This is a genomic window from Kitasatospora sp. NPDC048722, assembly GCF_040650235.1.
Taxonomy (GTDB): Bacteria; Actinomycetota; Actinomycetes; order Streptomycetales; family Streptomycetaceae; genus Kitasatospora.
The window spans coordinates 56275-111149 of sequence record NZ_JBEZGX010000022.1 but is presented as its reverse complement, the minus strand read 5'-3'; the positions used below and the strand labels follow the sequence as shown (position 1 = coordinate 111149).

The following is a 54875-nucleotide window of genomic DNA, read 5'->3' as shown; positions in this document are numbered from 1 at the left end:
TGAACAGGCCGTCGCGGCATACGAGAGCGAGGCGTACCAGAAGGCGCTGGTGGCCCTCCCCGACGGCGTCGAGCGCGACTTCCGCATCATCGAGGGCATCGACTGACCGGCAGGCCCAGCCGTCGCTGAGCATCCGTCACCTGAAACGCACGCGGTGCCGAACGACGACTCACGAGACGAGTTCGAAGCGATGCCCCGCGTCAGCAGACCCCCGCGGCGATCGGGAGCCCGCAGCGGTCGGCGGCCCCGGCCGGACGGAGGAGGTGAAGGATCTGCGAGCAGGGGCTCCCGAGGCGCCGTCCGGCGGTAGATTTCGCTGCCATCGTGGGACTCCGCCGGAACGACCGCCGCCCGGCAGCGGTCCCCGGGGAGAGTGAGGACACCGTGCCCGGTCCACCCTTTCGGCCCGTCGGCCCCGTGCGCCGCCCCGAACTCCTCCAGGCCCTGCGCACCGGGCCGTTCGACCTCGCGCTGCGCACGGCGATCCGCGACAGCGGGCTGAGCCTGGAGGGGATCCAGCGCCGCCTCGACCGGCGCGGCGTCCAGGTCAGCGTCTCCAGCCTGAGCTACTGGCAGCGCGGCCGCAGCAGACCCGAACGGCCGGACTCGCTGGCGGCGGTGCGGGTGCTGGAGGAGGTGCTGGGCCTGCACCGGGACGAACTGGTCGTCCTGCTCGGCCCGCGCCGTCCGCGCGGGCGCTGGGTGGAGCACGTCCCCGGTTCGCTCGACTACGCCAGCACCTTCGGCGATCCGGCCGTGGAGGGCGTCCTGGCCGACCTCGACCCGCGCGCCAACGCCCGGCTGGAGACCCTGCACACCCGGGTCGACGTGCACATCGGCTCGCGGCGGGAGGAGCGCCGGGTGGACGTCGTGCAGGTGGTCCGTGCCGTGGCCGCGGGCGTCGACCGGCTGATCCTGCTCACCCAGGCCACGCCCGAGATGTCCGCCGGTGCCGACCTCGGCCTGTCCGACCTGGTCGGCTGCCGACTCGGGAGGCGCCGGGTGGACCGCGAACGCGGCCTGGCGGCAGCGGAGTTGCTCCTCGACCTGGTGCTCGGGCCCGGGCAGTGCACGGTCGTCGAGTACAGCTACGCCTATCCCTCGGAGCAGGTCGCCACCCGCTACCAGCGCATGGTGCGCTTCCCCGGGAAGAACCTGGTCCTGCGGGCGCGCTTCGACCCGGCGGACCTCCCGGCCGGGTGCGCCGCGCTCTGGCGCCCGCAGCACGACGCGCCGCCGTCCAGCGACGAGCAGCTGAGGGTCTCCCCGGCCGGCCACGCCTGTGCCGTGTTCCCGGACGTCACCCCCGGCATCTACGGGCTGTCCTGGGAGTGGAACGAGAACCTCGCGCCGGTGCCGCCGCGGGCCGGCTGACCACCCCGGCCGGAAGCGGCCTTCGGAGGGCCGCCGGATGTAACGGCGGCCATCCGAAAGATGGTTGATGGATCGTCGTGTCATCGGAGGGAGGTTTCAGCGGACGACGGCCGGTGCCAGGGCGGCGCGCACCAGCAGGGCGGGCGCCCCGGAGCCGTCGGCCGGGACGCTCCACACGTCGGTGCCGTCGTCGCCCGGCAGCGCGTACGCGAGGGTCCGCCCGTCCAGCCACAGCGCCTGGTCGTCGACGTCGCGCTGCTCGGCGGTCGCGCTCTCCGCCATGGTCCGCAGGTCCAGCACGTACAGCCGCCAGGGCGCGTCGTCCGGCAGGCCGGGCACGCGCTTCTTGTACGCGATCCGGGTGCCGTCGGGGGACAGAGAGGGGCACTCGACGTTGCCGTGCACGGTGGTGAGCGTGCGGCGGGTGACGTCGCCGGCGGCCAGGTAGGTGCGGCCGCCGGTGGCCACGGTGGCGTAGAACCGTTCGTCGTCGGCGAAGGTCACGCCCCAGACGTTGACGTCCGGGGAGCGGTAGGGCACGCCGTCGAGGGTGACGGCGTCGTCCTCCAGGTTCTCCTGGAGCGTCCAGGTGCGGGTGTCCAGGACGGAGGTGCGGGTGGAGAAGGAGCCGCCGGCGTAGGAGTCCCCGCTGAGGAAGACCGTCCACGCCACCAGGTGTCCGGAGGGCGACACCCGGGCCCGGGTCGGGATCCCGGCCAGGTCGTAGTGGCGCACCTCGTGCAGGGCCGCGTCCAGGACCACGGCGCGGTAGCCGTCCTGGACCAGCCCGTGCACCGCCTGCAGGCAGATTCCGGTGCCTGCCGCCGCGTGGAAGCGCAGACAGGTGGGGGCGGACGCCGCGGTGCGGGTCCCGTCCGGCTGCCGGAGCGGGACGGAGGCCAGCTCGTCGCGGTCGGGGCCCCAGGTCATGCTGCGGAACACCAGGCGGGGGCCGTCCGGCTGGGCGCCGAGCGTCACCGTCCCGGCCCGCACCGGCGGTTCGTCCGCCCGGGCGCCCCGGGCCTGCCCGGCGGCGTGCAGCACCGCCAGCGTGCCGGTCGCCGCCAGCAGCGCGACCGCCGCGAGCAGGACGAGGAACCTGCGTCCGCCGCTCACGCGGCCTCCTTCCCGCGCGCCGGGCCCGGCCGCAGCACGGACGCCGCCACGGCCACCGCCCCGGCCAGCGCGGCCGTCATCGCCGCCAGGGCCGCGCCGTCCCCCCACCGCGCCCACAGCACCCCCACCGCCAGCGAGCAGCCGAAGCGGCCGGCGGCCTGGCCCGTGCCCACCAGCGCCAGGCCGGCCCCCTGCCGGGACGCGGGCACGACGGCGGCCGTGGCGGCCGCGAGCATCCCGTCGGTCGCCGCGTAGAACACGCCGTGCAGGGTGAGGACGGCCGCGGCGACCGGCAGCCCGCCGGCCGGGCGCAGCAGCAGGAGCGCGTACCCGGACAGCAGCGCCAGGTGTCCCAGGACGAACACCCGCCGCCGGCCGTACCGGTCACCGGCCGCACCCAGCGGTACCGCGAGCAGCAGGTAGGCCGCGGCCGTGCCGAGCGGCAGCAGCGGGAACCAGCCGGCCGGCAGGCCCAGGCGCCGCTGGGCGAACAGGTAGACGAAGGAGTCGCTGAGGGTGGCGAGTCCGAGCAGTGCCGCGCACAGGCAGACCCGGCGCAGGCCGGGCAGGCGCAGCAGCCGGGCGACGGGCCGTCCGGCCGGCAGCGGGAGCGCGCCGCCGACCGTGCCCCCGGGGCGGGCGGGCACGCACAGGACGAGCACCAGGACGCCGAGCGCCGCGACGCAGGAGCTGACCGTGAAGACCGCGTGGTAGCCGCCCGGGGCGGCGCGCAGGATCAGGAAGGCCAGCAGCGGTCCGGCCAGCGCCCCGACGGTGTCCATCGCCCGGTGCACGCCGAACGCGCGGGCGCGGCGCTCGGGCGGGGTGGACAGGGAGATCAGCGCGTCGCGCGGGGCGGTGCGCAGCCCCTTGCCGGCCCGGTCCACGGCGAGGACCAGACCGAGCACCGGTGTGGTGCGGGCGAGCAGCAGCGCCGGTTTGCACAGCGCCGAGAGCCCGTACCCGGCGGCCGCGACGGCCTTGTGCCGCCCGTGGCCGTCGGTGCCGTGGCCGTGGGCGTCGTGCCCGCCGGGCCGGTCGGCGAGCAGCCCGCCGAGCAGCCGGACCACGACGGTCGCGCCGTTGTAGACGCCGTCCAGCACGCCGAACCCCAGGGGGGACACGGCCATGGCGGTGACCAGGTAGAGCGGGAGCACGGCGGTGACCATCTCGGAGGAGACGTCCGTGACGAGGCTGACGGTCCCGAGCGCCAGCACGGTGGTGGCGATCCGCGCGGGCCGCCCCGGCCGGGGGGCCGGGGCGGCGTCGGACGCCGGGGTGTGACGGCTGTCCGCGAGGTACACGGTCAGTTCCAGACGCCGGTGATGTCGTTGGCCGAGGCGGACTTGCCGGCGTGGGCGCCGGTGCCGGCCAGGTCCTCCAGGGTGTGCAGCAGGTCGTAGTGGTTGTACGAGGTGCTGCTGGTGGCACCCGCCCTGGCGGGCTGCCCGTAGATCAGGGTGGGGATGTGGTTGCCGCTGTTGCGGTCGTCCTCGTCGTAGGTGACGACCAGCAGGCTGTTGTGGCTCCCGGCCCAGGAGGCGTAGCCGCCCAGCTTGTTCTTCAGCCAGGAGTCCCCGGTGCCCACCGAGCAGTTGTGCATGTCGCTGCAGAGGTCGGGGATGACGAAGGAGACCTTGGGCAGCGTGCCGTAGTCCGAGGGGAACTGCGTGAAGGTGTGCTCGGTGGAGCCGGGGACGTTGCCGAAGCCCACCCAGGGGGCGTGCTTGCGGGCGTAGTTGCCGCTGCTGCAGGTGGTGGACCCCTGGCTGGGCAGGGCCTCGCTGTAGCTGCCCCAGCTCTTTCCGGCCGCGCTCAGCTCGGACGCCAGGTTGGGCGCCTTGCTGAAGCCGGGGGAGTAGCAGGAGTCGTCGGTGATTCCCTGGGTGCTGCCGGAGAACACCGCGAAGTAGTTCGGCTGGCTGGGGTGGGTGATCCCGTACGAGGCCTTGAGCAGGGCACCTCCGGTGGCGAGCGAGTTGAGGAAGGGGGCGTCCGGGCTGCCGATGATCTGCCCGTAGGCGTGGTTCTCCAGCATCACCACGACGATGTGGTCGGGCGAGGGGAGGGTGGCGGCGGCCGAGGCGCTGGTACCGGCCGTGAGTGCGGCGGCTGCGGTCGCGCCGGCCACCGCGGCGGCCAGGACGAGCGTGGTGCGGGAACGGGCGGTGGGGAAGGGCATGCCTGTCTCCGGGCAGGGGGTGGGGTGGGGTGTCCGGCGCGGCGCGCCGGTGCGGACGGCGGACACACCGGGTGTGGGGTGCCGGGCCGTCGGCAGGGGTCGACCGTCCCGCAGCGTCGATCGGGCGTCAACACCTCTCGTGGACGGGTGAGTTCCTGCTGTCAAACGGCCGCCGACTGTGTGGATGCCGCAGGCCTGTGCTGACGGGCCGACGGCCGGATCTCGATCCTGCGGCGACGGCCAATACTGTGGATTCCCCAGTGCGACGCTCCGTCCCGGGGCGGCCGGGCCACTCGACTGGCGAATCCACAGAATTGCCCGCCCCGTGGGCCGGGGTGGGTGCCGTGCCGCAGTTCAGCGGCCCTGCGGACGGCCCTCGGGAAGCTGCTCTCAACCGTCAACCATTGTGAATTCCAGGCGCGTTGACCGCTGTAGCGGCGCGCGGCGACACTCTCGTCCCATCACGGCCCGCCCCCTTGGTGCCGGCCCCCTTCCCTTTCCGAGGAGTCCCCTCATGCCCCGTCGCGCCACGGCACGCCCCCGCACCCGCCCCCGTTCGTACGCCCGCTCCCTCGCCGCCGCCTGCGCACTGCTGCTGTGCGCGCCGCCGGCCGCCGCCGCCTCTACCAGTGCGGCCGCCTCGGCCGCCTCCACCCCCGCGGGGACGCCCGCTGCCCACGCCGGCATCACCTCCGGAAACTGGTCCGGCTACGCGGCGACCGGCTCGACGTACCACTCGGTCAGTGCGAGCTGGACCCAGCCCCGGATCAGCTGCGCCGCCGTCGGCGCGGTGTCCATCTGGGTCGGTCTGGACGGCCAGGGCACCAGCACCGTCGAACAGACCGGGACCCAGGCCGAGTGCACCGCCGTCAACGCCACACCCCGCTACTTCGCCTGGTGGGAGAACTACCCGGACCCGGAGTCCCCCTACCGCGACGCCGTCCGGCCCGGCGACACCATGACCGCCTCCGTCACCTACGACCGCGCGCACGACACCTACACCGCCGAGCTCACCGACGAGACCCTCGGCTGGACCGAGACCAAGTCCTTCCCCCGCTACGGCGGCGCCACCAACGGCAGCGCCGAAGTGATCGCCGAAGCCCCCAACCGCAACGGCTCCCGCCAGCCGCTGGCGGACTTCGGCAGCGTCACCTTCACCCGCGCCGCAGTCGACGGCCGCACCCTGGCCGCCGCCTCGGCGGCCACCGTGACCATGGCCCGCAACGGCGTCACCGAGGCCGTGCCCGGGCCGCTGTCCGGCGGCGGCGACTCGTTCACCGACACCTGGAAGCACTCCTGAACCCGCTCGCCGCCCAACCGACCAGTGAGGAACCGACGATGACCCCCCACCACCGAACCCCCCACCACCGAACCCCCCACCACCGAACCCCCCACCACCGCGCCCAGCGCCGGGCCCTGCTGTCCGCCGCCGCGCTGACCCTGGCCACCCTCGCCACCGCCCCCCTCGCGCACGCCGGGCCGACCGCCGCCCCCCACCGGCCCTGGCACCAGCTGTGCGCCGCCCCCACCGAGACCACCGCCGGCTGCGACGTCCTGGAAGCCGACACCCCCACCGGGCCGGCCGCCGCCGAGGGACCGGCCGCCCCCGCCGGGTACGGGCCCGCCGACCTCCGGTCCGCCTACCGCCTGCCCTCCGACGGAGGCTCCGGCCAGACCATCGCCGTCATCGACGCCTACGACGACCCCGACGCCGAGACCGACCTGGCCACCTACCGCGAGCAGTACGGCCTGCCCGCCTGCACCACCGACAACGGGTGCTTCCGCAAGGTCAACTCCGACGGACGGACCAGCCCGCTGCCCTCCCCCGCGAGTGTCAACCAGGGCGCCGAGGACTCCCTCGACCTCGACCTGGTCTCCGCCACCGCCCCGAACGCGAAGATCGTCCTGGTCGAGGCGAACAGCGCGAAGATCTCCGACATCGGTGCCGCCGTCAACCAGGCCGTCGCCCTCGGCGCGAAGTTCGTCTCCAACAGCTACATCTTCAAGGAATCCGCCGACGATCCCACCTACGACAAGGACTACTACGACCACCCCGGCGTCGCCATGGTCGCGGGCAGCGGGGACTGGGACTACTCCTGGGGCGTCGGCTACCCCTCCAGCTCCCCCTACGCCACCTCCGTCGGCGGCACCTCCCTCGTCCGGGCCGGCAACGCCCGCGGCTGGAGCGAGAGCGCCTGGAACACCAAACCCGGCGAGGGCACCGGCTCCGGCTGCTCCGCCTACGAGGCCAAACCCGCGTGGCAGAAGGACACCGGCTGCCGCCACCGGATGGCCACCGACGTCTCCGCCGCCGCCGACCCCGGCCACGGCCTGGCCGTCTACGACAGCTACCAGCGGAACGGCTGGAGCACCTTCGGCGGCACCAGCGCCGCCACCCCGATCATCACCGGCGTCTACGCCGACGCGGGTACCCCCAGCGCCGGCTCGAACCCCGCCTCCTTCCCCTACGCCCACCCCGGCGCGCTCAACGACGTCACCACCGGCACCAACGGATCCTGCAGCCCGGCCTACTTCTGCACCGCCGGCCCCGGCTACGACGGCCCCACCGGTCTCGGCACCCCCGCCGGCACCGCCGCCTTCCGCGGCTGACACGGGCGGCCGGCCCGCACCCGGCCCGGGTGCACCCGGCCCTCAGCCGCTCGACGGGCCCTCCCGCCCCCCCGCCACCGCCTCTCCGTACGGGGGCCGGGAGTGCCCGTCGGAGGGAATCCGAAAAAATCTCACCCGGGTCGCTCCACGTGTCGATCCGCGGCTGCGCCGTTCGACCTTGGACCGAGAGGGGCGAGGAGCGCCCCCCGAACAAGGAGAGCGACCATGGCGAAGTACATGCTGATCATGCGGGGCACGGACGAGTCCGTCGCGAAGATGATGGAGACGCCCTTCGAGGACATGCTCGAAACGGTGGGCCGCTTCAACGAGGAGCTGATCCGGGCCGGCGTGCTCGTCGCCGCCGAGGGACTGGACGACCCGTCGCAGGGCGTCGTGGTCGACTTCGACGGGGAGACCCCGGTCGTCACCGACGGGCCGTACGGTGGGACGAAGGAACTGTTCGGCGGCTTCTACCTGATCGACGTCGCCTCCAAGGAGGAGGCCGTCGAGTGGGCCAGGCGGCTCCCGGCGGTTCCCGGCTCGAAGTGCGAGGTCCGTCGGGTCCCCGGCATCGAGGAGTTCCCGCAGGACAACGAGTGGATCGTCAAGGAGCGGGCCTGGCGCGAGCGGACCGGCCAGCTGTGACGCCCGGGGCCTCCGACGGCCCGCCGGTCACCGAAGCGGCGCGGCGGGCCGTCGAGGCCGTCTGGCGGATCGAGTCCGCCCGGATCCTCGGCGCACTCGCCCGCCAAACCGGGGACTTCGCGCTCACCGAGGACGTCGGGCAGGAGGCGCTGGCGGAGGCCCTCGCCGGCTGGTCACGCGACGGCGAGCCGGTCGCCCCGGTGGGCTGGCTGCCGGCGACCGCCCGACTGCGGGCCGCCGCCTGCCACGTCACGGCACCCGGTGCGGGAGACCGACTGGGAGCGCGTCGTACTCCTGATACGAAGGCGCTCGGCCGGGTGGCGCCCTCACCCGTCGTCGACCTCAACCGGGCCGTGGCCCTCGCCATGGCCGACGGACCGGGGGAGGCGTGGTCGACGACCTGGTCGCCTCCGGCCGCCTGTCCGTGGTGCGGTGAGGGCCGCGCCGTGGTGATCGGCGCGGTGAGGTCGGTCCGTCCGGGGAGTGCCGTCCGGTCAGTCCGGCTGCCCCGTGTGCCAGGACAGCTCGATCTCCAGCTCCATCTTGCCGTCCCCCAGCTCGACCTCGATCTCGGTCTCCAGCTCGTCCGGGATCCGCAGGGTCAGCTTCCCGGGCCCGAGCTCCAGCTCGGCCTGGCCCCCGCGCCTGAGTGCCGCCGCCAGTGCTTCGAGCTGGTCGGCGGCCTCGGCGCGCGACAGCGTGCGCTTCTGCTCGAACTCCAGGTCCTTCACGGCTGCCTCCCGGGTCGGCGCGAACAGCAGGTACGGCCCATTCTCACGCCGCTCCCCGCCGTCGGCCCGACGACCTTGGCCGACCCGGTCACCCGGGGCCGCCCGTGCGACTGGGAGCCCGCCCGTCGACCAGCTCGCCAGGCGCCGCAACTGCGGCTCGCGCGGCGGCCGGCCACCCGGCTTCGACCGCGACGCCGACAAGCAGCGCAACACCGTCGAACGCCGCATCAACAAGCCCTGGCGCGGCGTCGCCACCCACTGCGACAAGACCGCAACCGACTACCCGGCGGTTCTCCACATCGCGGGCATCCTCATCTGAGGCGCCCGATGACCCACAGGAAACGGCCTATCCCGCCGTCCCGGCGAAGCGGGTCACGAGGAGGTCGAGGCGCTCCTCCTGCCAGCCGGAGGGGATGCGGCCGCTCTCCGAGAGGACGGCCATGCCGTGCAGCGCGCTCCAGGTGACCTCGGCGAACAGCTCGCGGCGCTCGTTCTCCGGGGGGAAGCAGGCGACGAACTCGTCGAAGCAGGCCCGCATCGGGGCCGGCGTCTCGGCGCTCGCGAACTTCAGGTCGGTGGGCAGGATGAACATCGCCTGGTACAGGGCGGGGCGCTGGACCGCGAAGTCGAGGTAGGCGCCGCCGACGGCCCGCAGGGCCTGCCCGGGTCCGGGGGCGGCCTGCCGGGCGCGGTGCAGGTGGGCGGCGAGTTCGGTGAACGCGTCGAGGGCGACGGCGCTCACGATCGCGTCCTTGCCGTCGAAGTGGCTGTACAGCACCGGCTGGCTGTACTCGACGCGCTCGGCCAGCCGCCGGGTCGTCACGGCCTCCCAGCCCTCGGTCTCCGCGAGCTCGCGCGCGGCCGTGATGATCAGTTGGTGGCGGTGGGCGCGTTCGCGTTCGCGGCGCTCGCTGATGGCGGACATGTCGCCATTGTAGCAATGCTAGACATTCTGTCGTAGGCAGAGCGCCGCCGATGTCCGCGGACACCGTGGTCGTCCCGGGCTGGGCCGACGTCGACGAGGAGCCGCCCCGGGAACTCGTCGACGCCGTCCGCGCGGCCCACGACAACGGCGCGCGTGTGGTCTCCCTCTGCACGGGCGCCTTCGTCCTCGCCGCCGCCGGGCTGCTGGACGGGCTGCGGGCGACGACGCACTGGGCGCACACCCGCGCCCTGGCCGCGCGCCACCCCGACGTCCGGGTCGACCCGGACGTCCTCTACGTGGACAACGGGAGCGTCCTCACCTCCGCCGGCAAGGCCGCCGCGATGGACCTGTGCCTGCACCTCGTCCGGCTCGACCACGGCTCGTCCGTCGCCAACGCCCTCGCCCGCCTCCTCGTCGTGCCGCCCCACCGGGACGGCGGCCAGGCGCAGTTCGTGCCCACCCCGGTGCCCGCGCCCGGGAACCACCCGCTCGCCGACCTCCTCCCGTGGGTGATCGAGCGGCTGGACCAGCCGCTGACCGTCGAGGACCTGGCCCGCCGGGCCAACATGAGCTCGCGCCACCTGGGACGGCACTTCCGGTCCGTCACCGGCACCAGTCCGCTCCAGTGGCTGCTGACCCAACGGATCCGCCACGCCCAGGAGTTGCTGGAGACCACCGAGGACAGCATCGACGCCGTCGCCGCCGCCACCGGCATGGGGACGGGCACCACGCTGCGCCGGCACTTCAACCGCACGGTGGGCGTGCCGCCGGACGCCTACCGGCGGACGTTCCGGCTGCGCACCGCGGTCAGTCGCTCAGCAGACGCCACGCGGTGAGCGCGAGGGTGGCGCGCAACAGCCCTGCGGGTCCGGTGAGTTCGAGGCCGAGCGCCTTGCCGAGCTGGTCCAGGCGGCGCGCCACGCTGGTGTGGTGCAGGTGGAGGACGGTGGCGGCGCGACGCAGGGAGCCGGTGGTGCAGTAGGCGTCCAGCGTCTCCAGGACGTCCGGGTCGCATGCCGCGATGCGGGCGATCGCGGCCACGTCCGGGTCGGCCCGCACGGCATCCTCCGGCAGGTGGGCGAGGAGGGCGACGGCGCCCAGATCGGCGTGGTGGACGACGGGTTGACGCGCGGTGGTGAAGCGCAGCGCGGTGCGGGCCTCGCGCCAGGACCGGGCCGGCGTCCCGGCGGTGCCGATGCCCGCGCGGACGTCGGGCGGGAGGCGGGACGCGTCGACGGTGGTGGCCAGGACGACTGCCGCGTCCGCGAGTCGGGCCGCCTTCACCGGCCGGCCGGGGCACAGGAGGGTGCCGATCCGGTCGAGGGGGAGCGGCGTGCGCACGGCGACGGCGTGCACCGGCAGGTCGGCGGCGAAGCCGAGCAGGCGCAGCGCCCGGGCGCGGGCGGCCTCGTCGGTGTCGGCGCCGATGACGAGCTCGACGAGCGCGGGGTCGGCCATGGTGGTGCGGGCGGGGCCGTAGCGTTCGACGGCGGTGGCGACGGCGATGGCGAGACGGTCGAGGAGGAGGTCGTCCAGGAGGCCCGCGGGGGTGGGGCGTTCGAGCCAGACGGTGCCGATCTCCTCCCCGTCGAGGGTGATCGGAGCGGACGTGGTGACGGCGGGCGGCCCGGGTGCCTCGCGGCCGTCGGGGGTCATGCGGATCGTCCGTCCGGTGCCGGTGAGGCGGATCCCGGCCGTGCACTCGGCGAGGTTCGCGGAGGCGCGGGCGAGGGCGGGCAGGTCCACGCGGCGGCGCATCAGGGTGTCGTAGAACATGACGACGCGGACGGCGGCCTCGACGTCCGAGCCCAGTTGCGACATCCGTACCGCCAGTGCCTCCATGGACCCGAGGATAGGCGGGCGCGGGGGAGTCCGGGCGCGCCGATCGGTGCGTGATCCCGGCGGAACGCGCGACGGCCGGCGGGGGACCGGGCGGGCGGCGGCCGGGACGATGGTCGGCATGGATCCCGAACTCGAAGCATTCGTCCCCTTCTTCCCCGATGTCGACCTGAACGACCCCGCATCCGCCCGGGAGAGCCTCGCCGCGCTGGCCGGCGGCGTCCCCGCCGCCGACGTCCCGGGCATGGTGATCGAGGACCGCACGGTGCCCGCCGACCCGAAGACAGGCCCTGGCGTGCCGGTGCGGATCTACCGGCCCCGCGCGGCGCGCGGCGCCGTGATCTGGCTGCACGGCGGCGGGTTCGTCATGGGCGGCCTGGACACCGAGCACCCGTGGGCCGCCCGGATCGCCGCCGACTCCGGCGCCGTGGTCATCTCGGTGGGCTACCGCCTGGCGCCCGAGCACCCGTACCCCGCGGCGCTGGACGACGTCTACGCCGTCCTCCTCTGGGCCGCCGGGAACGCGGCCGGACTCGGCGTCGACCCCGAGCGCATCGCGATCGGCGGCCACAGCGCCGGCGCCACCCTCGCGGCGGCCGTCTGCCTGCTGGCACGCGACCGGCAGGGGCCGGCGATCCGCTTCCAACTGCTCAACCAGCCCGGCCTCGACGACCGCCAGGAGAGCTGGTCGGCCCGCACCTTCACGGACACGCCGTGGATGACCCGCGACAAGATCGGCGCGGCCTGGCGGCACTACCTGGGCGGCGCACCCGCCACCGCGTACGCGGCCCCGGCCCGCGCCGAGGAACTGACCGGCCTGCCGCCCGTCCACCTCTCCACCGCGGAGTTCTGCCCCAACCGCGACGAGGGCATCGAGTACGCGCTGCGTCTCCTCCGGGCGGGCGTGCCGGTCGAGCTGCACCAGTGGGCCGGGACGTTCCACGGCTCGCAGGCGCTGCTGTCGGCGGAGGTGTCGCAGCGGCAGATCGCCGAGCTCGGCGCGGTGCTGCGGCGGGCGCTGGCGTAGGGGCCTTCAGGCCGGCTCAGGCCGGCTCAGGCCGGCTCAGGCGGCCACGCGTCCGGCACCAGGACGCCGTACGTGTAGGCGCGGGCGACGAGTGCCGTGCGGTTGGGGACGTGCCAGCGGCGGGAGAGGCGGGTCAGGTGGTAGTTGACGCCGTCCCTCGTGAGGCCGATTTCCCGGGCGATCTGGGCGGTCGTCGCGCCCTTCGCGGCGGCGGCCAGGATCCGGGCCTCGACGGGGCTCACCCCGGTGCGCGGCACGGCGGTCTCGGACACCTCGGGCGGCGGCTCGGCCGGCAGGTCGGCGAGGACGCGCAGCGAGAGCAGCAGGTTCGGCGTCTGGTCGGGGGTGTCGCTCACGAGGGCGACGTCCATGACGCCGTGCCGCTCCGAGCCGTCGCCGGCCGTCCACGACACCTCGACGCTGTACTGGGAGCGCCGGTGCTTGTGGACGGCCTCGGCGAGTGCCGGGAGGGTCTCGGCGGCGCTGCCCTGGAGGGTGAAGAACTCCAGGATCCTGCGGTGGTGCAGCTGCCCGGCGAGCAGGCCGAACTCGGCCGCCATCGCACGGTTGACGATGAGGATCCGGCCCGCGTACTCGCACACGGCGATCGGTACCGGTACGTGGTCCAGCAGGCGCAGCGTGCGGTTGCGCCAGACGATCGCGCTGTCGCTCGGGTACACGCGCTGCCTCCTTCAGCAGATCTGACGTCACGTGGGCAAGACCCGGGTGCCACCGGGTACTACACAATCATGTAGTCGGCGGCGTCCGGTGCGCCGGGTGCCGGGCGCACAGTGGAACACGTCGCCCCGATCGTCGGCCCGACTCCCGTCACGGAACCCGTGTCACGGAATACGGAAGGTGAATCACGCATGACCGACACCCTGCCCGAGAGCCTGCCCGCACCCCGGGCCGAGCGCCCGGAGCCCGTCCCGGCCCCGCAGAACCCGGTGGCCGCTCCGGCGCACCTCCCCTCGGCCGCCGCCGGGGCCGTGCCGCTCGTCGACGTCTCCGCGCTGCCGCCGGTCTCCGCGCCGGTCCTGCGGGTGATGGAGCTGATCCGGGAGCACGGCCCGGCCTACGTCCAGCGCGTGCACGGGCGGGACCTGCTGATGGTCAGCGGCCTGGACCTGGTCGAGGAGCTGGCCGACGAGGAGCGCTTCACCAAGTCCGTGGGCCCGGGCCTGGTGAACGTCCGGGAGTTCACCGGGGACGGCCTGTTCACCGCCTACAACGACGAGCCCAACTGGGCCCGCGCGCACGACATCCTGATGCCCGCCTTCGCGCTCGGCTCGATGCGCACCTACCACCCCGTGATGCTCCGGGTCGCGCGCCGCCTGATCGCCGCGTGGGACGGCGCGACGGCCGCGGGGCAGCCGGTGGACGTGCCCGGCGACATGACCAGGATGACCCTGGACACCATCGGCCTGGCCGGCTTCGGCTTCGACTTCGGCTCCTTCGAGCGCGACGAGCCGCACCCGTTCGTCGAGGCGATGGTGCAGTGCCTGGAATGGGCGATGGACAAGCTCGGGCGCGACCCCGAGCTCGACCACACCGCGCGCGACGCGGCGTTTCGGGAGGACGCCGCGTACCTCGCCCGGGTGGTGGACGAGGTGATAGCCGCTCGCGTCGAGGCCGCCGGGGGCACTCAGGACGCCGAGGCCGAGGACCTGCTCGGTCTGATGCTCGGCGCCGTCCACCCCGGTGACGGCAGCAGACTGGACGCCGAGAACATCCGCAACCAGGTGATCACCTTCCTGATCGCCGGCCACGAGACCACCTCGGGCGCGCTGTCCTTCGCGATGTACTACCTCGCCAAGCACCCGGCGGTGCTGCGCGAGGTCCAGCGCGAGGTGGACGCCCTGTGGGGCGACCAGGCCGACCCCGAGCCGTCCTACGAGGACGTCGGGCGCCTGCGCTACACCCGCCAGGTGCTCAACGAGGCGCTGCGGCTGTGGCCGACGGCCCCCGCGTTCAGCCGCGAGGCCCGTGAGGACACCCTCATCGGGGGCCGGATCCCGCTGCGCGCCGGGGAGACGGTCACGGTGGCGACGCCGATGCTGCACCGCGACCCGGCCTGGGGCGACAACCCCGAGCTGTTCGATCCCTCCCGCTTCGACCCCGAGCTGGAGGAGGCCCGCTCGCCGCACGCCTTCAAGCCCTTCGGCACCGGCGAACGCGCCTGCATCGGGCGGCAGTTCGCGCTGCACGAGGCCACGATGCTGCTCGGCATGCTGGTGCACCGCTACCGGCTGATCGACCACGCCGACTACCGGCTGACGATCAAGCAGATGCTCACCATCAAGCCGGACGGGTTCACGCTCGCCCTCGCCCCGCGCACGCCCAGGCCCCCGGTGGCGGCGGAGGCCCCGGCGCGCACCGCCGAACTGCCCGGCCGCGTCCGCCAGGGCACGGCGGTGCTGTTCCTGCACGGTTCCAACTACGGCGCCTCGCGCGACTTCACCCGGCAGCTGGCCGAGGCCGCGGGGGAACTGGGCTGCGAGACCGAGGTCGCCCCGCTGGACGCCTACGCGGACGGGCTGCCCGCAGGCCGTCCCGTGGTGATCACCGCCGCCTCGTACAACGGGCAGCCGACGGACGACGCGGCGCGGTTCGTCCGCGGGCTCCAGGAGGCCGAGGGGGCGGTGGCCGACGGCGTCGAGTACGCGGTGCTCGGCATCGGCGACCGGACGTACGCCGCCACCTACCAGCGCATCCCCACCCTCATCGACGAGCGCCTCGCCGCCCTCGGCGGCACCCGGCTGCTGCCCGCCGGCGAGGCCGACGCCTCGGGCGACCTCGCCGGCGGCGTGCGGGCTTTCGCGACGGCGCTGCGCGGCCTGTTGCTGGAGAAGTACGGCGACGCGGACGCCCCCGCCGCCGGGCTGCCGGAGGCCGCGTTCACCGTGACGGAGGTCGTCGGCGGCCCGCTCGACGCCCTCGCCGCGCGGCACGGGATGACGGAGTTCACCGTCACCGGGGTCGCCGGGCTGACCGACCCCGACTACCCCCGGGTCAAGCGCCTGGTGCGGCTGGCCCTGCCGGACGGCGTCGAGTACCGCACGGCCGACCACCTCACCGTGCTGCCGCAGAACGACCCGGCGCTGGTCGAGCGCGCGGCCAAGGTGCTCGGCGCGGACCTCGACACCGTGCTGTCCGTCGTCGCCCACCGGCGCACCGGCCTCGCCGTCGACCGCCCGCTGACCGTGCGCGAACTGCTCACCCACCACGTCGAGTTGCAGGACCGGCCGACCGCCGGGCAGCGTCAGGTGCTGGCCGACCTCAACCCCTGCCCGCCCGAGGCCGCCGCGCTGCGCGCCCTGCCCGACGACGACCCGCGCACCCTCCTCGACCTCGTGGAGGACAACCCGGCCCTGCGCGAGGCACTCACCTGGCCGGTGCTGCTGGAGCTGCTCCCGCCGATCCGGCCGCGCCACTACTCGATCTCCTCGTCCCCGGGCCAGGACCCGGCCCACGTGGACCTCATGGTCTCCGTGCTGAGCGCCCCGGCCCGCTCCGGCCGCGGCACCTTCCGGGGCACCGGCTCCGGCCACCTCGCCCGCGTCGCGGTCGGGGACACCGTCCTCGCCCGCGTCCAGCCCTGCCGGGAGGCGTTCCGGATCGGCCACGGCGCCACCCCGGTCATCATGATCGCCGCCGGGACGGGCCTCGCCCCGTTCCGCGGCGCGGTCGCCGACCGCCACCGTGACGTGGCCGCCGGAGCCGAACTCGCCCCGGCGCTGCTCTACTTCGGCTGCGACGTGCCCGACGCCGACTACCTCCACCGCACCGAGCTGGAGACCGCCGAACGCGCCGGTGCCGTCAGCCTGCGCCCGGCCTTCAGCGAGGCCCCCGAGGACGGCCGACGCTTCGTCCAGGACCGCATCACGGCGGAGGCCGACGAGGTGTGGCAGCTCCTCGCCACCGGCGCCGAGGTCTACGTGTGCGGCGACGGCGCCCGCATGGCCCCCGGCGTGCGGGCGGCATTCCGCGCGCTCTACCGGAGCCGCACGCCGGGCGCCGACGAGCAGCAGGCGGAGGCCTGGCTGCAGTCCCTGATCGACGCCGGCCGCTACGTCCAGGACGTGTACGCGGCACGCTGAGCCCGGAGCGCCCGGAGCGCCCGGAGCTCGGGAGCAGGAAGCCGGCCGAGCCGGCTTCCTGCTCCCGAGTCTTCATGCCGGCGTCGGCGGGTGCTCAGCCGTCCGCCGGGCGCGCGGCCGTGCCGGAGGTGAGCCGCCAGAGCCCGGCCACCTCGTAGTAGACGCCGTTCACCACTTGCAACAGCAGCAGTGTGACCGGCCAGAGCAGCGCGCCGAGGCCGGGCACCACGTCCACCGGCAGGGTGTAGGCCATCACGACCCGCACGGCGGCGTCGAGCAGCATCGCCACGCCCCAGATCGCCGTCGAGACCCGCCAGATCCGCCGGAAGGCCGGCTCGCGCTCCCACAGCACGTCCCAGGAGGTGCCGTCGGAGCGGAACCTGCCCTCCAGCAGGGGGCGGCCGCCGTGGAAGAGCAGGGGGCGCCTGGCCCTGATCGAGATCAGGAACCAGAACCCGGCCACGCCGGTCAGCCAGCCGTCCTTGGCCAACAGGAACCGGGGGCTGCCGCCGACCAGCGCGGCCGCGACACCGAGCAGCATGGTCCCGGCGACGAAGCCCGCCATGCCCTCCAGGCTGCGGGTGCGCAGCCACTGCACCGCCGTGGTGAGCGCCGGCAGGAAGGCGCCGGCCAGCAGCGCGACGAAGACGCCGACGCCGGCGGCGCGCAGGCCGTAGTACAACGCGATCGGGACCGCGATGTCCCGGACGGCGCCGAGCAGCAGGCGCCGGCCGCTCGGCCGCGGCGGCACCCCGGGGGTCGTCACCGTGGCTCATCGCGCTTGGTCATGACGTCACTCCGTGGCTCCGTGCGGCGATCGCCGCCCGCCTCGACTGCCATGTGTCACCTGCACAGGTAACTTCTTCCGTGCCGGACGGCTGCCAAACCCGAGGCCGCGGCCGGCCGCTCACGACGCGCTGGGCGTCGGCCGGGTGCTCCGCGTGACGAACCGGGCCGGCAGCTCGTGCAGTTGCTGCTGCTCGTAGGCCTGGACGAGTACGCCGCTGCGGCCGGGCTACTCCGGCGGCCGGTAGGCGGGCCCCGCGGCTTCGATGTGACTGAGGACGGACGCTCCCGCGAGGGAGACCTGCAGGTCGACGACGACCTCCTCGTCCTCCCAGCGGCCGCGCTCCGAGATCACGAGGCCGATCAGTGCCAGGTCACCGGCCTGACCCCGCAACTCGTACTGTTCGTGGGTCTCCTCGCCGACGTCACCCGTCTCGTCACGCTCCCAGGCGTCCACCGCGGCCTGGGCCACGGCCCTGGGCAGTCGCACCGTGACAAGGCCGACCTGGGCGTGGACGTGCTCCCCGATCGCTGCCAGCACCTTCGAGTCCTCGCGGTACCGGACGTACTGCTCTTCATCCACCACGGGGCGAGGCTACTCGCACCACGGGCGCGACTCGACCGAATTCGAGCGCGGCTAAGCGACCCGCAGGGTGAGTTCGGCGGTGTGGACGTGGCCCGCGGTCCGGAACTGGAGGAAGACGCGCCATTCGCCCGGCTCGGGGAGCATGGCCTGGAAGGTCAGCGTCGGGCCCCCGTCACCGCCGGTCACGGCGTTCGCGGGGTGGAGATGGGCCAGGGCCTGGTCGCCCTCGTGGAAGGCGCTGAGGTGGGCGTAACTGTCCAGGTAGGGCTGGAGGTCGGTGACCGGGCGGCCGTCCTGCTCGAAGGACGCGGTCAACTGGTGGGCCCCGGCCATGGGCTGGGCGTGGAGCGTGACGGTGTAGCCGTCCACGGTGGTGCGCTCGGCGGGGGCGGGCAACGGGACGGGGGCGGCCTGGCCGGGGACGGTCACGGTGCGGCTGAGGACGTACTCCGGGCTGTGGGGTCCGGTGTTCGGGATGAAGTCGGCGTACAGGCGCCAGCTGCCCGGGTCGAGGGGCGCGAGATCGGCGGTCCAACTGCCGTCCGGGGCCTGCTCCGGATGGAGGTGCTGGAAGCCGGTGAGGTCGGTGCGGATCGCGTAGAAGTGCAGCCTCTTCGTCTGGTGGACGGTGAGGTCGGTGACCGGCGCGCCGTCGGGCCCGGTGATCGTGAAGCGGACGGGCGCCGTGGTGGTCTCCAGTGCGAGCCGGTACCCGTCCTGCTCCGAGGCGAGGCCGCGGGCGGGCACGGCTGCCTGCGCGGCGGCCGGAGCGGGCACCATCCCCGCCATCCCGGCCATCCCCGCCATCGCGGGCGCGGGCTCGGGCGCTGCCGCAGCCGGCTGCGGGCTCCGCGGGACGGAGAACGCCATGCCGAGCACGAGCAGCGTCGGCACGCAGGACGCGAGCAGCCAGCCTCGGGAGAACGGACGGGCGGCAGCGGTCATCGGCGGGGTCCTTCGGGTCGCGGGTATTCGGCCTTCTCGAAGAGGAGACCTCCGGCCGGGGCCGGGATCACACAAAATGCGCGACGGTTGTGGCCAGTGACCACCGCCACCCCTGGAGAACCGTCCGTGAACGCTCCGCCCCGCCGTCACGTCCCGGCCACCGCCGCCCGCCACCGTTTTGCCCGGTGCACGAGAACTGCGGCCCGCCGACGGGCGAGGGACGCAACGCGCCCGACGTCGGCCGGTCCGCCGCCCGGCTCCTCCGGCTCCTCCACGGGTGCCCTGAACGCGTGGTCGGGAGGCCCGCCCGACCCTGGCATGATCGGAGGCATGCACGAACGAGTCATCGCAGCCTGTGACGGAGCTGCCAAGGGGAACCCCGGCCCGGCGGGCTGGGCGTACGTCGTCGCGGACGCCGCCGGGGCGCCGCAGCGCTGGCAGTCCGGCGCGCTCGGGCACAGCACCAACAACATCGGCGAGCTGACGGCCCTGCGCGAGCTCCTCGCCTCGACCGACGCCGCCGCCCCGCTGGAAGTGCGCCTCGACAGCACCTACACCCGGGACGCGGTCACCAAGTGGCTCGTCGGCTGGAAGCGCAACGGCTGGAAGACGGCCGCCGGGAAGCCGGTCGCCAACCGCGAGCTGATCCAGGAGATCGACGCGCTGCTGGCGGGCCGGGACGTCGCCTTCGTGTACGTCCCCGCCCACCAGGTGGACGGCGATCCGCTGAACGCCATCGCCGACAAGGCCGCCAGCGACGCCGCCCGCACCCAGCAGGGCGCCGGCGGCACGGCCGCCGACCTCCCGGTGCCGGACCCGGTCACCGCGTCCGCGCGCCCGGCGAAGACCGCCGCCAAGGCGACGAAGACCGCGGCCGAGAAGACGTCCTCCTCGGGCTCCTCCCGCACCCTCGCCGCCCGCTACCCCGGCACCTGCCCCTGCGCCCGCCCGTACGCCAAGGGCGACAAGATCACCAAGGTCGGCGGCAGCTGGGGCCACCCGGAGTGCGCGGCGGCCCACGCCTGACCTGGTCGACCTCGAGTTCTCACCCGCCCTTGCCGTTTCCCCTGCGAACGGCTGACGTGCCGCGGGCACGCCGGCGGCAGGCCGCCCGGACCCCGGGACCACCCCCGCCACCAGCGAAGATGACACCATGACAGACACCACCGCAGCCCGCCGCACCGTCCTCGTCGTCGAGGACGACCCGGGCGTGCGCACCACCCTCGACCAACTGCTCCGCTTCGAGGGCTACGAGGTCCTGACGACCGCGGACGGCCAGGAGGCCCTCGAACTCCTCGACCGGCGGCGCCCGGACCTCGCGGTGGTGGACGTCGTCATGCCCCGCCTCGACGGCCTCGCCCTGTGCCGCATGCTGCGCCGCCGCGGCGACCGGCTGCCCGTCCTCGTCCTCACCGCCCGCCACCAGCTCGGCGACCGCGTCGCCGGGCTGGACGCGGGCGCCGACGACTACCTCGCCAAGCCCTTCGCCGTCGAGGAACTCCTCGCCCGCATACGCGCGCTGCTGCGCCGCACCGCACCCCTCGACGAGACCGGCCCGCTGCTCTTCGACGGGATCGCCCTCGACGCCGCCGCCCGCCGGGCGCAGCGGGGGGACCGTCCGCTCGACCTCACCAAGACCGAGTTCGACCTGCTCGAACTGCTCCTGCGCAACCAGGGGTCGGTGCTCACCCGCCCGCAGATCTACGAGCGCATCTGGGGCTACGACTTCGACACCGACTCGCGCTCCCTGGACGTCTACATCGGCTACCTGCGCCGCAAGACGGAGGAGGACGGCGAGCCCCGGGTGATCCACACCGTCCGCAACGTCGGCTACACCCTGCGGTCCGCCTGATGCTGCGCACGAGGATCACCGCCGTCGTCATCGCCGCCGCCCTGTTCGCGATCGGGGTGTCCGTCACCGCCTCCTACCGGGGCGTCCGGGACCTCGTCGCCGACCAGTTCGACCGCAGCCTCAACGACCGGGCGGACGCCGTCGCCGCCGTCCTCGACGCCTCGCGCCGGCCGGACCCGCGGCCCGACACCACCGAACAGCTCGTCCTCGCCGACGGGACCGTCGAGTTGCTGACGGCCGGTCGCGCGCCGCTGCCCGTCCCGCCGGGTGCGCTGGACGTGGCCAGGAGCGGGCAGGGCGTCCACGAGGAGGACATCACCGTCGACGGGACGTCGTACGGTCTCCTCACCAAGCCCCGGCCGGGCGGCGGAGCGCTGATGGTCGGGCAGGACTACGCGGACGTCGAGCGCGTCGACCACGAGTTCCTGGCCCGGATCACCTGGACCACGGCCGCCGCCACCGCCCTGTCGGCGCTCCTCAGCTGGCTCATCCTCAGCCGCATCCTCGGTCCCGTCCGCCGCCTGGCGCGGGCCGCCGAACACATCACGACCACCCGCGACCTCACCACCGCCCTCCCGCCCGCCGGGCGAGACGAGGTCGGCGGGCTGACCCGCGCGTTCGAGGCTATGGTCGGCGCCCTGCGCCGCTCGCGTGAGCAGCAGCAGCGCCTCGTCCAGGACGCCAGCCACGAACTGCGCACCCCGCTCACCTCCGTCCGGGGCTGCGCCGAGCTGCTGCAGCGGGCTCGGGGGCGGCTCGACCCGAAGGACGAGGAGCAGATCCTCGGCACGCTGGTGACCGAGACCGTCGCCCTCGACGACCTCGTCCGCGAGCTCGTCGAGCTCGCCACCGACGCGCACACCGAGGAGGAGCCGGCGGCCGTCGACCTGGCCGAGGCGGCGGAGGAGAGCGCCCAGCGCCACCGGCAGCGGACCGGGCGCGCGATCACCGTGACCGCCGCCGCTCCGGAGCCCGTGCCGGTGCTGGCCCGGCCGCGGGCCGTCCAGCGCTGCATCGACAACCTCATCGGCAACGCCGTCAAGTTCAGTCCGGACGGCAGCCCGGTCGAGGTACGGATCGACGGCCGCCGGCTCGCCGTGCGCGACCGGGGGCCGGGGATCGACCCGGGGGAGCGGGACGCCGTGTTCGACCGCTTCTACCGGGGAGCGGGTAAGCAGTCCGCGCCCGGATCGGGGCTGGGCCTCGCGATCGTGCACGACCTCGTCGCCGCCGACGGGGGCACGGTCTTCGCGGGGACGTCCGCCGAGGGCGGGGCGGAGGTCGGCTTCGAGCTGCCGCCGTACGGAGTGACGGTCCCGCGGCCCTCGCGGGGAGGGCGCTCCCGGGGCCGCTGAGCCGGGTTCCGGAACGGCCCCGGTGTGGGAAGTCGGTCACGCCGACTTCCCGCACCGAGCCCTCCCGCCGCCCCGCGCCCACGTGGGATGATCACCGGCATGCGGGGGCTCCTCGGCACGGGCGACGGGTTCTGCCTGGTCGTCATGTTGGCCGCGGCGCACGACCGTTCGGACCAGTGCCACTGTCGCAGGGGCTGAGGCAGGGCCTTCGCCCCGGCCTCCTGTCCGAAAGCCGTCGGCACCCCGGGCCGGATGGGCCGGCGGTCATGCCCCGGTCAACGACCCCCGCTACTCTGCACACCACACCGCACCGTGCGGTGCCGAGGAGGGGGATCCATGTCCATCAAGGCCTTGGCCGCGGCGCGCACCGGCGTCGCACTGGCCGCCGCGGGAGCGGTGCTGGCGCTGACGAGCGGTGCCGCGGAGGCGGCCGGGCCGGTGTCCGGAGCGGAGGCGGTGATCACCGTCGGCAGCCAGGTGGCCGCCCCGGTGGTGAGCCCGGACGGTGCCACCGCGTACGTCGTGACCGCGACCGCGCAGGGCGACCTCGTCCTGAAGACCGTCGACACCCGCACCGGAGCCACCGCCGGCGGGCTCGCGCTCGGGCCCAACCGCTGGATGGTGTTCACGGCGCTCAGCGCGGACGGCTCCAGGCTGTACGTGCTCGACTACCTCACCCTGAGCGTGATCGACGTCCGGTCGATGTCGCTGCTCGGCACGGCCGAGCTGCCCGACCAGCCGCGCCCGTCCGGCTGGAGCGTCGGCTGGCCCGCCGGGATCGCGCTCGGCCCGGACGGGGCCACCCTGTACGTGTCGCAGGCCGGTGCGCAGACGGTCGGCCACCTGGGGAACGGCCGCGTGCTCTCCTTCGCCACCGCGCCGCGGGCGTTCACGTCGGCCGTCGAGTACCCCGCCTCCATCCCCGGCAACGTGGTCGTCCGCCCGGGCGGACACGACCTGTACGTCGGCAGCGAGGCGGGTGCCGTCCACCTCGACCTCACCGGCGCCGCGCCCGCCGTGACGCGCGTCGTCCCGGGTACGGCCGCGGGCCACGACTCGCAGCTGGCCTTCAGCCCGGACGGCACCCGCCTGTTCGCCGTCAACGGGGCCAACGGCGGCGCGGGCGACGAGATCGACCCGGCCACGGACACCGTCACCGCCCGCTTCACGCTCGCCGCCACCGGTGTCGACTTCCGCTACCCGCAGGTGAGTCCGGACGGGACGCGGCTGTACGTCGTCGACAACACCATCGAGGGCGCCGGCCCGTCGGTGTACGTCCTCGACACGACCGCCGACACGGTCGCCCAGGGCGAGGCCCAGGCGCTCAACGAGGAACGCGTCAACGGCTTCGCGGTCGGCCCGGACGGGCACACGCTGTACGCCGGCGGGACGGTCGCCTCGACGGCGAGCCTGCAGATCGTCGCGCTGCAGTAGGGCTCGCCCGCTCGTGGGGTTGTCGGCGCGGCGCGCTACGTTGCGTCGCATGACAGCCGCTCACGTGCCCATAGCCGAGTTCCTCGACGGGGACGAGGTGGTCGCGGGGGACCACCTCGCCGACGACCTCGCCTTCTGGTTCACCCACTTCGTGATCTCCTTCGGCGTGGAGGACGAGGCGGCCGAGGAGTACGGCGTCGACCCGGAAGCCCACGAGGCGATGATCGCGCGCCTCGGCGACGCCGAGGAGCCGGGCACCGCGCTGCGGGTGCCCTTCGAGGGAGGACACTCGGCGTACGTCGTCTGGCAGAACTGGGAGGACGAGAGCACCGTCGACTACCTCGTCCACCACCCCGCGTGGGGCCGCCTCGGCTTCCTCGCCCAGGACGGCCCGCACGGCTCCGGCCCCGGCCTGTCGTGGCCGGAGCTGGTGAAGCTGGCCGGAAGCGCGCAGGACGGCGCCGACGGCCTGGCCGACCCGGCCCGCCGCCTCCTGCTCCTGCTCCCGGCCCTCGGCGACGCGGACACTCCGGCCGGGGCGCGGGGCGTCGTGGCGGACGCACTCGCCGACGTGGGTTTCCCGGCCGAGGCGGCGGACGAACTGGCCACCCACCTGCTGGGCGAGTCCGGCCGGGCCGACCGGCCGACGTGGAGCGTCCGCGAGGGCAGTCCGATCCCGGTCTGCTCGTCCGACCACAGCCCGCGCCAGGTCCCGCTGGCCCTCGGTATCACCGCGGAGCAGGCCGACGCCCTGGCGGCCGCGCTCGGTTGGTGAGTGTCCACCGGAACGGCTGCCGGGCCCGGGAGTTCCGCTCGGTGTTCCTCAGGGGGAGCCGTTGGTCAGGAGCAGGTGGAGGGTGCGGTCCCGGTGGATGAGGGTGGCGCTGTCGGAGTCGCCGCCGTCGAAGTAGGCCGGGTGCACGGGCTCCTCGCCGCCGTGGTAGCCGGTCGAGCGCAGGAAGTCGGGGGTGACGGCGGCGAACGACCACGGCGGTCCGTCCGGACCGAGGAGATCCCGGGTGAACGCCGCCACCACCTGGTCGGCCTCGTCCGTCGGGTAGTGGTGGCGGTAGGGGCTGAACGCCTCGGTGAGCATCCACCTCAGGCGGGCCAGGAAGCGCGGGTGATCGAGCGGGCTCACGGCGGCGCGGTGGCCGTCGCGGAGGAGCGGGTGCTCGGCGGGCCCCGTCAGGTTGTGCCAGTCGCGGCGTACGTCGGCGGCGCGCAGCGACTGCTCGAAGCCGGTGCTGCGGAGGAACGCGTGGAGGACGTCCTGGCGGTTGGCGGCCGTGACCGGGCGGTCGCATTCCGCGGTGAGCAGCAGGGTGTTGCTGTTCATCGCGCGGTCGACGGCGGTGAGGAAGGCGTCGACGCCGGCCGGTTCGGGCGTGGCCGCCGGCGTCGCGAAGTTCGGGGCACCCATGGGGCCAGCCTCGCGGACGGCGGGCGGCGGCTTCAAGCGCGCCGTTAATCGATCGCTCGTCGGCCGGCGGCGTCGATAGGGTGCTCCTCTTTCGGCGGGGACGGACGGAGGTCGCGGGTGTGAGTGCGGTGGAGGGTGTCGATCCGGCGCGCAGCAGGGTGTTCGGTGAGGTGGCGGAGGCGTACGACGCCTCGCGGCCGGGGTACGCGGACGCGCTGGTGTCGCAGGTGCTGGCGTACGCGGACCTCGGGGGCCGTCCGGCGCTGGAGGTCGGCGCGGGCACGGGGAAGGCCACCGTGCAGTTCGCCGGGCGTGGGGTGCCGCTGACGTGCGTGGAGCCGGATCCGCGCATGGCGGAGGTGCTGCGGCGCAACGCGGCGCCGTATCCGCACGTGCGGGTCGAGGTGGGCGGGTTCGAGGAGTGGGAGGCGGCCGGGCGGCGGTTCGGGCTGCTGTTCGCGGCCACGTGCTGGCACTGGTTCGCCCCGGAGCGGCGCTGGGACCTGGTGCACGACGCCCTCGTACCGGGCGGCGCGGTCGCGCTGTTCTGGAACCCGCACGGCGTCCTGGACCCCGAGGTGTACGAGGAACTGGCCGACGTCGACCGCCGGTTCGGCGTCACCGGCTCGCCGCACGGTGTGCCGGCCGCGACCTTCGGCGACGAACCGGGGCAGGGCGGGGAGCCGTTCTGGCCGGCGGGGGAGTGCCGTGCGGACGGCCGGTTCACGGACCTCACGGCGTTCCGCTACCGGCAGGAGACGCGGTACGGGACGGAGCGCTACCTCGGGTTCCTCGCCTCGATCTCCTCGTACCGGGTGCTGTCGGCCGAACGGCTCGACGGCGTCCTCGCCGAGACCGCGAAGGTCCTCGACGCCCGGGGCGGGGGCATCGACATGCTGCACGTCAGCGACCTGTTCCTCGCCCGCCGTCGGGCGTAGGCGGGCAGCGGAAAGGTCGTAGAAGAAAAAAGCGTTATCCGCCGGCCTCGACGAGGTCTCCGAGGCGTGGGACCGAACGCGGCCCGCGTCGCGGCTGGAGGGTCTGCGGCGAGGGTGCGGGGATCTGCAGGATGGGGCTGCCCCGAACGCGTCCGGTCCCACCGTGCGGACGGTTCTCCCCTTCCGACCCGCACGCCCCGGCGGTCCGTTCGCATCCCCCACAACAGCAACGGACCGCCGGGCCCGACACGAGCGTCGACCGCGTCGGCGTCCGTTCAGGACCGGTCGGCTTCGCCGAGGCGTCCGCGTACGCGGCGGACGCGGGCCCGGGCTCGTGCCTCGGTGTCGATGCCCTTGCGGACGCGCTGCTCCAGCCCGCTGACCACCAGCTGGCCCAGGGGCAGGTCGGGCCACTTCCTCCACCGCTTGGGGCGTCGGCGGTGCAGGTCGCGATCGATCGTGTCCGCAGCTGGTTCGCCGGCCGCATCAGCCCCCGCGGACGCGGCCAGGGCCAGGTGCTCACGCCGCCGGTTGGCGCTGTTGACCGCCTGCTTGTTCCTGCGGATGTTCCTGCGTGAACTCTTGTCGTTCTCGCCGTAGTTGTTGCGTCGGTCCTTGAGGTAGCTCAGCAGCTTCTTCTGCTGAGGCGACTTCCGCTCCATGACCAGCCCCCCATCCGTCCACCGATCCGGTCAGGCTAGTCAGGCCGGTCGGCCGGGGCCAACGGATTGCCGGTGTCCACGACCTGCGCATCCGGTCCGTCCGCACTCCCACTACGCGCGTCGAACTGCGGGAACCTCTTCCGGTCCGGTTCACGTCATGTGATCAGAGAGCTTGCAACCGGCAGTCGGGGGGAGTGGTCGTTGATGGACATCAAGGCGCGCGTGGGGGGTCTGGGCAACCGGTCGCGGGTGACCCTCGCCGTGGGGGCCGTCGCCGTGGTGGCGGCGGCCTGGGCGGTTCCGACGGTCACCGGGTCGCTCCACGCTCCTCAGTCGAACGTCGCACGGGAGCAGGGCGGCGGCGCCACCACCGACGGCCACAACAGCGACGGCAGCGCCCAGGGCGGCGACGGCGGCACGCAGCAGCAGGGCGGAATACCGGACGGCATAGCCCACGCCTCCGAGGCGGGCGGCAACGCCGTCAACATCACCATCGACGACGGCCCCGACCCCGTCTGGACCCCGAAGGTCCTCGACGTGCTCAAGCGGCACGGCGTGAAGGCGACGTTCTGCATGATCGGACCGCAGGCCAAGGCCCACCCCGACCTGGTCAAGGAGGTCGTCGCGGCCGGGCACCGGCTGTGCGACCACACCGTGGACCACGACACCTCCATGGACAAGAAGCCCGTCGCGTACCAGCAGAAGGAGATCCTGGACGCGAAGAAGATGATCGAGGACGCCGCCGGCGGCGGTGCCCAGGTGCTCTACTACCGGGCCCCCGGCGGCGCGTTCACTCCCGACAGCCGACGCATCGCCGCCGTGAACGGCATGCGGCCGCTCGGTTGGAACATCGACTCCAAGGACTTCGACAAGCCCGGCACCGCCGCGATCGTCGGCACGGTCAAGAAGGAGATCGGCAACGGTCCGACCCTCCTGTTCCACGACGGCGGCGGCGACCGCCAGCAGACCGTCGAGGCCCTCGACCAGGTGCTCACCTGGCTGAAGGCCCAGGGCCGTGCGACCGGCTTCCCGGTCCGGACCACCCCGTGACGCGCCGTCCGGCGGCGAGCGGCTGACAGCGGACGATCGGGACGCGGGGGGAGCGGGCAGGGGCTCCAGCAGGCGGGGCGGCGGGGCGAATGGGGTTCGTCCCGCTTATTGACGCCCCGTCTAACCCGTCGGTAACTTCGAGGACATGCCAACGCAACCCCCGTCCCATCGGGGGAGTTGAGCGAGCCGCAGGTCGTGCCGTCCCCACCCCACCCCCCCGGGGTGCGGCACGACACCCCCCACCGAAGGAGCACCCCCATGCCGCTCCGTGCTGCCGCGTCCCGTGCGTCCGCCGTTGCCGTTGCCGCCGCCGCAGGGTTCGCCCTCGTCGCCGCCAGTCCGGCGTCCGCCGCAGGCCCGGTGAACTACGTGGCCCTCGGCGACAGTTACAGCGCCGCCTCCGGAAACTTCCCGCTCGACCCCACCGCCCCGCTGCTGTGCGCCCGTTCGACGAGGAACTACGCGCACCTCATCGCCGCGCGCACCGGCGCCCGCCTCACGGACGTCAGCTGTGGCGGCGCCCAGACGAAGGACTTCGCCGGGGGCCAGTACCCGGGCGTCGCGCCCCAGCTCGCCGCCGTCGGCGCGAACACCGACGTCGTCACGCTGACGATCGGCGGCAACGACAACAGCACCTTCATCAGTTCGATCCTCGCCTGCGGCAGCCTCGGCGTGCTCACCGCCGGCTTCGGCAGCCCGTGCAAGGACGCGTACGGCGACAGCTTCAACCAGACGATCGACAACAAGACGGGCCCGGCCGTCGAGGCCGCGCTGCGCGCCGTCAGGAACAAGGCGCCGCACGCGCGCGTCGCGATCCTCGGCTACCCGTGGATCGTCCCGGCCACGGCGGACCCGTCCTGCTACCCCAAGATGCCGCTCGCCTCGGGCGACGTCCCGTACCTGCGCGACCTCCAGGCCCACCTGAACCGGGCCGTCCGGAAGGCCGCCGCCGCGACCGGGGCCACCTACGTCGACATGAGCGCCGTGTCGAACGGCCACGACGCCTGCGCGCCGGTCGGCACGCGGTGGATCGAGCCGCTGTTCTTCAGCACGAGCCTCGCGCTCGTCCACCCCAACCCGCTGGGCGAGTCGAAGATGGCGGACCAGGCGATGGCCGCCCTCCACCTGGGCTGAGCTACGGCCCGTCCACGCCCACCACCAGCCACCGCGCCGGCAGCTCGATCGGGCTGCCGTCCGCGGCGGACTCCGTGAGGGACAGCGGCATGTCGCCGGACGCGAGGACGGCGAGCCCGGTGGCGCGGAAGAGTTCGGCGAAGGTCGCGTCGGCGACCTCGGCGGGCGCGAGCCCGTGCGCGAAGACGGGCCGCAGCTTCGGCGGCGGCCCCTCCGGGCGCTGGGCGAGGCCCATGAGGACGGGCTTCGCCGCCTCGGACAGCTCGACGACGAAGGCCCGGCCGCGCCGCCCGACCAGCGTCGCGACGGCCTCGGCGACCGGTCGGCGGTCGGCCGGCTCGCTCTGGTGGATCACGCCGCGCACGTAGACGTTGGCGTCGCCGAGGCGCTCGTGCAGGTCGAGGACCGCCGGGCCGTCCGTCGCGTCCAGCTGGGCGTACTCGGCCCGCCCGTCCGGGTCCTGGCGCCGGGCGAGGTCCACGGCGGCGGGGGAGAGGTCGAGCCCGAGGGCACGCGGGAAGCGCCCGGCGAGGTAGCGGGTCTGGGTGCCGTTGCCGCAGCCGAGGTCGAGGACCGGCAACCGCCGTTCCTCGACGTGCGGTTCGAACAGCGCGACGTGGCGGGCGGCCGTGCGGGACGGGTCCGCGTCCCAGATGACGCCGCCCGGCTCGTCGGGTGCCTCCTGCCAGAAGCCCTCCCAGGCGTTCCGGTACCGGGTCGTGACGCTCATGCAGGGGGAACCTTCCGTCGCGGACGGCGGGGCGTTCAGGCGCGGGGGCCGAGGGAGAGGAGCTTCGTGCGGGTCGTGCCGTCGGGGGTGTCGTAGGTGACGGTCTCGCCGGCGTGGCAGCCGAGGAGGGCGCGGCCGAGCGGGCTGTCGGCGGTGATCAGGCCCTCGTCCAGGTCCTCGGCCAGTTCGCCGAGGTGGAAGGTCGCCTCCTCGCCGTCCGAGAACCGCACGGTGACGGTACTGCCGACCCCGACGGCGTCGGTGGACGGCGGGCCGGCCACGGCGGCCTCGCGGATGCGGTCCTCGATCTCGGCGATCCGGCGGTCGATGCGGGTGACGTCGTCGGCCCGCTGCAGCTCGTCGGCCTCGTCGGCGCGGTCCCCGGTCGGCTCGCCCTCGCGGAGGGTCCCGGCGACGGCGTCCCGGGCGACGCGCAGCTCGGTGAGTTCCTGGTGGAGGGCGCGGAGGGCGTCGGCGCTGATGGGCTCGGGTCCGTCGGTCATGACGTGCTCCCGTGAGTGCTGGGTGGGTGCTGGTCGGACGGGACGGGACGTACGCGCACACTTCCATTAGCTCATCGGGCGCCGGCGGGGGCAACTCCGCTTGCGCACCGCCGCGCGCCGTGGTTACGCGCGAAGCGCGGAGCGGGGTGTGGCGGGGTAGTGGTGGGCGGTACGTGCTCGGCAGGGGGCACGGCGTTCGTCGACGGCGGAGGAACGTCGCGCGGGACGTCGTACGAGGCCGTCGTGCTGGAGCGTGCGCGGCGGGACCTCGCCGAGGCGGCGTCGCGGGATCCCCGGATCGCGGAGGCCTCCGGCCGACTGGACGAGCGTTTGCTGAGCCTGGCGGCGGCGGTGCGCCCGCGCGCGGAGTACGCGGTCGTGCACGGTGAACTGGGGCCCGACCACGTGCTGGTGGACGCGGCCGGGCAGCCCGTGCTGATCGACATCGAGGGCGTAGTGTACTTCGACGTCGAGTGGGAGCACGTCTTCCTGCGGATCCGCCTGCACGACGCCTACGGCCCGCTGGCGGCGCCGGGGCTGGACGAGGACCGGCTCGCCCTCTACTCCTTGGCGCAGCGCCTCTCCCTGACGGCCGGGCCGTTGCGCCTGCTCGACGGGGACTTCCCCGCGCGGGAGGCCATGGCGGCGATCGCCGAACACAACCTGGTGCGGACGCTCACGGAGTGGTGAAAGGCTGATCGCGCCGGCTGCTCAGGTCCCTGGCCCGGCACCGGTGGCAACCCCGATGCCGTCCCGTCAGGGCGTCGCCGGTCGCCCGGGGCTCGCGCGGACGACGGCCTGGTCGCCGCGCGGCCCGAACAGGTGCAGGATCTCCACGGCGCTGGTCCCCGTCGGGCCGAACCAATGCGGTTCCGCGGTGTCGAACTCGGCCACCTCGCCCGGCCGGAGCGTGTGTTCGTGGTCACCGAGGACGAGGCGCAGCTCGCCCGCGAGGACGTACAGCCACTCGTAGCCCTCGTGGGTGACGAGTTTCGGCTCGCGGGGTGCGAGGACGTGCTTGAACACCTGGACCCGGCCCGGGTACTGGGTCAGGGGCACGAGGACGCTGCCGTCGTCCTTGCGCAGCGGTGTGAGGTGCACCCGGGGGTCGCCGGTGGCCGGCGCGGCCACGAGCTGGTCGAGCGGGACGCGGTGGGCGCGTGCGAGGGGGATGAGCAGGTCCAGGGTCGGGCGGCGCAGGCCCGACTCGAGACGGGACAGCGTGCTCACCGAGAGCCCGGTCGTGGCGGCCAGTGCCTCCAGCGTGAGGCCCCGGTCGCGGCGCAGGGTGCGCAGCCGCGGACCGATGGCGTCGAGGACCTGCTCCAGCTCTGCGTCCACGCCGTCCAGTCTCCATAGTTCTTGCGGTCTTCGCAAAAACGCTGGTCGGTGGCGGTCGGCCTGGCCGAGCCTGGCCGGGTTGCTGCTCCCGGACCCGAGAGGCGGACCATGACCGCGACGATCACCGACCCCGTCCAGCCCGTTCTGAGCGCGCGCAATCGCTGGACCGTGCTGGCGGTCTGCTGCCTGAGCATGTTCCTGGTGGGCCTGGACACCACCGTCGTCAACGTGGGCCTGCCCGCCATCGGGCGCGGCCTGGGGGTCGGCGTCCGCAGCCTGGAGTGGACGGTGGACGCCTACACGGTCGTCCTGGCCGGCCTGCTGATCTCCTCCGGTGCGCTGGCGGACCGCTTCGGACGCCGGCGGGTGTTCCGGACCGGGCTGGCGGTGTTCGGCGCGGCCTCGGTGGTCTGCGCGGCGGCGCCGTCGGTGGGCTGGCTCGTGGCCGCCCGCGCCGTGCAGGGCGTCGGCGCCTCGATGCTCAGCCCGGTGGCGCTCGCGATCGTGGTGAACACGATGCCGGACCCGCGCGAGCGGGCGCGCGCGATCGGTGTCTGGGCGTCGGTCTTCGGGCTGAGCATGGCCGTGGGCCCCGTCACCGGCGGCGCACTCCTGGCCGGGCTGGGCTGGCGGTCGCTCTTCTGGATCAACGCTCCGGTCATCGTGATCGCCCTCGTGCTCAGCGCGGTGTTCGTGCCCGAGTCCCGGGGGTCGCGGGCGCGGCGGCTCGACCTCCCGGGGCAGGCGCTGCTGACCGTGGTCATCGCGGCCGGCGTCGGCGTCCTGATCGAGGGTCCGCGCATCGGCTGGACCTCACCGGCCGCTCTGGCCGCCTACGCGCTGGGGACCGCCGCGACGGCGGCCTTCGTGCGGGTCGAGTCCCGTCGGGCCGAGCCGCTGATGGATGTGCGGCTCTTCCGCAGTCCGGTGTTCAGCGGCGCCGTGCTGGGCGCCGTGGCCGTCTTCGTCGCCCTGAACGTCACGCTGCTGCTCAACACCCTGTACCTGCAGCACGCCCGGGGCTTCACGCCGCTGGCCGCCGGGGCGGCGACCCTGCCGATGGCGCTCGGCGCGACGGTGTGCGCGCCCTGGTCCGGCCGTCTGGTCGGCCGGCACGGACCGAGGCTCCCGCTGACCGTGGCCGGCGCCTTCATCCTGGCCGGCGGCCTCTGCCTGGTCGGGCTCGACCGGAACACGAGCGTGGCCCTGCTGCTGGGTGCCTACCTGCTCATCGGCGTCGGCTTCGGCTTCGCCAACGCGCCGATCACCAACACGGCGGTCGGCGGACTGCCGCCCGCGCGGGCCGGCGTGGCCGGCGCGATCACGTCCACCGCACGCCAGGTCGGCTCCGCGCTCGGCATCGCCCTCGCCGGCGCCCTCGTGGCGCACGCCGGCCCGGCGGAGCTCGCGCACGCCTCACGGCCGGGCTGGATCCTGGTGGCCGGCTGCGGACTCGTCCTGCTCCTCACGGCCAGGGCGCCGCGCTCCGAGGACCGTCGTAGGACCCTCGGAAGCTGAGCGCGAGGCGAGGGGGACGCGGTGGGCGCGGCGTTGCGGACGTTCGGGGCGGCGGGCGGGTGGCCGGAGGTCCGGGAGCTGGCGGTCGGGCTCGCCGAACTGGACGAGGCGGTCGAGTTCGCGGTTCGGTGGCACGGCGGTCAACGTCGCCAAGGCCGCCGGACCGGCGGCATCAGCCTGCGGGCATGGGTGAGACCGGGACTCATCCCGGCGCAGCGCGAAGAAACAGGAACCCACCCGAAGCCGAGCCCGTCAACGGCGGGGCAGGCGGGAATCTCCGTCCTTTAGAGCGGAGAGGATGTCAATCGACGGAGCGGATCGTCGAGACCCGTGAGACGAGGATGCGCAACTGGGAGGCCGACGACCCCGACGAGACGGAGACGCCCTGGTGGGGCACCCTGTGGGTGCCGTTCGCGGGCCGGGACGGCGACGACCACTTCCTCGACGCCGGCCCCGGCCTCTGGTGCGGCCGCCTGGGCTACGCCGCCCACGGCGACGACCACTTCCTCGGCTGGCCGTCCCTCGGGGCGTGGCTCCACGCGGTGGCGGACACGATGCTGCACCACGACGACCCCGACCACGCGGCGCAGCTGCACCGGCCGGTGCTCCGCCGCGACGGGACACTCGAGTGGTAACCCCGGCGCGGCGGGCGCACGTTCAGCAGTGGTCCTCGATGAAGAGCATGCGGCGGCCTGGCTCGGCGCGGAACTCATGGGCCACGTAGCGGCCGACCGACCGCGCTCCGCCGGGGCCCTTGTACTCGTCCTTGATCCGGGTCCAGAGCAGGGAGCGCTCGGCCTCGGCCACGGGTCGTGGCCTGAGGCCGCCCACATCCCCCCACACGACCGGCGCCGCCGCGTCCTTGAGCAGCCGACGAACGGCGCGGAGGGCCAGGCGCTTGCGGTGGAGCACCCAGCTGGTCCCCTGGTCGTCGACGAGTGTTACGGGGTCGTCCAGGCTGTCGGGATTCGCGGGGAACGGCTGCACGGTGTACTCCGTCATCCGGCGTGAAGGACCCGGAAGCGTCCGACGTCCGCCGGGTCCCGGTCGACGACCTGGACCGGTGGCCAGGCCCACTGCCGGACGCTGACGCCGGGGGCGCGGGAGAAGCGGATCCGCCCGCGGGTGCCCTCGACGTCGACGCTCGGCCAGGCTTCGGCGACGCGCGCCCGGTCCGTGCCGTGCGACCGCAGGACGTCGGCGAGGACGGTGATCGTGTCGTAGCCCTCGAACGCGACGAAGGAGGGCTCCTGGCCGAGGTGCCCGCGGAGTGCCGTCTCGACGCGCACACCGAACGGGCCGAGGCGCTCCGGCAGGTAGCGCAGGAACGGGACCGCCGCGCCGTCGCCACCCAGCAGCGCCGCCCACTCGGCGAACTCCGGCTGCCCCGCCGGAGCGCCGATGAGGACCTCGGCGAGTCGCTGGTCGCCGCGGACGGCCTTGACCACCGGCACGGCCGGCTCCGGGGCACCGGTCAGCAGGAGCAGCGCCGTCGCGCCGTCGTGGACGAGCTGGTCGCACACGGCGGCGGGGGACAGCTCGCCCGCGTCGAGTTCGACGACGGTGCCGCCGTGCGGAACGAGGTACTCCCGCAGGAGGCGGGTCCCGGACGCCCAGTACACACTCGGCTGGGTCGCCACGGCGATCCGACGGTGGCCCGCGCCGAGGAGGAAGTCCGCGTAGACCCGCCAACTGTGGGACTGCGCCGGGCAGATCCGGGCGACCCGTTCCGTCGGCTTGTCGGTGAGCGCGTCGAGGACGGCCGACGAGCAGAGGTACGGCAGCGCGAGGGCGTCGGCCCTGGCGGCAGCGGCGCGGGCGACGACGCTGTGGTACTCCCCGGCCAGCGCCACCACGCCCAGACCCGCCAGCTCGTCCACCGCTGCCTCCGCCCGCTCCGGATCGGCGGCGGTGTCCCGGACCAGCAGTTCGAGCGGCCGGCCGCCGATCCCACCGGCGTCGTTGACCTCGCGAGCGGCGAGCTCCAGCCCGGCGAGCAGGTGTCGGCCCGCCTCGACCCAGCCGGGCCTCGCCAACGGAGCGAGGGCGCCGATCCGGATGGGCGAGCCGTCGGTGTGCAGAGGCGTGGGTGACGATGGCGGCGTGGTCATGCGTGGGAGTCTCCCCGTGGCGCCGGGGCCGCGCAAGCGATCTTTCCAGGCGGAGACGGGCGGCGTCGGTGCGATCGAATAGCGTGCACGGCATGGATCTTGCAGCAGACGCCCGCGTGGCGGCCGAGCCAGAAGAGAACTGGTACCTGGACACGGCCTTCACGCCGGGGGCCATGCTCGGGACGCGTCACGACGACCCGTCGGTGCCCGTCCGCGTCGTCGAGGTGCGGGAGGTGACCACGATCCGCATACCCAGCGGCCGCCTCGTCGTCGATGCCCCGTGGCCGGACGAGGACGGGATCGACCTGCGGACCCGGACGGGCCGGGAGCTGGCGGAACGGATCCCGCCCGGCGCGTACCGGATGGAGGCGGCCTGGACGGAGGCGCCGTACGACTTCATGGGCGAGCGCTTCGACGGCCGGGAGCTCGCCGCCGTCCGCCTCCTTGTCGCCGAAACACCCGTGGCCCGTTGGGAGATGGCGCTCGGAGTCGGTGACGACATCGAGCGGGTCCGCCCCGGGGACCGCCGGATCGGCTTCCGGACCGAGACGGGCACGGGCGGCTTCGGCGACGCCGTGGCGTGGCCGGCGCTGACGGCCCCGTTCCTGGAGTTCTGGCAGGGAGCCCGGGCCGGCAACCGGCAGCCCCGGCGGACGGAGGACCTCTTCGGTGGTGCCTTCGAGCTCGTGCAGGACGAGGAGCACGGGGCCGACCTCGTGACCTTCGGTGCCGAAGGAGACGACGTGGTGTGGCTGGGGCGTACGGAGGCCGGTGAGCTCGCCTCGGTCGCCGTGGCCTCCGGGTATCACCTGTTCTCCCGGGAGCCCCCGTTCTGAGGTGACCGGGCGTGCAGTCCCTCCGCGAAGGCGTGCGCAGCGGCGAGGTCGCCCGCGTCGGGGCGGGCCTTGCTGATGCCGCCGACGAGCTTGAAGGGGAGCCAGGTGTCGAAGCCGCGGCACGAGAAGGTGTCGGACACGGTGAAGCCCTTCCGTTCGAGCCGCCGCACGAGGGGCCGGGTGAAGGGCCGGAACCCGGGTTCGGGAAGCCCGCTGGTGGCGAACACGAACGCCTGCGCCCGCCCGCCCTCGGGCAGCGCCTCGACGAACCGGCGCAGCCGAGGGTGGTACCGCCCCGAGAAGATCCCCGACCCGAAGCCCACGAGGTCGTAGGCGGAGAGGTCGGCTGCCGCCACCTCCTCGGGCGCGACGACCGAGGCGGCCAGAACCCGCCCCATGACGTCGGCGACCCGCTTGGTGTTCCCGTGGGACACGGACGTGCACACGATGATGGCCTTCACTGGTGATTCCCCTTCCGCCACCGGAGTTCCGTCCGGGTGCGGCCGCCGCCTCGCGCAACGGCCGCACCCAACGGGTAGACCGGACAGTGCCGAAGGACGTGACATCCCCTGGGAGGGGTCGAGCGTGTCCGCGGCGCAGGCGGCCCGCTCCCCGGAAAACCCGCAGCCTCCGCGCGTCCACGCGGCTATCGTCCCCACCGATGACACTGCTGACCACGACCCACCCGCCGTAGGTACCTCTGGAGAGTCCAGGGGGCCTTACGGAGGCTCTCGATGTCCCGCACAGCCCGCACGACTCCCTGGCACCTCCGCGTCCGCGAGGGCCTGTCGGAGTCCGTGTCCCTGCGCGATCTGCGCTACCCGAACGCCGAACTGGCCGCCGCCGCACACGAAGGCCGCCGGCCTGCCCCGGTGGCGACGTGCCGCCGGATCACCACCTGGGAGTACCTCGCGCTCGACTACCGGACGGGCTCGTTCCCGACCTGGATCGCCACGGCGGAGGCCCGCGCCCGCCTCCGGGCCCGACTCGACGCCCAGCGGATCCGTGGACTCCACCGCGCGGGCCACGACGTCGATGGCGCGGACGTCCCGCCCGTCCGCCACCGCCGCGGTGTGCGCTGGCTCCTCCTGTAGCCGGCCAACGCGAAATGACTGGCAGGGGGCTCGCGAGGGCGAGATGTTCCGGGGGAGGCCCGAGCCGTCCACCAGAGGAGTCGTCATGACCGCAGGTGCGCGCCCGTCGTCGATGCGGGCGGTGGCGTGGACGTCGATGCCGCCGGGGGCGTAGATCTCGTGGACCCGGCCGGTCTGGGCGGCCCCGTGGGTGGCTCACTTCTGGGCTGCCCAGAGCTCGCAACTGGTGCGGGGGCAGGACGGCGAGCACCCGCAGAGCGGCTTGCAGCATGGTGATGGCCCATCAGTCGGTCAACATGACCGGCTCTCTGTGGAGGCGCAGGCCCGGGCGCGCCCGGAGCGATACGCCGAACTCCACCTGCACGAGGGGATCGTTCGTACCGGGGTCAGAGGGGCCGGCTCATGCTCGGGGGCCCGGCTTCATCAGTACGCCCGAGGAAGTCCCAGCGGGTCGCGCTGCATTCCTGGGCCTTCGCCCAACTCGGCTCCCTCGTCGCCCACAAGGCCAAGCGGGCGGGCGTTCCGCTGGTGCACGTCGATCCGGCGTACACCGGTCAGGAGTGTTCCGAGTGCCACCACGTCGACAGGAGGAACCAGCCCGATCAGGCCACCCTCGCGTGCCGGTCGTGCGGCGTCGTTGCGCATGCCGACCAGAACTCTTCCCGCGCCATCGTCCGCCGGGCGGAGATCGCGTGGAATGCGGGGCGGCAGCCATCCGCCCCAGTCGCCGCAGGGCGGTGACGGGGCGCGGGGACCAACCCCCGGCAGCCGGTTGGGGGTCACTCGCAGGCTCGACCATTCACAGTCGAGTGAAGTTGGCACGCCGTAGATGCGAGCGTTCACCTAATCGGGTGTAGAAGATCGTCCGAAGCGTTGTTGAACCTGCCCGTCCGCCTACGGTTGGGGCGAGCGAGAGGGCGGGCTCCGGATGGATCCGTCCGTAGCGGCCTGTTCCCTCTTCCGCCGGGCGACATGACGGCCCGTCACGTCCTTCGCAACCCTTCTCAGCGGGAGGCCCCTCCATGCCCCTGGGTACCACACCGGAGTCACCGCCGGCGCAGCGGCGCCGGACCGGCGCCACCCTCGCGGTGGTGCGACCATGAGCGCCGCGGCCACGACCGAATCCGCCATCGACCGGATCCTGCGCGGCCCGACCGGCCTCGGGACGGCGGGCCTCTATCCGGTCCGCCCGTCCGTGACGGTCGAGGAGCCGTCCCCGGCCGCCGAGGCCCCGGTCGCCGAACTCCCGGTCGTCGAGGCGCCGTCCGCCGCGATCCCGTCCGCCCCGGTCCCCGGCGTGCCGGTCCTGGACGTCCCGCTGGTCGATCCCACGAGCGCGCCGTCGCCGGGCACGCTCGCCCGGGCCGCGGAGGCCCCGGCCGGGGGCGGCAAGCCGAGGGTGGGCGATCCGATCCCGGGCCTGTACCACCACCCGATCGTCGAGCCCGATCCCGTCCGGGTCGAGGAGCTGAGCCTCAGGATCAAGGCCTGGGCGATCGACGAGATCGAGCTCTACCCGGCGGAGTGGGAGGACCAGTTCGACGGTTTCTCCACCGGCCGCTACATGGTCGCCTGCCACCCGGACGCGCCGAGCGTCGACCACCTGATGCTCGCCGCCCGGCTGATGGTCGCCGAGAACGCCGTGGACGACATCTACTGCGAGGACCACGGCGGCTCGCCGATCGGTCTCGGCGGCCGTCTGCTGATGGCGCACACCGCGCTCGACGCGCTGCACACCACGGCCGAGTACCACGGGCCGTGGGAGCGGTCGCTGTCCTCGGACGCGCCCCGCCGGGCGTACAAGTCGGCGATGGACTACTTCGTCCGCGCCGCCACGCCCTCCCAGTCGGACCGCTTCCGGCACGACATGGCGCGCCTGCACCTCGGGTACCTCGCCGAGGCCTCGTGGGCCGAGACGGACCACGTGCCGGAGGTGTGGGAGTACCTGGCGATGCGCCAGTTCAACAACTTCCGTCCCTGCCCGACGCTCACCGACTCGATCGGCGCCTACGAGCTGCCGTCCGACCTGCACGCCCTCCCCGCGATGCAGCGCGTGATCGCGCTCGCGGGCAACGCCACCACGATCGTCAACGACCTGTACTCGTACACCAAGGAGCTCGCCAGCCCCGGCCGGCACCTGAACCTGCCGGTGGTGCTCTCCGAGCGCGAGAACCTGTCCGAGCGCGAGGGCTACCTCAAGGCCGTCGAGGTCCACAACGAGCTCATGCACGCCTTCGAGGCCGAGGCGGCCGCGCTCGCGGCGAGCTGCCCCGTCCCGACCCTGGTGCGCTTCCTGCGCGGCGTGGCGGCGTGGCTCGACGGCAACCACTACTGGCACCAGACGAACACCTTCCGGTACACGCTGCCCGACTTCTGGTGACGCCCGACGTTCACCCGCACCCGGTCCCGGCTTCCGTTCCCGTCCCCGGTGACCGCCCAAGACCATTTCCGAACGCATCTGATCACCTTTATTCACCTGCCATGCAAGGAGCTTCGACGCATGTCCCTCACCGACGACCGCGCCACCCAGACCGGCGCCGTGATCCCCGGCCCGGCGACTCCCTACCAGGGCGACATCGCGCGCTACTGGGACCATGAGGCCCGGCCCGTGAACCTTCGCCTGGGTGACGTCGACGGTCTCTACCACCACCACTACGGCATCGGCGCGATCGACGAGTCCGCCATCGGCGACCCCGAGGACAGCGAGCGCGAGAAGAAGGTCATCGCCGAGCTCCACCGTCTGGAGTCCGCCCAGACCGACGTGCTGCTCGACAACCTCGGTGCGATCGCCCCGGACCACACGCTCGTCGACGCCGGCTGCGGGCGCGGCGGCTCCATGGTGATGGCCCACCAGCGTTTCGGCTGCAAGGTCCAGGGCCTGACGCTCTCGACCCAGCAGGCCGAGTTCGGCAACAACCGCGCCCGTGAGCTGGGCATCGGCGACTTCGTCCGCTCGCACGTCCACAACATGCTCGACATGCCGTTCGAGACCGGCTCGGTCGCGGGCTCGTGGAACAACGAGTCCAGCATGTACGTCGACCTGCACGACCTGTTCGCCGAGCACTCCCGCGTCCTGTCGGTCGGCGGCCGGTACGTCACCATCACCGGCTGCTGGAACCCGCGCTACGGTCAGCCCTCCAAGTACGTCTCGCAGATCAACGCGCACTTCGAGTGCAACATCCACTCCCGCCGCGAGTACCTGCGCGCCATGGCGGACAACCGCCTCGTGCCCCAGGCCGTCATCGACCTGACTCCGGACACCCTGCCGTACTGGGAGCTGCGCGCCACGACCTCGCTCGTCACGGGCATCGAGGAGGCGTTCATCAACTCCTACAAGGACGGCTCGTTCCAGTACGTCCTGATCGCCGCCGACCGGGTCTGACCACCCGTCACCGACGCCTCCGACGGCCGCCTCGAACGCGCGGGGCGGCCGTCGCCGTCCGCGCGGAGGGGGTGACGGTGCCTCCGAGACGGCTCAAACCTGTTGGCGGAAAAGTGGGTTGGGTGCCCTCTTCCGGCTGAATCCGGAACAGTATTCCGAGCCGCATTCAGTGAATGGCTACACGCGTAAACTTCGGGTCCGACCACCCCGAATCCACCGTGACACGGCCCTTCACCTGCGCGAACCCCGCTCTTAATCGTTCCTTACCCTTGCCCGTTGACCCGCGTTCATCAGCTCTGCTTTCCTTCACTCCCAGCAGGCGGCGAAACCGACGCGCAGTCAATTCCCGAGGTGTAGCGAACCCGATGAATTGGCATGGGCGAATTCGCCGTCGGTCCCTTCCCCACAAGGGATCGCCCACGGCCCCCCAGCCGTGCCGGGCGATCGGAACGAGAGAGGCACCCTCACCCCATGGGTCACTCCCGCACAATTCGTCGCGCCAAGTACGCGGCCCTCACCGGCATAGCGTCCCTGGCGCTCGCCGCCGCCGGTCTGGCCGGCGCGGCCGGCACCGCCACCGCGCAGGACATCTCCGGGGCGAAGGCCGACACCGGCAACGAGTTCAACCCCTGGAGCCCGCAGAACGGCCACGAGTACCGCCACGGCGCGGTGCCCGGCATGAAGCAGCACGAGAACTACAAGAAGTTCGCCGCCGCGCAGCAGCGGGCGGCCGCCACCGGCCAGCAGACCCTGTCCTACGGCGGCGGCGTCGACGGCATCGGCGTCCAGAGCGGTCACTCGAAGGTCTACCTGGTCTTCTACGGGAACCAGTGGGGCACCCAGAGCACCGACTCCAACGGCAACGCCGCGTTCTCGAACGACTCGGCGGGCGCCGCCGGCGCGACCCAGCAGATGTTCAAGGGCATCGGCACCAACGGCGAGACCTGGTCGGCCGACCTGACCCAGTGGTGCGACGGCCCCAACGTCGCCACCGGCGCCACCAGCTGCCCGTCGAACGCCAACTTCGTCCCGTACCAGAGCGGCGGCGTCCTGTCCGGCGTCTGGTACGACAACGCGGGCGCCTCGCCGCAGCAGTCGACCGGCAACCAGCTGGCCCAGGAGGCCGTCAAGGCCGCCGGGCACTTCGGCAACACGACGGGCGCGGCCAACCGCGACGCGTACTACATCATCCTGTCGCCGCACGGCACCAACCCGGACGACTACCAGAACCCGACCACCGGGTACTGCGCCTGGCACGACTGGAACGGCGACACGACGCTGAACGGCGGCGCGGCCTCCTCGCCCTACGGCGACATCGCGTTCTCGAACCAGCCGTACAACATCGACGCGGGCGCCAACTGCGGCGTCGGCTTCGTCAACTCGCCCGGCACGCTGGACGGCTGGACGATGACCCTCGGCCACGAGTGGCACGAGATGATGTCCGACCAGAACCCGGCGGGCGGCTGGACCAACCACGTGTCCGGCAGCAGCTACAACGGGCAGGAGAACTCCGACGAGTGCGCCTGGCTCAAGCCCGGCACCACCGGCGGCGCCGCGAACGTCTCGTTCGGCTCCTTCGGCACCTTCGCCGAGCAGGCCAGCTGGTCCAACGACACCAACTCCTGCGCGATCTCGCACGCCATCCTGACCCACGGCAACACGGTCACCGTCACCAACCCGGGCGGCCAGACCGGCACCGTCGGCACCGCGGCCAGCCTGCAGATCAGCGCCAGTGACTCCGCCTCCGGCCAGACCCTGACCTACGCGGCCACCGGCCTGCCGGCCGGCCTGTCGATCAACTCCTCGACCGGCCTGATCTCCGGCACCCCGACCGCCGCCGGCACCTCCAGCGTCACGGTCACCGCGACCGACACCACCGGCGCCGCGGGCAGCACCTCCTTCAGCTGGACCGAGAACGGCACCGGTGGCGGCGGCAGCGCCATCACCAACGGCGGCTTCGAGACGGGCAGCACCTCCGGCTGGACCTCGGCGGGCGCCACCTCCGCCCCGGCCGCCGCCGCCCACTCGGGCAGCTACGGCGCGATGGTCGGCTCGACCAACCCGACCGGTGACTCCAGCCTCGCCCAGACGTTCACCGCCCCGGCCGGCTCCAGCAAGGTCTCCTTCTGGTACAGCAACACCTGCCCGGACACCGTGACCTACGACTGGGCGACCGCCACCCTGAAGGACAACACCACCGGCACCACCACCACGGTCCTCGCCAAGACCTGCTCCGCCACCGCGGCGTGGACCAACAAGACCGCGGCCGTGACCCCGGGCCACAGCTACACCCTCACCCTGTCGAACCACGACGACAACTACCCGGGCGACCCGACCTACACCTACTACGACGACGTGACCGTCTCCTGACGCCCATCTGATCGTCGTCTCCACCGACCGCACCGGGGTGGGCCACAGGGCCCGCCCCGGTGCGGCGCTTTTCCTGCGGCTTTACCGCTTCTTTCCTGCTCAGGAGGGATCCGATCGCGTCCCGGCCGCGTCCAACCGGCACCACAGCAGTCCCCCACCAGCACGAGGGAACCCCACCGTGAACCTGAGACGACCCGCCACCCTGGCCCTGGCCTCCGCCCTCCTCGCCCTGACCGGCTGCGCCTCCACCGGGGCCTCCACCGGGGCGGGTGCGTCGACGACCGCCGTCGCCGCACCCACCCCGAGCCCCGCGGCGGTCACGGTGGACGAACACGCCGACCGCACCACGGTCAAGGTCCAGGTCGGCTCGACCGTCACCGTCCAGCTCCACAGCACGTACTGGTCCGCCCCCGCCAGCTCGGCCGCCGACATCGCCGCCCCGAGCGGCACCCCGACGACCACCCCGTCCCCGTCCTGCCGCCCCGGCTCCGGCTGCGGCACCGTGACGACGGCGTTCACCGCCCACGCGGCCGGCACCGTCCACCTCACCGCGACCCGCACGGTCTGCGGCGAGGCCCTCGCGTGCGGGCCGGACCAGCGCACCTACGACGTCACGGTGGAGGTCACGGGCTGAGCGACGCGGTTCCGGTCCAGGCGGCCCGGTCCCGGGCCGGGCCGCCTCGGCCTTGGACAGCATCGCCCGAGTGGCCGAAGATGGAGATCCTCCACCCGAGATGCGTGAAGCACCCCAACACGACGGAGATTCCATGCGTTTGACGTCGAGTGGCCGCCACCATGCCGCGTTCGAGTTCGGCGACCTGCGGGTGGTCTCACTGCGGGACGGGTACATCGACATGCCGCCGACGCTGCTCCGCGACGAGCACGGGTGCGCGTTCGACGTGCTGCCGGGCGCCGTCCCGCTGGTCGGCGGCAATCTGCGGCTGTCGGTCAACGCCTTCTTCATCACCGACGGAACGCGGTCGGTCCTCGTCGACACCGGCGCGTCCGACGCGTGGCACGAGCCCACCATGGGGCTGCTCCACGACGCGCTCGACGAAGCGGGGATCGACCGCGCGCAGATCACCGACGTGGCCATCACCCATCGGCACCTGGACCACGTGAGCGGCCTGATCGCGCCGGACGGTTCGGAGGCGTTCGCCAAGCTCGAACGCGTGTGGATCGGCGCGGCCGACGCCCCGGTGTTCACGGGACGGCTGGAGCCGCTCCGCGACCGGGTCGTCCCCGTGTCGGAGAAGGCCGCGATCAACGACTGGACGACCGCGGTCCCGGCGCCGGGTCACACGCCCGGTCACACCGTCTACGACATCAGGAGCGGTACCGGCCGCCTCCTCGTCTGGGGCGACACCGTGCACGTGCCCACGCTCCAGTTCGACCGGCCGAACGTGGCCTGGGAGTACGACGGCGACCAACCCCGGGCCCGCACCGCGCGGGCGGCTCTCCTGGAGCAACTCGCCCAGCCACAGTGGTTCGTGGCCGGCGCCCACCTCGACTCACCCGGAATCGCCCGCGTGGCCCCTGCCGGCGACGGCTACGCGCTGGAGTACCTCGCGCCGCGGATCGGCTGATCAGCCGCGCAGGTGGGCGAGGAGGTCGTCGTCCACCGGGTACCGGGGCTCCTCGGGGAGCAGCGCGCGGGCGGCCGTCAGGTCGCCGGCGCGGACGAGGCCGTGGACCTCGTGGGCGAGGGCCGTCACGTCGGTGATGCCCACGGTCCACTCGTCCGCGTACCGGTGCGCGGCCTCGCCGGAGAGCCCGAGCTGCAACGCCCGGTGGGGGAGCGCCTGGAGGTGGAGGTCCCGCTCCGGATCCCACTGGACGCGGGCCGGCGCGGCCTTCAACGCGCGCTGCCAGGTGGCCCGGTCGGGGTGGAGGCCCCGCGCGTAGTGGGAGAGGCAGGCGTTCCGCAGGGCCCACTCGAAGCCCTCGCGCGTGATCTCGACGGCGAGGACGGTCTCCTGGCCGGCCTTGGTGCCCCACCCGCAGCGGTACATCATCCACAGGAACGACGGTTTGACCCACGTCATCCGGTCCCGCTTCCACGCGGGCGGGAAGCGGGCGTCACGGGCGGCGGGCAGGCCGATCTCCGGGGAGTACGCCTGGTAGACCGTGAGGGTCCGCGGCGTGTGGCGGGCGCGGATCTGGTGCAGCGGTACTTCCATCACGGGCCCGAGCATGCCGTCCTCCGGCCCGTTCCACCAGGGGTTTTACGGGGCTCACCCGGTGGCGGGCACCGAAAGGTCGAAGACGGCGCCGGTCTGCGCCTTCATCACGCAGTCGTTGGCGAAGGTCTTGCTGTACTCGACGTGCCGTCCGTTCCACGTGCCGTACGCCTTCGCGGTGACGGCGCTGTAGATCATCGGGCACATGCCGTCTCGGTGGGCGATCCCGGCCACGTCGCCGTCGGCCGCCGCGAGGTCCCGGCAGGCCTGGGCGGCGTGGGGGTGGCCGGTCGCCACGCCGTCGTCGGCGCAGTGCAGGGTGGCGCTGTCGCGGCCGACCAGCTGCTTGTCGTCGGAGCCGGCGAAGAGTGCGACGTTCAGCCAGTTCGCCGTCGTCGTCCGGGCCTGCGCCGCGGTGGCCGGCGCGGCGAGGGCGAGCAGCGCGAGGGTCGCGGCGACGGCGGTGGTGCGGGGGTTGGGCATGGGAGTGCTCCCTCGGGGACGGCGACCGGCCGGACGGAGAACGACTCACCCGCCCCCGGGGACACGGCCCCGGGTGGCCGGGCGGGACACGTCGGCGGCCGGTCAGTTCCGGGAGAGGTGCTGGCGTACGCACTCCGTGTACTGGTGGAGGCTGTCGGGCTGGTAGCACGCCTGCGTCCGGTTGGCGTACCAGACGAAGAGGACGGCGACGAGGCCGGACACCACGATCGCGAGGGACGACGTCACCACGGCCGTGGCGGCCGCGCCCCGGCCGGTGCCGGTCCGCCGGGCCTTCAGCAGGGCCGCGGTGCCCAGGACCAGGCCGATCACGCCGAGCGGGCCGCCGACGAAGGCGACCGAGGTGAGCAGGCCCGCGGTGCCCACCACCACGGCCGCCGCGGCCAGGCCGTTGCTGGCCGGCGGGGTGCCGATCGGCGGTGCGTGGTTCGGCGGTGCGTGGTTCGGCGGTGTGGTGGTGCTCCGGGTGTCGTACGCGTTCAACAGGGGTTCTCCCATCAGGTGGACGGGACGATCCTGGTCCGTGGAGCTCCCGGAGCACATCACGGGAGAGCGGGAAAGGGCGCTCCCCCGATCGGGGGAGGCCGCCGGTGACCGCGACCGAGATACTGGTCCGATCATGATCAAGGGATTCCGGCCGCTCCTGCGCGGCTCCACGTACTCGGGTGCGCTGTTCGCCTTCTGCGGCGCGGTGGCGAGCCTTCCGCTGCTTCCCCTCGCGATGCTTCCGGCGCTGACGTGGCGGTCCGCCCCCTACGGAGTGCGGGTCGTCGTGACCCTGGTGGCCTGGGCCGCGCTCGTGGGCACGGTCGGGCTGGCCCGCACCACGCGGCGGGTGCTGGTCGCGTGCGCCCGGTGGGCGCTGAAGGTGCCGTTGCCGGATCCGGTGGCCACGCGTCGACGCGCCGCCTCACCCGACACGGCGGCGGGCCCTCCCGTACCCGCCTCCGTCGATCGCCTCCGGACGCCGCTGTGGCTGGTGCTGCACGTGGCCCTCGGATGGATGGGGACGACGGTGAGCGGCCTCCTGCTCCTCGCCGCCCTCACCCTCCCGCTCGGCGCCGACGCGGGGCTGAGCGTCTTCGGCCGGACGGTGCGGGCGGACGGCGCCTGGTCGCGCGGGGTGACGGCGCTCGGCTGCCTGCTGCTGGCGGTGGTGGGCTGCGCGGCGGTGACGCGGGCGCTGCGGTGGCTCGCACCGAGGCTGCTCGGGCCGTCCCCGGCGGAACGGCTCGCGCTGGCGGCCGAGCGGGAGCGGCGGCTGGCCGAACGCAACCGGCTCGCCCACGAGTTGCACGACTCGATCGGGCACACCCTGACGGCGACGACGATCCAGGCGGCGGTGGCGGGCGAGGTGCTCGCCACCGACCCGGTGGCGGCGCGGGCCGCCCTGCGCAGCATCGAGGAGTCGGCCCGGTCGGCGCTGGAGGACCTGGACCACGTGCTGGGCGCGCTGCGCGAGGAGAGCGCGCCGACCGCGCCGACACGGAGCCTGGCCGACCTGCCCGAGCTGCTCGAACGGCTGCGGCACGCGGGCGCGGTGGTGGAGCCGGAGCTCTCCGGCGGGTGGGCGCAGGTGAACGGGACGCTCTCCCGGGCGGCGTACCGGATCCTGCAGGAGGGTCTGACCAACGCGCTGCGGCACGGGGCCGGCGGGCCGGTCCGGGTCCGCGTGGCGGCGGCGCCGGACGTCCTGGAGCTCGGGGTGGTCAACCCGGTCCGTCCCGGGGCCCGGGGCGCAGCGGACCGGCGGGCCTTCCCGACCTCCGGGCACGGGCTGCCCGGACTCGCCGAGCGCGTGCGGTTGTTGCACGGCGAGATGGAGTCCGGCCCGGCTGGGCCGGAACACTGGCGGCTCGCCGTCCGGCTGCCGGTACGCTCGTCGTCATGACCGCTTCGTGCACCGGCACGCCTGCCCTGACCAGCGCCGATGTGAACACCCGCGCCCCCGCCCCCGTCGCCGTCCTGATCGCGGACGACGACGAGGTGACCCGCAGCGGTCTGCGTGTGCTCCTCTCGGCCCGGCCGGGGATCGCGGTCGTCGGGGAGGCCGCCGACGGTGTCGAAGCGCTGACCAAGCTCGGTGCGCAGAACCGGACCCACGCCGTGGTGATCGCGTACGAATCGGGCCTGGTGGTGCCCGGGTTCGCCGGCTGAGACGGCCCGATCGCGACCGGTCCGCTCCTCGCCGCGGAAAGTCCTCCAAGGCGTGATCCACGAGAGGCAACCGGACACCCGTCCTCACCGTCAACAAGGGTGTGAAACTGACAGGCACGCCCTTCTTCGTCCTCTCGCTCGTCCTCGTCCCGGTCTCCATAGGCCTCCTGATGTACTTCTGGAACCGGGTGCGCGGGCCGCAGCCGCTCCGGTTCGGGACGCGGTTCGCGATGGTGCTGTTCGCCCAGGTCACCGCCGTGACGCTGGTGTTCGTGACGGTGAACAACGACAACCACCTCTACGGCGGTTGGGACGACCTGCTCGGCACCGGCAACCACGTCCGGGCCGTGCCCGTGCCGCCCGCGGGCGACGCGACGGCGGCCGCGAACCCGCCCGGACAGGCCCGGGTGATCCAGCAGTTCGGGCCCGTGGACGACAAGGCCGTGCCGAAGGACGTGAGGACGACCGACCTGAAGGGCCGCGTCTCCGGCGTGGACGGCGAGGTCCTGGTCTGGACGCCGCCGCAGTACGACGACCCGGCGTACAAGGACAAGAAGTTCCCGGTCGTCGAACTGCTCGCCGGCTTCCCCGGCTCGTCGAGCGCCTGGTTCGGCAGCATGAACGCCTCCAAGCAGCTGGCGCCGCTGATGAAGTCCGGTCAGGTCGCCCCGTTCATCCTGGTCTCGCCGCGCGTCGTGCTGCTCCCCGGGCACGTCGACACCGGCTGCGCCGACGTGCCCGGCAAGGTCAACGCCGAGACCTGGCTGGCGCGTGACGTGCCGCAGATGGTCCTCGACAACTTCCGCGCCGAGCCCGGCCCCGAGAACTGGGCCGTGGCCGGCTACTCGGCCGGCGCGCACTGCGCGGCGCGGCTCGGCATCGCGCACTCGAACCGCTTCCACGCGGCCGTGAGCATGTCCGGCTACAACGACCCGATGGGCGAGAACGACTCGCTGACCGCCAAGGACCCGCACCTGCGGGAGGTCTCCAACCCGGTCTACATGCTGCAGCACGCGCAGACCCCGCCGAACGTCGCGCTCTACGTGACGGGCAAGAAGGGCGACGGCTACGAGGACGCGGTCGCGCTGCAGAAGGCCGCGAAGGCGCCGACCGTCGTCACCCCGGTCGAGGTCAACGGGCCGCACCTGACGTCCACGTGGGAGCCGATGGTGCCGTCGGTGTTCGCGTGGCTGACCCAGGCCGTCGGGAAGACCGGCTGATCACCGGCCCGGGCTCAGGGCTTGACGGCGACGGCCGCGTAGGCGGAGACCTGCGCGTCCGTCGCCCCGCCCGGCCCGGCACCGTCCTCGCCGGCATCCGGACGCCAGCGGTGGCTGGCGACGAGGCCCGGGTCGAGCAGCCGCCAGCCGTCGAAGAAGCGGGCGATCTCCTCCCGGGTGCGCATCCGCAGCGCGGTGCCGGCGGCCCGGTAGACCTGTGCGGCGCGCTCGGTCTCGGCGGGGGCGAAGTCCGGCGTGCCGTGGCTGAGCACGAGCGCGCTGCCGGCGGGCACGGCCCGCTTGAGCCGGTCGACGATCGCGTGGGCGTCGTCCTCGCCCGGTACGAAGTGCAGCAGCGCGACCAGACTGAGCGCCACCGGCCGGCCGAGGTCGAGCGTGTCGCGCAGTTCGGCCGAGCGCAGTATGGCCTCCGGTTCGCGGACGTCCGCCTGGACGTAGGCGGTGCGGCCCTGCGGGGTCGAGTGCAGCAGCGCCTGCGCGTGCGCGTACACGATCGGGTCGTTGTCGGCGTAGACGACGCGCGCTCGCGGGTTCACTCGTTGGGCTACTTCGTGCAGGTTGGGCGAGGTCGGGATGCCGGTGCCGACATCGAGGAACTGTTCGATTCCACGGTCCGCGAGCAGCCGGGTCGAGCGGTGCATGAACGCCCGGTTGGCGCGGGCGGCGGTACGGGCCCACGGGAAGACGGCCATCGCCCGCCCGGCCGCCTCGCGGTCGGGCGCGAAGTTGGTGGTGCCGCCCAGGAAGTAGTCGTACATCCGGGCCGAATGCGCCCGGTACAGCTGCAGATCCACCTCGGCACCGTCACTTCCCGCCCCCACGGCTCCCCCTTCGCCACGACGCCCGGGGCCCAAGAATAGGCGAGGAACCGTCAGTTCCGTCCGTGGTCCTACTTTTCCGTCCTCTCCGCCGGATCCGTGCGCCGCCGTTGCACGACGAGCCCCCCGATGCGCTTGCATGTGTCATGGGGGCGCGCACGTTCCCCTTCGACCGCACGGGAAGGTCCACGGCATGACCGTCAACCGGGGCGCCCGCTTGAGACTCACCTTCGACGCCTTCTGCGGCACCCACGAGCCCGCCTGGACCGCGTTCGCCCGCACCCAGGTCGGCCCGCAGGGCGACGCCGCCGCCCTCGTGGTCCGCCGCACCCGGGAGCACCTGCACCGCAATTGGGCGCTCGCGCTGCGCCAGGAGGTCCCGGCCGCCTACGCCTGGCGCCTGCTCAAGGAGCACCTCGCCGCCTGGCTGGCCGCGCAGGGCGAACCGGCCGCCGTCCAGACCGCCGCGATGGACGCCGCGATCGGCCGCTTCTGCCACCGGGCCGGCCTGCACCCGGAGACCCTGGCCGAACAGCTCGCACTGCTCGGCGCGGTCCTGGCCCTGCCCGAGCGCCAGCGGGACGCCGTCGTCCTCGCCTACTGCCTCGGCCTGGCGGACGAGGAGGCCGCCGCGTACCTCGGCATCCCGCCCGCGACGCTGCGCGCGCACCGCCGCCAGGCCCACCGCCGCATCGCACGGGCGGTCGGGCGGCCGGACTTCGCGTCGGGGCGGTCCGTGGTACTGGAGGCGTGTCGGGGGGAGGAACGATGACGGGGGCGTACGGACGACTACTGGGCTGGGTGGACGGAGGCGTGAACGAAGGGGCCCGGCACGTCACGGTCGTCCCGTGCGCGCTGGCCTCCTCGCCGTCCCTGTCGGACCGCGTGACGGCCGCGCCCGCGCCGTTCCCGTCCGAGCACGAACAGGCCGCGCACGAGCTGGACCTGGCCACCGCGCTGGTGCTCGGCGCGCCGCAGGCCGGCCGCTCGCTGGACCTGCTGGTGAACAGCCGCCGCATCCACCCCGAGGGCGCGCTGGTCTTCGGGTGCCTGCTGGCCGTCACCGGCCGGGACGACCCGGCCCAGTTCTGGTGGCAGTTCGCCGCCGGCTCGGGCAGCTCCACCGCCGCGTACCTGCTGCACCTGCACCACCTGCGACTGGGGGAGCCCCGGGACGCCGCCTACTGGCGTGACCAGGCGGAGCACCTCGCCGCCGATCCGCGCCGCAAGCACCGTACTCACCGTGCCACCGAGCCCCTGTTCCCGGACGACGTGCGCCACGACATCCTCGCCCGCTGCCACGAGGGACTCCACCCGAAGCTGCCGGCCGCCCTGGAGGCGGCGGTCAACCGCCTCACCGTCACCTCCGACGACGAGGACTACGGCGAGATCCCGCAGCCCCGCTCGGCCCTCGTCGACGAACTGGCCGGCCCGGAAGGGGCGTAGTGCCACGGAACCAGTGAGAGCCCGCGCCGCCCCTCGGCGGTGGGAGGGGAGGCACGGGCCACACGGGCATCCGTCAGTGGGTCAGCACTGGCGCAGGCCCGGCGCCGGGTCGGAGGAGGTGAAGACGTCGACGGCGGGGACGTTGCCCCACGGGCCCTGGTCGGTCTGGGTCCAGTACCAGATGTCGTTGCCGCCGGGGTGGGTGTCGCCGTGCCCCCAGCAGTCGAACCAGTTGTAGCCGCCCACCAGGGTGCCGCGGGTCGCGGAGCGGTAGGAACGGTCGGCGAAGGCCCGGGCGCCGGCGTTGTTGCCGCACCAGAGCCTGCCGTCGCCGTGCACGCTGCAGTCGGCGGTGACGGCAGGCCTGGCGGAGGCCTCCCGCATGCCGGGCGCCGCGTAGGCGCCCGGGGCGGTGGCGGCGAGACCGGCGGTGAGGACGAGGACGGCGAGCGCGCCGGGGACCTTGCGACTCATCGGCATGGGACATCCCTTTCTGGACAGCGGGCCTTGCTGGAAACGGGTCTTGCCGGACGACAGGCCTGCCGGAGGCGGGTCTTGCCGACGACGGGCCGTGCCGGGCCGAGGAGTTGCGCACGAACGACCGACGGCACACTCCGGGTCCTTCCCGTCAGGCAAGGCTTACCTGGCCGGGTCCGGGCGGGCTATCCATCCGCGGCCGGTCCGCCGTTGCCGTGGATGGATAGTGCCCGACCGGGGCGGACGGTCTAATGGATGCGTTCTCGCGGGGGCCGGTTCTCGCGTAGGACCGCCGACGGCGTCCGTCCGTACGTCTTGCGGTACGTCTCGGCGAAGCGGCCCAGGTGTGTGAAGCCCCAGCGCAGGGCGACCTCGGTCACGGTGCTCGCGGTGGCCTCCCCACGGGCCATCGCGAGCAGGTCGCGGTGGGCCGCCTCCAGCCGGACGTTCCGCAGGTGGGCGAGCGGGGTCGTGCCGAGCCGGCTGCGGAAGCCGGCCCGCAGGCTGCGCACGCTGACCCGGGCGGCCAGGGCCATGTCGGCGACCGAGATCGGTTCGTGCGCGTGGTCGCTGCAGTAGGCGAGGGCGCGGCCGACGGCTCCGGCGGGTGCGGCGCGGTCCGGGCCCGACCAGGGGCTGATCCGGTGCGGCTGGGCGTCCAGGAGGCCGTGGACCAGCAGTTGTTCGAAGTGCCCGCGCGCGAGCGGCGAGCGGTCGAGCAGGCCGGACTGGGCGGAGCGGGTGAAGCTCTGCACGGTGCTGAGCCACGCGGCGACGGTGCCCGAGCCGGCGTCGAGCACCGGGTCGAAGCGGGTGATGCCCGACGGCGTGTCGCCGAGCCGGACGGCCAGGGCGTCGTCGAGGGCCTGGCGGGTGATCAGGACGACGCGGTTGAGGCTGTCGCCGTTCCAGGCCATGGCGAGCCGCTGGCCGGGCCCGGCGATGCTGAGCGTCGTGGGCAGTTCGGTGCCGTCGACGGTGACGGTGCCGTGGCCGGCGAGCGGGATGTGGACGTTGTAGAACCTGGCCAGTTCGCCCGGGTCGATCTCCACGGCGGTGCCGTAGCCGAGGTCGTAGACGGAGACGGGTCCGGCCCAGATCCGGCGGAACTGGCCGTCGGCGCGCCGGTCGTGGTCGAGGACGCGCAGGCGGTGGGGCGAGAAGTGGGCGCTGACCAGCGCGTGGAGTTCCTCGACGTCGCAGCCCTGGTAGAGCAGGCCCGCACGGGCGTCGTCGGCGTGCGGGCCGGGATCGAAGTCAGCTGGCATGGCCCCCCGGCCTTCTCTGGTGGAATATCAGGTGTCACCTGGGTCGTTGAAAGTTGTTGGATCGGCCCACAATAGCGTGCACATGACAGATCGTTCCCGGGGTCGGGGATGAGAAATGCCTGGGAGGTGCCGCGATCCGCGGCACCTCCCAGGGCGTGAGGTGTCAGTCCGTCAGTCGATCAACCCGTCGGCCGGTCAGCCGGTCAGCCGGTCGGTGCGTCCGTCGGGCAGCGCGTCCCGGCGGCCGGGACGGTGCCGTCCACCAGGAAGGCGTCGACGGCGGTCCGGATGCAGCTGCTCGCGCCGTACCCGGTGTGCCCCTCGCCCTCGCGGGTCAGCAGGACGGCGTTGCCCAGCTCGGAGGTGAGCTTCTCCGCCCACGCGTACGGCGTGGCCGGGTCGCCGGTGGAGCCGACGACGACGATCGGGTTGGCGGCGGCCGACTTGATCGCGTGCGGTTTCTCGGCGGAGGCGGCCGGCCAGGTGCGACAGTCCGGGTCGAACAGCGCGGCCGTCGGGTTGTGCCTGCTGACCAGCGGCGCCTTGGCCGCGAGGTCGGCGAGCGCGGCCTGGAGCTGGTCGGCGGGCGGGGTGTTCGTCGCGCCGTCGGCGCAGTGGATCGCGGTGTACGCGTCGGCCGAGGCCTTGTAGTGCCCGTCCTTGTCGCGGCCGGAGGCGCCGTCGGCGAGCTGGTAGAGGTAGTCGCCCTTGCCGCGCATGGCGGCCTTGAGGATCTCCCGCAGCGGCTTCCAGTCCCGCTCGCCGCCGTACAGGTTGTCGAGCACGCCGTTCCAGGCGGCCGTGGCGGTGAGGGTGCGGCCGTCGGAGGTGGTCAGCGGCCTGTCCTTGAGGCCGTCGAGGAAGTCGGCGAGCTTCTGCGGGGCCCGGTCGGGGTCCTGGCCGAGCGGGCAGCCGTCCTTGCCGGCGCAGTCGGCGGCGAAGGCCTTGAGGGCGCGCTCGAAACCCGCCTGCTGCTCGACGTTGTGCTGCACGAGACTGGTGGAGGGCGAGGTGGCGCCGTCGAGCACCAGGTGGCCGACGCGGTCCGGGAACTCCTCGGCGTAGAGGGAGCCGAGGTAGGTGCCGTAGGACATGCCCAGGTAGTTGAGCTTCTGGTCGCCGAGGACCGCGCGCAGGACGTCCATGTCGCGGGCCGTGTTGCGGGTGCCGACGTACGGCAGGACGCTCGCGTACTTCGCCCGGCAGGCGTCGGCGAGTGCCTTGCCGTGGTCGTCGCCGGGCTGGTCGGTGGTGAGCCAGCCGTCGCGGGCGTGGTCGTCCAGGCAGTTGATCGGGCTGGTGGCGCCGGCGCCGCGCGGGTCGAAGCCGACCATGTCGAAGCGGTCGTGCAGGGTGGTGCCCTTGGACTGCTTGGCGCCGGCCTTGACCATGGTCACCCCGGAGCCGCCCGGGCCGCCGGGGTTGAGGAGCAGCGAGCCGACGCGCTGGTCGGGCTTGCCGGCCGGGTCGCGGACGACGGCGACGTCGAGCGTGCCGATGGCCGGGTTGGCGTAGTCGAGCGGCACCTTGAGGGCGGCGCACTGCAGGGCGGAGTCGTCCGTCTTCCCGGTCTGCGGGTCCGGCGGGCAGGCCGCCCAGGCGAGTTGCTGGCCGTAGAAGGCCTTGAGTGCCGGGTCGGCGGCGCCGGTGGGCCTGGGCGTCGGGGTCGGCGTGGCGGTCGGCGCCGCGGCGGCGGTGCCGGGCGTGGGCGTGCCGGAGGCGGCGGTGCCGCTGCCGCCCGAGCTCGTGCAGCCGGCGAGGAGTGCCGCACTGAGGGCGGCGGTGACGGCCACGGGCAGGGTGGCGCGTCGCGAGGGACGGAGGATCTTCACGCGCACACACATATCATTCGACTGCGACATCGATCGTACGGGGAGGGCCCTTCCCGCATCCGGGTCGGCGGCAGAAGACGGACAAAGGGCGACGAAGCGTGGCCCGCCACCGTTCGCATGCGGCCGGGAGCCGCCGCGCCGGTTGCCGCGAACTCCATTCACAGCCTTGTCGATCAGTGGGACGCTGTGGCCATGACAGAGCAGACCGCAGCCCTGCCGCTGCGCGACCCCGCACCGGCCGCGGGCGGACGGCGGCGCCAACTGGCCGCCGCCACCGTCGGATCGGTGGTCGAGTCCTTCGACTGGAACGTGTACGCCGTCCTCGCGCCGTACTTCGCGGCGGACCTCTTCGGCCA

General features: G+C 73.6%; 56 protein-coding genes and 3 pseudogenes (2 of these 59 only partly in view). 34 read left to right on the top strand and 25 right to left on the bottom strand.

Annotated features, from left to right (window positions below; all coding sequences use genetic code 11):
- Both AB0C76_RS18505 and AB0C76_RS18500 read left to right on the top strand, forming a co-directional pair.
- Positions 1 to 106, top strand: partial view of a DUF1330 domain-containing protein gene (locus AB0C76_RS18505; RefSeq protein ID WP_359966007.1) — the final stretch only. Its footprint begins 188 nt before the window's first position; the window shows 106 of its 294 coding nt (coding positions 189–294); the start codon falls outside the window, past its left edge; its stop codon occupies positions 104 to 106.
- Between the two features lie 311 nt (positions 107 to 417).
- Complete coding sequence (locus AB0C76_RS18500; protein WP_359966004.1) at positions 418 to 1374, top strand: hypothetical protein; 957 nt, start codon at positions 418 to 420, stop codon at positions 1372 to 1374.
- A gap of 96 nt (positions 1375 to 1470) precedes the next feature.
- Here AB0C76_RS18500 and AB0C76_RS18495 read toward each other — a convergent pair whose 3' ends face one another.
- The 3 genes from AB0C76_RS18495 to AB0C76_RS18485 are packed head-to-tail and all read right to left on the bottom strand — an operon-like array spanning position 1471 to position 4672.
- Entirely contained in the window at positions 1471 to 2490 is a 1020-nt protein-coding gene (locus AB0C76_RS18495) for a TolB-like translocation protein (protein ID WP_359966001.1), read from the bottom strand.
- Positions 2487 to 3794, bottom strand: a complete 1308-nt coding sequence (locus AB0C76_RS18490) for an MFS transporter (protein ID WP_359965998.1) — start codon at positions 3792 to 3794, stop codon at positions 2487 to 2489. Before AB0C76_RS18490 ends, AB0C76_RS18495 begins: the two co-directional genes overlap by 4 nt.
- Positions 3795 to 3796: 2 nt before the next feature.
- Positions 3797 to 4672, bottom strand: coding sequence for an alkaline phosphatase family protein (locus AB0C76_RS18485; protein WP_359965995.1), 876 nt, complete (start codon positions 4670 to 4672; stop codon positions 3797 to 3799).
- Positions 4673 to 5186: 514 nt separating this feature from the next.
- Between AB0C76_RS18485 and AB0C76_RS18480 the strand changes: the two genes are divergently transcribed.
- The 3 genes from AB0C76_RS18480 (at position 5187) to AB0C76_RS18470 (ending at position 7927) form a co-directional block, all read left to right on the top strand.
- Positions 5187 to 5972 carry a G1 family glutamic endopeptidase gene (locus tag AB0C76_RS18480; RefSeq protein ID WP_359965992.1) on the top strand — a complete coding sequence of 262 codons (786 nt, stop codon included), beginning with the start codon at positions 5187 to 5189 and terminating at the stop codon, positions 5970 to 5972.
- A 38-nt stretch (positions 5973 to 6010) separates the two neighbouring features.
- The gene (locus tag AB0C76_RS18475; protein ID WP_359965989.1) at positions 6011 to 7282 is read left to right on the top strand and encodes a S53 family peptidase; all 1272 of its coding nucleotides are present in this window, start codon (positions 6011 to 6013) and stop codon (positions 7280 to 7282) included.
- 225 nt (positions 7283 to 7507) lie between these two features.
- Complete coding sequence (locus tag AB0C76_RS18470) at positions 7508 to 7927, top strand: YciI family protein (protein ID WP_359965986.1); 420 nt, start codon at positions 7508 to 7510, stop codon at positions 7925 to 7927.
- A 494-nt stretch (positions 7928 to 8421) separates the two neighbouring features.
- Here AB0C76_RS18470 and AB0C76_RS18465 read toward each other — a convergent pair whose 3' ends face one another.
- Entirely contained in the window at positions 8422 to 8658 is a 237-nt protein-coding gene (locus AB0C76_RS18465) for an amphi-Trp domain-containing protein (protein WP_359965983.1), read from the bottom strand.
- A gap of 163 nt (positions 8659 to 8821) precedes the next feature.
- On the opposite strand from AB0C76_RS18465, the pseudogene AB0C76_RS18460 reads away from it, so the two are divergent.
- Positions 8822 to 8977, top strand: a pseudogene (locus tag AB0C76_RS18460) (IS5/IS1182 family transposase); the annotation flags it as partial.
- Positions 8978 to 9004: 27 nt separating this feature from the next.
- Here AB0C76_RS18460 and AB0C76_RS18455 read toward each other — a convergent pair.
- Positions 9005 to 9583, bottom strand: a complete 579-nt coding sequence (locus AB0C76_RS18455) for a TetR/AcrR family transcriptional regulator (RefSeq protein ID WP_359965980.1) — start codon at positions 9581 to 9583, stop codon at positions 9005 to 9007.
- Between the two features lie 50 nt (positions 9584 to 9633).
- Between AB0C76_RS18455 and AB0C76_RS18450 the strand changes: the two genes are divergently transcribed.
- Positions 9634 to 10419: a helix-turn-helix domain-containing protein gene (locus AB0C76_RS18450; protein ID WP_359965977.1), complete on the top strand. Its 786-nt coding sequence runs from the start codon at positions 9634 to 9636 to the stop codon at positions 10417 to 10419.
- On the opposite strand, the gene AB0C76_RS18445 is transcribed toward AB0C76_RS18450, so the two are convergent.
- Positions 10391 to 11425: a helix-turn-helix domain-containing protein gene (locus AB0C76_RS18445; protein ID WP_359965974.1), complete on the bottom strand. Its 1035-nt coding sequence runs from the start codon at positions 11423 to 11425 to the stop codon at positions 10391 to 10393. The two genes, AB0C76_RS18450 and AB0C76_RS18445, sit on opposite strands and share 29 nt — an antisense overlap.
- A 118-nt stretch (positions 11426 to 11543) precedes the next feature.
- Between AB0C76_RS18445 and AB0C76_RS18440 the strand changes: the two genes are divergently transcribed.
- Entirely contained in the window at positions 11544 to 12449 is a 906-nt protein-coding gene (locus AB0C76_RS18440) for an alpha/beta hydrolase (RefSeq protein WP_359965971.1), read from the top strand.
- 26 nt (positions 12450 to 12475) lie between these two features.
- Here the strand turns inward: AB0C76_RS18440 and AB0C76_RS18435 are convergent, their stop codons facing one another.
- Entirely contained in the window at positions 12476 to 13129 is a 654-nt protein-coding gene (locus AB0C76_RS18435) for a LuxR C-terminal-related transcriptional regulator (protein WP_359965968.1), read from the bottom strand.
- A gap of 189 nt (positions 13130 to 13318) precedes the next feature.
- Between AB0C76_RS18435 and AB0C76_RS18430 the strand changes: the two genes are divergently transcribed.
- Positions 13319 to 16549, top strand: a complete 3231-nt coding sequence (locus tag AB0C76_RS18430; RefSeq protein WP_359965965.1) for a cytochrome P450 — start codon at positions 13319 to 13321, stop codon at positions 16547 to 16549.
- A gap of 94 nt (positions 16550 to 16643) precedes the next feature.
- On the opposite strand, the gene AB0C76_RS18425 is transcribed toward AB0C76_RS18430, so the two are convergent.
- The 3 genes from AB0C76_RS18425 to AB0C76_RS18415 all read right to left on the bottom strand — a co-directional run bounded on the left by AB0C76_RS18425 (position 16644) and on the right by AB0C76_RS18415 (position 18866).
- Positions 16644 to 17315: a VC0807 family protein gene (locus tag AB0C76_RS18425; RefSeq protein WP_359965962.1), complete on the bottom strand. Its 672-nt coding sequence runs from the start codon at positions 17313 to 17315 to the stop codon at positions 16644 to 16646.
- Between the two features lie 249 nt (positions 17316 to 17564).
- Positions 17565 to 17921, bottom strand: a complete 357-nt coding sequence (locus AB0C76_RS18420; RefSeq protein ID WP_359965960.1) for a hypothetical protein — start codon at positions 17919 to 17921, stop codon at positions 17565 to 17567.
- A gap of 51 nt (positions 17922 to 17972) precedes the next feature.
- Positions 17973 to 18866, bottom strand: a complete 894-nt coding sequence (locus AB0C76_RS18415; protein ID WP_359965957.1) for a hypothetical protein — start codon at positions 18864 to 18866, stop codon at positions 17973 to 17975.
- A 330-nt stretch (positions 18867 to 19196) separates the two neighbouring features.
- Between AB0C76_RS18415 and AB0C76_RS18410 the strand changes: the two genes are divergently transcribed.
- The 5 genes from AB0C76_RS18410 (at position 19197) to AB0C76_RS18390 (ending at position 24282) form a co-directional block, all read left to right on the top strand.
- Positions 19197 to 19892 carry a ribonuclease H gene (locus tag AB0C76_RS18410; protein WP_359965955.1) on the top strand — a complete coding sequence of 232 codons (696 nt, stop codon included), beginning with the start codon at positions 19197 to 19199 and terminating at the stop codon, positions 19890 to 19892.
- A 127-nt stretch (positions 19893 to 20019) separates the two neighbouring features.
- Positions 20020 to 20718: a response regulator transcription factor gene (locus tag AB0C76_RS18405; protein ID WP_359965952.1), complete on the top strand. Its 699-nt coding sequence runs from the start codon at positions 20020 to 20022 to the stop codon at positions 20716 to 20718.
- Positions 20718 to 22073: a HAMP domain-containing sensor histidine kinase gene (locus AB0C76_RS18400; protein ID WP_359965949.1), complete on the top strand. Its 1356-nt coding sequence runs from the start codon at positions 20718 to 20720 to the stop codon at positions 22071 to 22073. Before AB0C76_RS18405 ends, AB0C76_RS18400 begins: the two co-directional genes overlap by 1 nt.
- A 336-nt stretch (positions 22074 to 22409) precedes the next feature.
- Positions 22410 to 23507, top strand: a complete 1098-nt coding sequence (locus AB0C76_RS18395) for a YncE family protein (protein WP_359965946.1) — start codon at positions 22410 to 22412, stop codon at positions 23505 to 23507.
- A gap of 49 nt (positions 23508 to 23556) precedes the next feature.
- On the top strand, positions 23557 to 24282 hold the full coding sequence (locus AB0C76_RS18390) for a hypothetical protein (RefSeq protein WP_359965943.1): 726 nt from the start codon (positions 23557 to 23559) through the stop codon (positions 24280 to 24282).
- Positions 24283 to 24330: 48 nt separating this feature from the next.
- Here the strand turns inward: AB0C76_RS18390 and AB0C76_RS18385 are convergent, their stop codons facing one another.
- Positions 24331 to 24930, bottom strand: coding sequence for a hypothetical protein (locus tag AB0C76_RS18385; protein WP_359965940.1), 600 nt, complete (start codon positions 24928 to 24930; stop codon positions 24331 to 24333).
- A 119-nt stretch (positions 24931 to 25049) separates the two neighbouring features.
- Between AB0C76_RS18385 and AB0C76_RS18380 the strand changes: the two genes are divergently transcribed.
- Positions 25050 to 25868, top strand: coding sequence for a class I SAM-dependent methyltransferase (locus AB0C76_RS18380; RefSeq protein WP_359965937.1), 819 nt, complete (start codon positions 25050 to 25052; stop codon positions 25866 to 25868).
- A 275-nt stretch (positions 25869 to 26143) separates the two neighbouring features.
- Here AB0C76_RS18380 and AB0C76_RS18375 read toward each other — a convergent pair whose 3' ends face one another.
- Positions 26144 to 26530 (bottom strand): hypothetical protein, encoded by a 387-nt coding sequence (locus tag AB0C76_RS18375; RefSeq protein ID WP_359965934.1) that lies wholly within the window; start codon positions 26528 to 26530, stop codon positions 26144 to 26146.
- Between the two features lie 204 nt (positions 26531 to 26734).
- Here AB0C76_RS18375 and AB0C76_RS18370 point away from each other — a divergent pair, with 204 nt between their 5' ends.
- Together AB0C76_RS18370 and AB0C76_RS18365 are read left to right on the top strand one after the other, a co-directional pair.
- Positions 26735 to 27580 carry a polysaccharide deacetylase family protein gene (locus tag AB0C76_RS18370; RefSeq protein WP_359965931.1) on the top strand — a complete coding sequence of 282 codons (846 nt, stop codon included), beginning with the start codon at positions 26735 to 26737 and terminating at the stop codon, positions 27578 to 27580.
- 258 nt (positions 27581 to 27838) lie between these two features.
- Positions 27839 to 28714, top strand: a complete 876-nt coding sequence (locus AB0C76_RS18365) for an SGNH/GDSL hydrolase family protein (protein WP_359965928.1) — start codon at positions 27839 to 27841, stop codon at positions 28712 to 28714.
- A gap of 1 nt (position 28715) precedes the next feature.
- On the opposite strand, the gene AB0C76_RS18360 is transcribed toward AB0C76_RS18365, so the two are convergent.
- Complete coding sequence (locus AB0C76_RS18360; protein ID WP_359965925.1) at positions 28716 to 29444, bottom strand: class I SAM-dependent methyltransferase; 729 nt, start codon at positions 29442 to 29444, stop codon at positions 28716 to 28718.
- Between the two features lie 35 nt (positions 29445 to 29479).
- Complete coding sequence (locus AB0C76_RS18355) at positions 29480 to 29947, bottom strand: GreA/GreB family elongation factor (RefSeq protein WP_359965922.1); 468 nt, start codon at positions 29945 to 29947, stop codon at positions 29480 to 29482.
- A gap of 192 nt (positions 29948 to 30139) precedes the next feature.
- Here AB0C76_RS18355 and AB0C76_RS18350 point away from each other — a divergent pair.
- Positions 30140 to 30637 (top strand): annotated as a pseudogene (locus tag AB0C76_RS18350) (phosphotransferase); the annotation flags it as partial.
- Between the two features lie 66 nt (positions 30638 to 30703).
- Here AB0C76_RS18350 and AB0C76_RS18345 read toward each other — a convergent pair.
- Entirely contained in the window at positions 30704 to 31288 is a 585-nt protein-coding gene (locus AB0C76_RS18345; protein WP_359965919.1) for an XRE family transcriptional regulator, read from the bottom strand.
- A 108-nt stretch (positions 31289 to 31396) separates the two neighbouring features.
- On the opposite strand from AB0C76_RS18345, the gene AB0C76_RS18340 reads away from it, so the two are divergent.
- Both AB0C76_RS18340 and AB0C76_RS18335 read left to right on the top strand, forming a co-directional pair.
- On the top strand, positions 31397 to 32806 hold the full coding sequence (locus AB0C76_RS18340) for an MFS transporter (protein ID WP_359965916.1): 1410 nt from the start codon (positions 31397 to 31399) through the stop codon (positions 32804 to 32806).
- Between the two features lie 341 nt (positions 32807 to 33147).
- Entirely contained in the window at positions 33148 to 33441 is a 294-nt protein-coding gene (locus AB0C76_RS18335; protein ID WP_359965913.1) for a hypothetical protein, read from the top strand.
- Between the two features lie 22 nt (positions 33442 to 33463).
- Here the strand turns inward: AB0C76_RS18335 and AB0C76_RS18330 are convergent, their stop codons facing one another.
- Both AB0C76_RS18330 and AB0C76_RS18325 read right to left on the bottom strand, forming a co-directional pair.
- Positions 33464 to 33793, bottom strand: a complete 330-nt coding sequence (locus tag AB0C76_RS18330) for a hypothetical protein (protein ID WP_359965910.1) — start codon at positions 33791 to 33793, stop codon at positions 33464 to 33466.
- 11 nt (positions 33794 to 33804) lie between these two features.
- Positions 33805 to 34917, bottom strand: coding sequence for an ABC transporter substrate-binding protein (locus AB0C76_RS18325; RefSeq protein ID WP_359965907.1), 1113 nt, complete (start codon positions 34915 to 34917; stop codon positions 33805 to 33807).
- A 92-nt stretch (positions 34918 to 35009) separates the two neighbouring features.
- Between AB0C76_RS18325 and AB0C76_RS18320 the strand changes: the two genes are divergently transcribed.
- Positions 35010 to 35753, top strand: a complete 744-nt coding sequence (locus AB0C76_RS18320; protein ID WP_359965904.1) for a DUF4241 domain-containing protein — start codon at positions 35010 to 35012, stop codon at positions 35751 to 35753.
- On the opposite strand, the gene AB0C76_RS18315 is transcribed toward AB0C76_RS18320, so the two are convergent.
- Positions 35723 to 36214, bottom strand: coding sequence for a flavodoxin family protein (locus tag AB0C76_RS18315; protein ID WP_359965901.1), 492 nt, complete (start codon positions 36212 to 36214; stop codon positions 35723 to 35725). The two genes, AB0C76_RS18320 and AB0C76_RS18315, sit on opposite strands and share 31 nt — an antisense overlap.
- Before the next feature lie 273 nt (positions 36215 to 36487).
- On the opposite strand from AB0C76_RS18315, the gene AB0C76_RS18310 reads away from it, so the two are divergent.
- The 7 genes and pseudogenes from AB0C76_RS18310 (at position 36488) to AB0C76_RS18280 (ending at position 44185) form a co-directional block, all read left to right on the top strand.
- A complete protein-coding gene (locus tag AB0C76_RS18310; protein WP_359965898.1) occupies positions 36488 to 36847 on the top strand; it encodes a hypothetical protein in 360 nt (119 codons plus the stop codon).
- Between the two features lie 426 nt (positions 36848 to 37273).
- Positions 37274 to 37588, top strand: a pseudogene (locus tag AB0C76_RS18305) (transposase); the annotation flags it as partial.
- A 358-nt stretch (positions 37589 to 37946) separates the two neighbouring features.
- Complete coding sequence (locus tag AB0C76_RS18300) at positions 37947 to 39227, top strand: family 2 encapsulin nanocompartment cargo protein terpene cyclase (protein ID WP_359965895.1); 1281 nt, start codon at positions 37947 to 37949, stop codon at positions 39225 to 39227.
- Between the two features lie 120 nt (positions 39228 to 39347).
- Positions 39348 to 40229, top strand: a complete 882-nt coding sequence (locus AB0C76_RS18295) for a geranyl diphosphate 2-C-methyltransferase (RefSeq protein WP_359965892.1) — start codon at positions 39348 to 39350, stop codon at positions 40227 to 40229.
- Between the two features lie 471 nt (positions 40230 to 40700).
- On the top strand, positions 40701 to 42599 hold the full coding sequence (locus tag AB0C76_RS18290; RefSeq protein WP_359965889.1) for an Ig domain-containing protein: 1899 nt from the start codon (positions 40701 to 40703) through the stop codon (positions 42597 to 42599).
- 178 nt (positions 42600 to 42777) lie between these two features.
- Positions 42778 to 43233: a hypothetical protein gene (locus AB0C76_RS18285; RefSeq protein WP_359965886.1), complete on the top strand. Its 456-nt coding sequence runs from the start codon at positions 42778 to 42780 to the stop codon at positions 43231 to 43233.
- Positions 43234 to 43366: 133 nt separating this feature from the next.
- Positions 43367 to 44185, top strand: a complete 819-nt coding sequence (locus tag AB0C76_RS18280) for an MBL fold metallo-hydrolase (RefSeq protein WP_359965883.1) — start codon at positions 43367 to 43369, stop codon at positions 44183 to 44185.
- Here the strand turns inward: AB0C76_RS18280 and AB0C76_RS18275 are convergent, their stop codons facing one another.
- The 3 genes from AB0C76_RS18275 to AB0C76_RS18265 all read right to left on the bottom strand — a co-directional run bounded on the left by AB0C76_RS18275 (position 44186) and on the right by AB0C76_RS18265 (position 45778).
- Positions 44186 to 44779, bottom strand: coding sequence for a DUF4291 domain-containing protein (locus AB0C76_RS18275; protein WP_359966048.1), 594 nt, complete (start codon positions 44777 to 44779; stop codon positions 44186 to 44188).
- Positions 44780 to 44833: 54 nt separating this feature from the next.
- Positions 44834 to 45262: an SSI family serine proteinase inhibitor gene (locus AB0C76_RS18270; protein ID WP_359965880.1), complete on the bottom strand. Its 429-nt coding sequence runs from the start codon at positions 45260 to 45262 to the stop codon at positions 44834 to 44836.
- A gap of 102 nt (positions 45263 to 45364) precedes the next feature.
- Positions 45365 to 45778 carry a DUF4190 domain-containing protein gene (locus AB0C76_RS18265; RefSeq protein ID WP_359965877.1) on the bottom strand — a complete coding sequence of 138 codons (414 nt, stop codon included), beginning with the start codon at positions 45776 to 45778 and terminating at the stop codon, positions 45365 to 45367.
- Between the two features lie 121 nt (positions 45779 to 45899).
- On the opposite strand from AB0C76_RS18265, the gene AB0C76_RS18260 reads away from it, so the two are divergent.
- From AB0C76_RS18260 to AB0C76_RS18250, 3 genes are all read left to right on the top strand, one after another.
- A complete protein-coding gene (locus AB0C76_RS18260; RefSeq protein WP_359965874.1) occupies positions 45900 to 47171 on the top strand; it encodes a histidine kinase in 1272 nt (423 codons plus the stop codon).
- Positions 47168 to 47437 carry a hypothetical protein gene (locus AB0C76_RS18255; RefSeq protein ID WP_359965871.1) on the top strand — a complete coding sequence of 90 codons (270 nt, stop codon included), beginning with the start codon at positions 47168 to 47170 and terminating at the stop codon, positions 47435 to 47437. The genes AB0C76_RS18260 and AB0C76_RS18255 overlap by 4 nt, the downstream gene beginning before the upstream one ends.
- Before the next feature lie 101 nt (positions 47438 to 47538).
- The gene (locus AB0C76_RS18250; RefSeq protein ID WP_359965868.1) at positions 47539 to 48657 is read left to right on the top strand and encodes an alpha/beta hydrolase-fold protein; all 1119 of its coding nucleotides are present in this window, start codon (positions 47539 to 47541) and stop codon (positions 48655 to 48657) included.
- Between the two features lie 14 nt (positions 48658 to 48671).
- Here AB0C76_RS18250 and AB0C76_RS18245 read toward each other — a convergent pair whose 3' ends face one another.
- On the bottom strand, positions 48672 to 49472 hold the full coding sequence (locus tag AB0C76_RS18245; RefSeq protein WP_359965865.1) for an SAM-dependent methyltransferase: 801 nt from the start codon (positions 49470 to 49472) through the stop codon (positions 48672 to 48674).
- 217 nt (positions 49473 to 49689) lie between these two features.
- Between AB0C76_RS18245 and AB0C76_RS18240 the strand changes: the two genes are divergently transcribed.
- Positions 49690 to 50268 (top strand): sigma factor-like helix-turn-helix DNA-binding protein, encoded by a 579-nt coding sequence (locus AB0C76_RS18240; protein ID WP_359965862.1) that lies wholly within the window; start codon positions 49690 to 49692, stop codon positions 50266 to 50268.
- Positions 50269 to 50309: 41 nt separating this feature from the next.
- A complete protein-coding gene (locus AB0C76_RS18235) occupies positions 50310 to 50942 on the top strand; it encodes a hypothetical protein (RefSeq protein WP_359965859.1) in 633 nt (210 codons plus the stop codon).
- Positions 50943 to 51023: 81 nt separating this feature from the next.
- Here AB0C76_RS18235 and AB0C76_RS18230 read toward each other — a convergent pair whose 3' ends face one another.
- From AB0C76_RS18230 to AB0C76_RS18220, 3 genes are all read right to left on the bottom strand, one after another.
- Positions 51024 to 51422: a hypothetical protein gene (locus AB0C76_RS18230; protein WP_359965857.1), complete on the bottom strand. Its 399-nt coding sequence runs from the start codon at positions 51420 to 51422 to the stop codon at positions 51024 to 51026.
- Between the two features lie 245 nt (positions 51423 to 51667).
- The gene (locus tag AB0C76_RS18225; protein ID WP_359965854.1) at positions 51668 to 52687 is read right to left on the bottom strand and encodes an AraC family transcriptional regulator; all 1020 of its coding nucleotides are present in this window, start codon (positions 52685 to 52687) and stop codon (positions 51668 to 51670) included.
- Between the two features lie 203 nt (positions 52688 to 52890).
- Positions 52891 to 54525 (bottom strand): alpha/beta hydrolase, encoded by a 1635-nt coding sequence (locus tag AB0C76_RS18220; RefSeq protein WP_359965851.1) that lies wholly within the window; start codon positions 54523 to 54525, stop codon positions 52891 to 52893.
- 186 nt (positions 54526 to 54711) lie between these two features.
- Here AB0C76_RS18220 and AB0C76_RS18215 point away from each other — a divergent pair, with 186 nt between their 5' ends.
- Positions 54712 to 54875: the start of an MFS transporter gene (locus AB0C76_RS18215; RefSeq protein ID WP_359965848.1), read on the top strand. Its footprint extends 1198 nt past the window's final position; only the first 164 of its 1362 coding nucleotides appear in the window; it begins with the start codon at positions 54712 to 54714; the stop codon falls past the right edge of the window.

Coding starts and splice junctions, on each gene's coding strand:
- AB0C76_RS18480 (WP_359965992.1), top strand. CDS start 5,187: ATGCCCCGTCGCGCCACGGCACGCCCCCGCACCCGCCCCCGTTCGTAC.
- AB0C76_RS18225 (WP_359965854.1), bottom strand. CDS start 52,687: ATGCCAGCTGACTTCGATCCCGGCCCGCACGCCGACGACGCCCGTGCG.
- AB0C76_RS18240 (WP_359965862.1), top strand. CDS start 49,690: ATGACCGTCAACCGGGGCGCCCGCTTGAGACTCACCTTCGACGCCTTC.
- AB0C76_RS18445 (WP_359965974.1), bottom strand. CDS start 11,425: ATGGAGGCACTGGCGGTACGGATGTCGCAACTGGGCTCGGACGTCGAG.
- AB0C76_RS18395 (WP_359965946.1), top strand. CDS start 22,410: ATGTCCATCAAGGCCTTGGCCGCGGCGCGCACCGGCGTCGCACTGGCC.
- AB0C76_RS18390 (WP_359965943.1), top strand. CDS start 23,557: ATGACAGCCGCTCACGTGCCCATAGCCGAGTTCCTCGACGGGGACGAG.
- AB0C76_RS18485 (WP_359965995.1), bottom strand. CDS start 4,672: ATGCCCTTCCCCACCGCCCGTTCCCGCACCACGCTCGTCCTGGCCGCC.
- AB0C76_RS18415 (WP_359965957.1), bottom strand. CDS start 18,866: ATGACCGCTGCCGCCCGTCCGTTCTCCCGAGGCTGGCTGCTCGCGTCC.
- AB0C76_RS18310 (WP_359965898.1), top strand. CDS start 36,488: ATGTCCCGCACAGCCCGCACGACTCCCTGGCACCTCCGCGTCCGCGAG.
- AB0C76_RS18290 (WP_359965889.1), top strand. CDS start 40,701: ATGGGTCACTCCCGCACAATTCGTCGCGCCAAGTACGCGGCCCTCACC.
- AB0C76_RS18455 (WP_359965980.1), bottom strand. CDS start 9,583: ATGTCCGCCATCAGCGAGCGCCGCGAACGCGAACGCGCCCACCGCCAC.
- AB0C76_RS18295 (WP_359965892.1), top strand. CDS start 39,348: ATGTCCCTCACCGACGACCGCGCCACCCAGACCGGCGCCGTGATCCCC.
- AB0C76_RS18270 (WP_359965880.1), bottom strand. CDS start 45,262: ATGCCCAACCCCCGCACCACCGCCGTCGCCGCGACCCTCGCGCTGCTC.
- AB0C76_RS18405 (WP_359965952.1), top strand. CDS start 20,020: ATGACAGACACCACCGCAGCCCGCCGCACCGTCCTCGTCGTCGAGGAC.
- AB0C76_RS18470 (WP_359965986.1), top strand. CDS start 7,508: ATGGCGAAGTACATGCTGATCATGCGGGGCACGGACGAGTCCGTCGCG.
- AB0C76_RS18410 (WP_359965955.1), top strand. CDS start 19,197: ATGCACGAACGAGTCATCGCAGCCTGTGACGGAGCTGCCAAGGGGAAC.
- AB0C76_RS18335 (WP_359965913.1), top strand. CDS start 33,148: ATGCGCAACTGGGAGGCCGACGACCCCGACGAGACGGAGACGCCCTGG.
- AB0C76_RS18300 (WP_359965895.1), top strand. CDS start 37,947: ATGAGCGCCGCGGCCACGACCGAATCCGCCATCGACCGGATCCTGCGC.
- AB0C76_RS18475 (WP_359965989.1), top strand. CDS start 6,011: ATGACCCCCCACCACCGAACCCCCCACCACCGAACCCCCCACCACCGA.
- AB0C76_RS18325 (WP_359965907.1), bottom strand. CDS start 34,917: ATGACCACGCCGCCATCGTCACCCACGCCTCTGCACACCGACGGCTCG.
- AB0C76_RS18450 (WP_359965977.1), top strand. CDS start 9,634: ATGTCCGCGGACACCGTGGTCGTCCCGGGCTGGGCCGACGTCGACGAG.
- AB0C76_RS18375 (WP_359965934.1), bottom strand. CDS start 26,530: ATGGAGCGGAAGTCGCCTCAGCAGAAGAAGCTGCTGAGCTACCTCAAG.
- AB0C76_RS18400 (WP_359965949.1), top strand. CDS start 20,718: ATGCTGCGCACGAGGATCACCGCCGTCGTCATCGCCGCCGCCCTGTTC.
- AB0C76_RS18320 (WP_359965904.1), top strand. CDS start 35,010: ATGGATCTTGCAGCAGACGCCCGCGTGGCGGCCGAGCCAGAAGAGAAC.
- AB0C76_RS18265 (WP_359965877.1), bottom strand. CDS start 45,778: ATGGGAGAACCCCTGTTGAACGCGTACGACACCCGGAGCACCACCACA.
- AB0C76_RS18280 (WP_359965883.1), top strand. CDS start 43,367: ATGCGTTTGACGTCGAGTGGCCGCCACCATGCCGCGTTCGAGTTCGGC.
- AB0C76_RS18275 (WP_359966048.1), bottom strand. CDS start 44,779: ATGGAAGTACCGCTGCACCAGATCCGCGCCCGCCACACGCCGCGGACC.
- AB0C76_RS18355 (WP_359965922.1), bottom strand. CDS start 29,947: ATGACCGACGGACCCGAGCCCATCAGCGCCGACGCCCTCCGCGCCCTC.
- AB0C76_RS18365 (WP_359965928.1), top strand. CDS start 27,839: ATGCCGCTCCGTGCTGCCGCGTCCCGTGCGTCCGCCGTTGCCGTTGCC.
- AB0C76_RS18360 (WP_359965925.1), bottom strand. CDS start 29,444: ATGAGCGTCACGACCCGGTACCGGAACGCCTGGGAGGGCTTCTGGCAG.
- AB0C76_RS18385 (WP_359965940.1), bottom strand. CDS start 24,930: ATGGGTGCCCCGAACTTCGCGACGCCGGCGGCCACGCCCGAACCGGCC.
- AB0C76_RS18230 (WP_359965857.1), bottom strand. CDS start 51,422: ATGCCGATGAGTCGCAAGGTCCCCGGCGCGCTCGCCGTCCTCGTCCTC.
- AB0C76_RS18370 (WP_359965931.1), top strand. CDS start 26,735: ATGGACATCAAGGCGCGCGTGGGGGGTCTGGGCAACCGGTCGCGGGTG.
- AB0C76_RS18255 (WP_359965871.1), top strand. CDS start 47,168: ATGACCGCTTCGTGCACCGGCACGCCTGCCCTGACCAGCGCCGATGTG.
- AB0C76_RS18440 (WP_359965971.1), top strand. CDS start 11,544: ATGGATCCCGAACTCGAAGCATTCGTCCCCTTCTTCCCCGATGTCGAC.
- AB0C76_RS18340 (WP_359965916.1), top strand. CDS start 31,397: ATGACCGCGACGATCACCGACCCCGTCCAGCCCGTTCTGAGCGCGCGC.
- AB0C76_RS18260 (WP_359965874.1), top strand. CDS start 45,900: ATGATCAAGGGATTCCGGCCGCTCCTGCGCGGCTCCACGTACTCGGGT.
- AB0C76_RS18430 (WP_359965965.1), top strand. CDS start 13,319: ATGACCGACACCCTGCCCGAGAGCCTGCCCGCACCCCGGGCCGAGCGC.